Annotated in this window: 57 protein-coding genes and 3 tRNA genes (2 of these 60 running past the window's edge); 38 read left to right on the forward strand and 22 right to left on the reverse strand. The window is 64.3% G+C overall.

What is annotated here, in order from left to right; all coding sequences use genetic code 11:
• Positions 1-750, forward strand: partial view of a hemolysin family protein gene (locus CH275_RS14395; protein ID WP_094679006.1) — the 3' portion only. It extends 573 nt beyond the left edge of the window; the window shows 750 of its 1323 coding nt (coding positions 574-1323); its start codon lies beyond the left edge, outside the window; the stop codon is at positions 748-750.
• Between the two features lie 16 nt (positions 751-766).
• The gene (gene era, locus CH275_RS14400) at positions 767-1681 is read left to right on the forward strand and encodes a GTPase Era (protein WP_094679007.1); all 915 of its coding nucleotides are present in this window, start codon (positions 767-769) and stop codon (positions 1679-1681) included.
• A gap of 42 nt (positions 1682-1723) precedes the next feature.
• Here era and CH275_RS14405 read toward each other — a convergent pair whose 3' ends face one another.
• A complete protein-coding gene (locus tag CH275_RS14405) occupies positions 1724-3145 on the reverse strand; it encodes an amidase (RefSeq protein WP_094679008.1) in 1422 nt (473 codons plus the stop codon).
• 72 nt (positions 3146-3217) lie between these two features.
• On the opposite strand from CH275_RS14405, the gene recO reads away from it, so the two are divergent.
• From recO to CH275_RS14425, 4 genes are read left to right on the forward strand one after another with little or no spacing between them, the layout of a single operon-like run.
• Positions 3218-4051: a DNA repair protein RecO gene (gene recO, locus CH275_RS14410; protein WP_008715506.1), complete on the forward strand. Its 834-nt coding sequence runs from the start codon at positions 3218-3220 to the stop codon at positions 4049-4051.
• Entirely contained in the window at positions 4008-4826 is an 819-nt protein-coding gene (locus CH275_RS14415) for an isoprenyl transferase (RefSeq protein WP_094679010.1), read from the forward strand. Before recO ends, CH275_RS14415 begins: the two co-directional genes overlap by 44 nt.
• Positions 4819-5238: a hypothetical protein gene (locus CH275_RS14420; protein WP_094679011.1), complete on the forward strand. Its 420-nt coding sequence runs from the start codon at positions 4819-4821 to the stop codon at positions 5236-5238. The genes CH275_RS14415 and CH275_RS14420 overlap by 8 nt, the downstream gene beginning before the upstream one ends.
• Before the next feature lie 51 nt (positions 5239-5289).
• Entirely contained in the window at positions 5290-6282 is a 993-nt protein-coding gene (locus tag CH275_RS14425) for an iron-siderophore ABC transporter substrate-binding protein (RefSeq protein WP_094679012.1), read from the forward strand.
• Positions 6283-6288: 6 nt separating this feature from the next.
• On the opposite strand, the gene CH275_RS14430 is transcribed toward CH275_RS14425, so the two are convergent.
• Both CH275_RS14430 and CH275_RS14435 read right to left on the reverse strand, forming a co-directional pair.
• Positions 6289-6729, reverse strand: a complete 441-nt coding sequence (locus CH275_RS14430; protein ID WP_256991025.1) for a Fur family transcriptional regulator — start codon at positions 6727-6729, stop codon at positions 6289-6291.
• Positions 6726-7064 carry an ArsR/SmtB family transcription factor gene (locus CH275_RS14435; protein ID WP_094679278.1) on the reverse strand — a complete coding sequence of 113 codons (339 nt, stop codon included), beginning with the start codon at positions 7062-7064 and terminating at the stop codon, positions 6726-6728. The genes CH275_RS14430 and CH275_RS14435 overlap by 4 nt, the downstream gene beginning before the upstream one ends.
• 343 nt (positions 7065-7407) lie before the next feature.
• On the opposite strand from CH275_RS14435, the gene CH275_RS14440 reads away from it, so the two are divergent.
• On the forward strand, positions 7408-8793 hold the full coding sequence (locus CH275_RS14440; protein ID WP_094679013.1) for a glycine--tRNA ligase: 1386 nt from the start codon (positions 7408-7410) through the stop codon (positions 8791-8793).
• A 68-nt stretch (positions 8794-8861) separates the two neighbouring features.
• Here CH275_RS14440 and CH275_RS14445 read toward each other — a convergent pair whose 3' ends face one another.
• Positions 8862-10760, reverse strand: a complete 1899-nt coding sequence (locus tag CH275_RS14445) for a TPM domain-containing protein (protein WP_256991026.1) — start codon at positions 10758-10760, stop codon at positions 8862-8864.
• A 203-nt stretch (positions 10761-10963) separates the two neighbouring features.
• Here CH275_RS14445 and CH275_RS14450 point away from each other — a divergent pair, with 203 nt between their 5' ends.
• The 7 genes from CH275_RS14450 to dnaG are packed head-to-tail and all read left to right on the forward strand — an operon-like array spanning position 10964 to position 18492.
• Positions 10964-11908 carry an ABC transporter ATP-binding protein gene (locus tag CH275_RS14450; protein WP_094679014.1) on the forward strand — a complete coding sequence of 315 codons (945 nt, stop codon included), beginning with the start codon at positions 10964-10966 and terminating at the stop codon, positions 11906-11908.
• Positions 11905-12708 carry an ABC transporter permease gene (locus CH275_RS14455; RefSeq protein WP_094679015.1) on the forward strand — a complete coding sequence of 268 codons (804 nt, stop codon included), beginning with the start codon at positions 11905-11907 and terminating at the stop codon, positions 12706-12708. The genes CH275_RS14450 and CH275_RS14455 overlap by 4 nt, the downstream gene beginning before the upstream one ends.
• A gap of 46 nt (positions 12709-12754) precedes the next feature.
• Positions 12755-13870, forward strand: coding sequence for a sensor histidine kinase (locus CH275_RS14460; protein WP_094679280.1), 1116 nt, complete (start codon positions 12755-12757; stop codon positions 13868-13870).
• Between the two features lie 6 nt (positions 13871-13876).
• The gene (locus tag CH275_RS14465; protein ID WP_094679016.1) at positions 13877-14485 is read left to right on the forward strand and encodes a response regulator transcription factor; all 609 of its coding nucleotides are present in this window, start codon (positions 13877-13879) and stop codon (positions 14483-14485) included.
• Positions 14486-14540: 55 nt separating this feature from the next.
• Complete coding sequence (locus CH275_RS14470; RefSeq protein WP_094679017.1) at positions 14541-15257, forward strand: YdcF family protein; 717 nt, start codon at positions 14541-14543, stop codon at positions 15255-15257.
• A gap of 1 nt (position 15258) precedes the next feature.
• Positions 15259-16533: a deoxyguanosinetriphosphate triphosphohydrolase gene (locus tag CH275_RS14475; protein ID WP_094679018.1), complete on the forward strand. Its 1275-nt coding sequence runs from the start codon at positions 15259-15261 to the stop codon at positions 16531-16533.
• 42 nt (positions 16534-16575) lie between these two features.
• Positions 16576-18492, forward strand: a complete 1917-nt coding sequence (gene dnaG / locus CH275_RS14480) for a DNA primase (protein WP_094679019.1) — start codon at positions 16576-16578, stop codon at positions 18490-18492.
• Here dnaG and CH275_RS14485 read toward each other — a convergent pair.
• Positions 18489-18734: a hypothetical protein gene (locus tag CH275_RS14485; RefSeq protein WP_032379567.1), complete on the reverse strand. Its 246-nt coding sequence runs from the start codon at positions 18732-18734 to the stop codon at positions 18489-18491. The two genes, dnaG and CH275_RS14485, sit on opposite strands and share 4 nt — an antisense overlap.
• Before the next feature lie 160 nt (positions 18735-18894).
• Between CH275_RS14485 and CH275_RS14490 the strand changes: the two genes are divergently transcribed.
• Positions 18895-18967 (forward strand) — tRNA-Asn (locus CH275_RS14490).
• A 225-nt stretch (positions 18968-19192) separates the two neighbouring features.
• Entirely contained in the window at positions 19193-20107 is a 915-nt protein-coding gene (locus CH275_RS14495) for an AfsA-related hotdog domain-containing protein (protein WP_094679020.1), read from the forward strand.
• On the opposite strand, the gene CH275_RS14500 is transcribed toward CH275_RS14495, so the two are convergent.
• Positions 20085-20726 (reverse strand): ScbR family autoregulator-binding transcription factor, encoded by a 642-nt coding sequence (locus tag CH275_RS14500; RefSeq protein ID WP_094679021.1) that lies wholly within the window; start codon positions 20724-20726, stop codon positions 20085-20087. The genes CH275_RS14495 and CH275_RS14500 overlap by 23 nt on opposite strands.
• Positions 20727-20784: 58 nt before the next feature.
• On the reverse strand, positions 20785-21618 hold the full coding sequence (locus CH275_RS14505) for an oxidoreductase (protein WP_094679022.1): 834 nt from the start codon (positions 21616-21618) through the stop codon (positions 20785-20787).
• 96 nt (positions 21619-21714) lie between these two features.
• Here CH275_RS14505 and CH275_RS14510 point away from each other — a divergent pair, with 96 nt between their 5' ends.
• From CH275_RS14510 to CH275_RS14520, 3 genes are all read left to right on the forward strand, one after another.
• Positions 21715-22182 carry an NUDIX domain-containing protein gene (locus tag CH275_RS14510; protein WP_094679023.1) on the forward strand — a complete coding sequence of 156 codons (468 nt, stop codon included), beginning with the start codon at positions 21715-21717 and terminating at the stop codon, positions 22180-22182.
• Positions 22183-22256: 74 nt separating this feature from the next.
• Positions 22257-22436: a hypothetical protein gene (locus tag CH275_RS14515; protein ID WP_143546776.1), complete on the forward strand. Its 180-nt coding sequence runs from the start codon at positions 22257-22259 to the stop codon at positions 22434-22436.
• A 55-nt stretch (positions 22437-22491) separates the two neighbouring features.
• Positions 22492-23958, forward strand: coding sequence for a DHA2 family efflux MFS transporter permease subunit (locus CH275_RS14520; RefSeq protein WP_094679025.1), 1467 nt, complete (start codon positions 22492-22494; stop codon positions 23956-23958).
• A 9-nt stretch (positions 23959-23967) separates the two neighbouring features.
• Here CH275_RS14520 and CH275_RS14525 read toward each other — a convergent pair whose 3' ends face one another.
• Positions 23968-24723 (reverse strand): GAF and ANTAR domain-containing protein, encoded by a 756-nt coding sequence (locus CH275_RS14525; protein ID WP_094679026.1) that lies wholly within the window; start codon positions 24721-24723, stop codon positions 23968-23970.
• A 114-nt stretch (positions 24724-24837) separates the two neighbouring features.
• Between CH275_RS14525 and CH275_RS14530 the strand changes: the two genes are divergently transcribed.
• From CH275_RS14530 to CH275_RS14545, 4 genes are all read left to right on the forward strand, one after another.
• Entirely contained in the window at positions 24838-25305 is a 468-nt protein-coding gene (locus tag CH275_RS14530; protein WP_094679027.1) for a universal stress protein, read from the forward strand.
• Positions 25306-25411: 106 nt separating this feature from the next.
• A complete protein-coding gene (locus CH275_RS14535; protein ID WP_094679281.1) occupies positions 25412-27208 on the forward strand; it encodes a TIGR03767 family metallophosphoesterase in 1797 nt (598 codons plus the stop codon).
• A complete protein-coding gene (locus tag CH275_RS14540) occupies positions 27205-27555 on the forward strand; it encodes a hypothetical protein (protein ID WP_094679028.1) in 351 nt (116 codons plus the stop codon). The genes CH275_RS14535 and CH275_RS14540 overlap by 4 nt, the downstream gene beginning before the upstream one ends.
• Positions 27552-28136, forward strand: coding sequence for a hypothetical protein (locus CH275_RS14545; protein WP_094679029.1), 585 nt, complete (start codon positions 27552-27554; stop codon positions 28134-28136). The genes CH275_RS14540 and CH275_RS14545 overlap by 4 nt, the downstream gene beginning before the upstream one ends.
• Before the next feature lie 16 nt (positions 28137-28152).
• On the opposite strand, the gene CH275_RS14550 is transcribed toward CH275_RS14545, so the two are convergent.
• Complete coding sequence (locus tag CH275_RS14550) at positions 28153-28773, reverse strand: YdeI/OmpD-associated family protein (protein WP_094679030.1); 621 nt, start codon at positions 28771-28773, stop codon at positions 28153-28155.
• A 152-nt stretch (positions 28774-28925) separates the two neighbouring features.
• Here CH275_RS14550 and CH275_RS14555 point away from each other — a divergent pair, with 152 nt between their 5' ends.
• Positions 28926-29393 carry a GNAT family N-acetyltransferase gene (locus CH275_RS14555; RefSeq protein WP_094679031.1) on the forward strand — a complete coding sequence of 156 codons (468 nt, stop codon included), beginning with the start codon at positions 28926-28928 and terminating at the stop codon, positions 29391-29393.
• A 161-nt stretch (positions 29394-29554) separates the two neighbouring features.
• Here CH275_RS14555 and CH275_RS14560 read toward each other — a convergent pair.
• A tRNA-Ile gene (locus CH275_RS14560) sits at positions 29555-29628 on the reverse strand.
• Positions 29629-29696: 68 nt separating this feature from the next.
• Entirely contained in the window at positions 29697-31832 is a 2136-nt protein-coding gene (locus CH275_RS14565) for a molybdopterin-dependent oxidoreductase (protein WP_094679032.1), read from the reverse strand.
• Positions 31833-31918: 86 nt separating this feature from the next.
• Here CH275_RS14565 and CH275_RS14570 point away from each other — a divergent pair, with 86 nt between their 5' ends.
• From CH275_RS14570 to CH275_RS14580, 3 genes are all read left to right on the forward strand, one after another.
• Entirely contained in the window at positions 31919-32722 is an 804-nt protein-coding gene (locus CH275_RS14570; RefSeq protein ID WP_094679033.1) for a serine hydrolase domain-containing protein, read from the forward strand.
• 144 nt (positions 32723-32866) lie between these two features.
• Positions 32867-33379, forward strand: coding sequence for a DUF3145 domain-containing protein (locus CH275_RS14575; RefSeq protein ID WP_094679034.1), 513 nt, complete (start codon positions 32867-32869; stop codon positions 33377-33379).
• Positions 33380-33487: 108 nt separating this feature from the next.
• Positions 33488-33916, forward strand: coding sequence for a cold-shock protein (locus CH275_RS14580; protein WP_256991027.1), 429 nt, complete (start codon positions 33488-33490; stop codon positions 33914-33916).
• A 105-nt stretch (positions 33917-34021) separates the two neighbouring features.
• Here CH275_RS14580 and CH275_RS14585 read toward each other — a convergent pair whose 3' ends face one another.
• The 6 genes from CH275_RS14585 to aceE all read right to left on the reverse strand — a co-directional run bounded on the left by CH275_RS14585 (position 34022) and on the right by aceE (position 42613).
• Positions 34022-35455: an acyl-CoA carboxylase subunit beta gene (locus tag CH275_RS14585; protein WP_094679035.1), complete on the reverse strand. Its 1434-nt coding sequence runs from the start codon at positions 35453-35455 to the stop codon at positions 34022-34024.
• Positions 35456-35584: 129 nt separating this feature from the next.
• Positions 35585-36835, reverse strand: a complete 1251-nt coding sequence (locus tag CH275_RS14590; RefSeq protein ID WP_068052249.1) for a KasA/KasB family beta-ketoacyl-ACP synthase — start codon at positions 36833-36835, stop codon at positions 35585-35587.
• A gap of 8 nt (positions 36836-36843) precedes the next feature.
• Complete coding sequence (gene acpM / locus CH275_RS14595) at positions 36844-37188, reverse strand: meromycolate extension acyl carrier protein AcpM (RefSeq protein ID WP_052058428.1); 345 nt, start codon at positions 37186-37188, stop codon at positions 36844-36846.
• Between the two features lie 86 nt (positions 37189-37274).
• Positions 37275-38183: an ACP S-malonyltransferase gene (locus CH275_RS14600; RefSeq protein WP_094679036.1), complete on the reverse strand. Its 909-nt coding sequence runs from the start codon at positions 38181-38183 to the stop codon at positions 37275-37277.
• Positions 38184-38311: 128 nt separating this feature from the next.
• Positions 38312-39706, reverse strand: a complete 1395-nt coding sequence (locus CH275_RS14605) for a PucR family transcriptional regulator (protein WP_256991028.1) — start codon at positions 39704-39706, stop codon at positions 38312-38314.
• Positions 39707-39793: 87 nt separating this feature from the next.
• A complete protein-coding gene (gene aceE / locus CH275_RS14610) occupies positions 39794-42613 on the reverse strand; it encodes a pyruvate dehydrogenase (acetyl-transferring), homodimeric type (RefSeq protein ID WP_094679284.1) in 2820 nt (939 codons plus the stop codon).
• A gap of 256 nt (positions 42614-42869) precedes the next feature.
• Between aceE and CH275_RS14615 the strand changes: the two genes are divergently transcribed.
• The 3 genes from CH275_RS14615 (at position 42870) to CH275_RS14625 (ending at position 43947) form a co-directional block, all read left to right on the forward strand.
• The gene (locus CH275_RS14615) at positions 42870-43292 is read left to right on the forward strand and encodes a DUF3052 domain-containing protein (protein ID WP_032379129.1); all 423 of its coding nucleotides are present in this window, start codon (positions 42870-42872) and stop codon (positions 43290-43292) included.
• 31 nt (positions 43293-43323) lie between these two features.
• A complete protein-coding gene (locus CH275_RS14620) occupies positions 43324-43785 on the forward strand; it encodes a peroxiredoxin (protein WP_094679037.1) in 462 nt (153 codons plus the stop codon).
• Positions 43786-43872: 87 nt separating this feature from the next.
• Positions 43873-43947, forward strand: a tRNA-Val gene (locus CH275_RS14625).
• Here the strand turns inward: CH275_RS14625 and CH275_RS14630 are convergent.
• The gene (locus tag CH275_RS14630; RefSeq protein ID WP_094679038.1) at positions 43948-45339 is read right to left on the reverse strand and encodes an LLM class flavin-dependent oxidoreductase; all 1392 of its coding nucleotides are present in this window, start codon (positions 45337-45339) and stop codon (positions 43948-43950) included.
• A gap of 170 nt (positions 45340-45509) precedes the next feature.
• Here CH275_RS14630 and CH275_RS14635 point away from each other — a divergent pair, with 170 nt between their 5' ends.
• The 4 genes from CH275_RS14635 to CH275_RS14650 all read left to right on the forward strand — a co-directional run bounded on the left by CH275_RS14635 (position 45510) and on the right by CH275_RS14650 (position 48904).
• Entirely contained in the window at positions 45510-46517 is a 1008-nt protein-coding gene (locus CH275_RS14635; protein WP_094679039.1) for a methionine ABC transporter ATP-binding protein, read from the forward strand.
• A gap of 83 nt (positions 46518-46600) precedes the next feature.
• Positions 46601-47218, forward strand: coding sequence for a methionine ABC transporter permease (locus CH275_RS14640; RefSeq protein WP_218828796.1), 618 nt, complete (start codon positions 46601-46603; stop codon positions 47216-47218).
• A 26-nt stretch (positions 47219-47244) separates the two neighbouring features.
• Entirely contained in the window at positions 47245-48132 is an 888-nt protein-coding gene (locus CH275_RS14645) for a MetQ/NlpA family ABC transporter substrate-binding protein (RefSeq protein ID WP_094679041.1), read from the forward strand.
• A gap of 97 nt (positions 48133-48229) precedes the next feature.
• The gene (locus CH275_RS14650; protein WP_094679042.1) at positions 48230-48904 is read left to right on the forward strand and encodes a nitroreductase; all 675 of its coding nucleotides are present in this window, start codon (positions 48230-48232) and stop codon (positions 48902-48904) included.
• On the opposite strand, the gene CH275_RS14655 is transcribed toward CH275_RS14650, so the two are convergent.
• Both CH275_RS14655 and CH275_RS14660 read right to left on the reverse strand, forming a co-directional pair.
• Entirely contained in the window at positions 48901-49329 is a 429-nt protein-coding gene (locus CH275_RS14655) for a hypothetical protein (protein WP_094679043.1), read from the reverse strand. The genes CH275_RS14650 and CH275_RS14655 overlap by 4 nt on opposite strands.
• 44 nt (positions 49330-49373) lie before the next feature.
• Positions 49374-50315 (reverse strand): NAD(P)/FAD-dependent oxidoreductase, encoded by a 942-nt coding sequence (locus CH275_RS14660; protein ID WP_094679044.1) that lies wholly within the window; start codon positions 50313-50315, stop codon positions 49374-49376.
• Between the two features lie 104 nt (positions 50316-50419).
• On the opposite strand from CH275_RS14660, the gene CH275_RS14665 reads away from it, so the two are divergent.
• Entirely contained in the window at positions 50420-51829 is a 1410-nt protein-coding gene (locus CH275_RS14665) for an amino acid permease (RefSeq protein ID WP_094679045.1), read from the forward strand.
• Here CH275_RS14665 and CH275_RS14670 read toward each other — a convergent pair.
• On the reverse strand, positions 51826-52992 hold the full coding sequence (locus tag CH275_RS14670; protein ID WP_094679046.1) for an iron-containing alcohol dehydrogenase: 1167 nt from the start codon (positions 52990-52992) through the stop codon (positions 51826-51828). The two genes, CH275_RS14665 and CH275_RS14670, sit on opposite strands and share 4 nt — an antisense overlap.
• Before the next feature lie 89 nt (positions 52993-53081).
• Entirely contained in the window at positions 53082-54575 is a 1494-nt protein-coding gene (locus tag CH275_RS14675) for a CoA-acylating methylmalonate-semialdehyde dehydrogenase (protein WP_094679047.1), read from the reverse strand.
• A gap of 112 nt (positions 54576-54687) precedes the next feature.
• Here CH275_RS14675 and CH275_RS14680 point away from each other — a divergent pair, with 112 nt between their 5' ends.
• From CH275_RS14680 to CH275_RS14685, 3 genes are all read left to right on the forward strand, one after another.
• Positions 54688-55581 carry a LysR family transcriptional regulator gene (locus CH275_RS14680; RefSeq protein ID WP_094679048.1) on the forward strand — a complete coding sequence of 298 codons (894 nt, stop codon included), beginning with the start codon at positions 54688-54690 and terminating at the stop codon, positions 55579-55581.
• A 194-nt stretch (positions 55582-55775) separates the two neighbouring features.
• Positions 55776-55901 (forward strand): hypothetical protein, encoded by a 126-nt coding sequence (locus CH275_RS30005; protein WP_256991029.1) that lies wholly within the window; start codon positions 55776-55778, stop codon positions 55899-55901.
• A gap of 46 nt (positions 55902-55947) precedes the next feature.
• Positions 55948-56851, forward strand: partial view of a cobalamin biosynthesis protein gene (locus tag CH275_RS14685; protein ID WP_094679049.1) — the 5' portion only. Its footprint extends 65 nt past the window's final position; only the first 904 of its 969 coding nucleotides appear in the window; the start codon lies at positions 55948-55950; its stop codon lies off the right edge, out of view.

The raw sequence follows: 56851 nt of genomic DNA on the forward strand, positions 1-56851 counted from the left end.
TCGGTGTTCGAGCTGGGCGACACCTCCGCCCGAGAGGTGATGGTCCCGCGGCCCGAGATGGTGTGGATCGAATCCGACAAGTCGGCCGGTCAAGCCACGTCGCTCGCCGTGCGCAGTGGCCATTCACGCATCCCCGTGATCGGCGAGAACGTGGACGACGTCGTCGGTGTCGTCTACCTCAAAGACCTTGTGCAGCAGACGTACTACTCCACCGACGGCGGACGCGGGGTGCAGGTGTCGGAGCTGATGCGTCCGGCCGTGTTCGTTCCCGATTCCAAGGCACTCGACAGTCTTCTCGCCGAGATGCAGCGCGATCGCAACCACATGGCACTGCTCGTCGACGAGTACGGGGGCATAGCGGGCCTGGTGACCATCGAGGACGTCATCGAGGAAATCGTCGGTGAGATCGCCGACGAATACGACTCGGACGAAGTAGCGCCCATCGAGGAGCTCGACGACGGTCGGTATCGAGTGTCCTCCCGCTTGCCGCTCGAGGACCTCGGCGAGATATTCGGCATCGAGATCGAATCCGAAGAGGTCGACACGGTCGGTGGACTGCTCGGACACGAGCTCGGCCGCGTGCCGCTGCCCGGTGCTCAGGTGACGACCCACGGACTGCTGCTGGTCGGTGAAGGTGGGGCAGACCCCAAGGGGCGCGTCCGCATCACCACCGTGCTGGTCGAAAAGATCGAACCCGACGAAGAATCCACCGAGGACGACGACTCGTCGGACGTCACTCACCAACACTGAAATCTGGAGGTGCTCGATGTCCGAGCAACACAACGACGAGTTTCGATCCGGATTCGTCTGTTTCGTCGGCCGCCCCAACACCGGCAAGTCCACGTTGACCAATGCGTTGGTGGGGTCGAAGATCGCCATCACGTCCTCGCGCCCGCAGACGACGCGGCACACCATCCGCGGCATCGTGCACCGAGAGCACGCCCAGCTGATCCTCGTCGATACTCCCGGATTGCACCGTCCCAGAACGCTTCTGGGGCAACGGCTCAACGATCTGGTGCAGGACACGTACTCCGAGGTCGACGTCATCGGCCTGTGCATCCCGGCCGACGAGAAGATCGGACCGGGCGACCGGTGGATACTCGAGCAGGTTCGTCACATCGCGCCCAAGACGACGCTCATCGGCATCGTGACCAAGATCGACAAGGTCAAGAAGGAACGCGTCGTACAGCAATTGATGGCGCTCTCGAAGCTGCTCGGCGATTCGAGTCACGTGATCCCCGTGTCGGCAGAATCCGGTGAGCAGGTGGAGAAGTTGGTCGACCTGCTTGCCTCCGAACTGCCACCGGGACCCGCGTTCTACCCCGACGGTGAGCTGACCGACGAGCCGGAGGAAATCCTCATGGCAGAGCTCATTCGGGAGGCCGCGCTCGAAGGCGTCCGCGATGAGCTACCCCACTCGCTGGCCGTCGTCATCGAGGAAGTCGTGCCCCGCGAGGGTCACGACAACATGCTCGACGTGCACGCGATTCTCTACGTCGAGCGATCGAGTCAGAAGGCGATCATCATCGGCAAGGGCGGCTCGCGGCTCAAGGAGGTCGGCACGGCCTCGCGCCTGCAGATCGAGAAGCTGCTCGGTACCAGGATCTACCTGGACCTGCACGTGAAGATCGCCAAGGATTGGCAGACCGACCCCAAGCAGATGGGCAAGCTCGGCTTCTGACCGGAGCGGCTTCGCCGCACGTGCGCGGTAACTCGTAGCAGACTACGAAGTTTCGCTCACATGGGTCCACCAGGGATCGGGGCGCTTGCGGTGCCACTGCAAGACGTTCTCGAGTTGTGCGGCGACGGAGACCAGCAGTGGCTCCGAGGATTCGTGCCCCATCAATTGCAGACCGATGGGTAGGCCGCCGGTGGTGAATCCCGCGGGCACGTTGACGCTCGGCCAGCCCAGAACGTTCCACGGCCAGGTGTACGGGCAGTGCTCGGTGATGACGCGATCGGTGTCTGCGTTGGAGATGTCGTCGATGGCCTCGACCCGCGGCGGGGGAGTGGCCGTCGTGGGGGCGAGCACGACGTCGTAGTCGTCGAAGAACCGGCCTATGCGGCGGCCGATGCGCGGCTCGGCCGCGCGAGCTGCACGCAACGGCGCTCCGGCGAGGGCGCGGCCGCTCTTGGCATTGGCTCGGGTGCGTGGATCGGCGAGAGACGGATCGGGAAGGCGGTCGAGCCAGGTCGCCACGCCGGCCAGCGATCGCGGTAGGAAGTTGAGCCCCAACAGCATTCCGTACGCGGGATCGTCGACGACCACCCGATGTCCGAGCAGTCGCAGCACCGCGGCCATCTCGTACGCGGCCGCCGCGATCTCCGGATCCAGGGGTGCCGGCGTCGGGATGAAGGGCTTATGAAGGCTCAGCGCGATGCGCAACGGACCGGGGTTGCGTCCGACGGCATCGGAGACGGTGAGGAGAGCCGGGCGGTGCAGATCACCGTCGTGGCCACCGGAGACAACATCGAGGAGAAGGGCGGCGTCGGCCACCGTGCGCGCGAGCGGACCGATGACGGTGATGCCGTTGAACGCTTCGGCGTCCGGCCAGGTGGAGATCCTTCCGCGCTGCGGCTTGATCCCCACGAGGTTCGTCCACGATGCTGGGATACGTACCGAGCCTGCACCGTCGGAACCCAATGCCGCAGAGACCAACTCGGCTGTCACCGCGGCAGAGCTGCCGCCCGAGGAGCCGCCGGGCGTGCGCTCGCGATCCCACGGATTGCGGGTGTGCCCGAATACGCCACCGGTGAACGGCCATTGGCCGAGTTCGGGACTGTTGGTCTTCCCCACGATGACGGCTCCGGCAACGCGCAGCCTGCGCACCACCTCCGAGTCCGCAGTGGCAGGCGGAAAGTCACCCGCGCAACCGAAAGCGGTCGGTTCACCCGTGATGTCGACGTCGTCCTTGACGGCGATCGGAACGCCGAGCAGGGGAGCGGTGTGGCCGGCGGCGCGCAGGCGATCCGCCTCGGCGGCTTCGGCGAGCGCGGCGTCGCGGCGCACGATACGGAACGCATTGAGTGTGGGTTGGCTCTGCTCGATGCGATCGAGTGATGCGGTGACCGCCTCTACCGAGGTGATGCGACCCGACGCGAGTTCGGCGGCCTGGGCAACGAGAGTCGACCGATGAAAATCCACGTTTGCACAGTATCGACTCTCGTCAGCGCGGGAAACGGCCGGCCGCGCGACACCCGTGGGACACTGGAGACCGTGAGGCCATACCGTGACAACGCAGTCGTCCTGCGCCAGCACAAGCTGGGTGAGGCCGACCGCATCGTCACGTTGTTGACCAGGGAGAACGGGATCGTCCGGGCCGTCGCCAAAGGGGTGCGCCGCACCAAGTCCAAGTTCGGCGCGCGGCTGGAGCCGTTTGCGCACATCGACGTCCTGCTCTATCCGGGGCGCAACCTCGACATCGTCACCCAGGTGCACACCGTCGACGCGTTCGGCGGAGATATCGTTGCCGATTACGGCCGCTACACCACCGGCTGTGCGGTCCTCGAAACCGCCGAGCGGCTGGCAGGCGAGGAACATGCGCCCGCGCAGCGACTGCATCAGCTGACCGTCGGTGCCCTGCGGGCCCTCGCGCAACACGTGCGGCCTCCCGAGCTGGTGCTCGACGCCTACCTGTTGCGCGCGATGGGTTTCGCCGGATGGGCTCCCGCGCTGACCGATTGCGCGCGGTGCGCAGCGGTCGGGCCGCATCGAGCGTTCCATGTCGCTGCCGGTGGAGCCGTGTGTGTGCACTGCCGTCCACCGGGATCGGCGACGCCGTCGACCGGCGTCCTGGATCTGATGGTCGCGCTCGAACGAGGCGAGTGGGACTACACCGTCACCACCTCCGATGCCGTTCGCAAGCAGGCCAGTGGACTGGTGGCGGCGCATCTGCAATGGCATCTCGAACGGCAGCTCCGCACGCTTCCACTCATCGAGCGTTCACACCCGCATCAGGTGCCGCTGGCGCAACCTGACTCGGTGTTCGCCGATACCGTCGGGCAGGATGGGGACCGTGATTCGACGACGAGAGCCGCAACCCCGGCCTGACGAACAGTCGGCAGTGCGCCCTCCCGATCCGCATCCCTCGGGCGCTCGGCCGCCGATTCTGCAGCAGGAATTGATTCCCCGCCACGTCGCTCTGGTGATGGACGGCAACGGTCGGTGGGCGCAGGATCGCGGCCTGCCACGTACTGCGGGGCACGAGCAGGGTGAAGCGGTGCTCATGGACACCGTCTGCGGGTGCATCGAGATAGGTGTGCAGTGGTTGTCGGCGTACGCGTTCTCTACGGAGAACTGGAAGCGCAGTCCCGACGAGGTCAAATTTCTGATGGGCTTCAACCGTGACGTCATTCGTCGTCGACGCGACGAGATGAACGAGATGGGCGTCCGGGTCCGGTGGGCCGGTCGGCGACCCAGGTTGTGGGGCAGCGTCATCAAGGAACTCGAAGTTGCCGAGGAGCTGACGAAGCACAACACCGTGATGACGTTGACGATGTGCGTCAACTACGGTGGCCGGGCCGAGATAGCCGATGCCACAAGGGAAATCGCTCGACAGGTGGCCGCAGGCAAGCTGAACCCCGAGAAGATCACCGAGGCGACGGTCGCGAAATACCTCGACGAAGCGGATATGCCCGACGTGGATCTGTTTCTGCGTCCGTCGGGGGAGCAGAGGACGTCGAACTTCCTGCTGTGGCAGTCGGCATACGCGGAGTTCGTGTTTCAGAAGAAGTTGTTCCCGGATTTCGACCGCCGGGATCTGTGGGAGGCGTGTATCGAATTCGCTTCGCGCGACCGACGATTCGGCGGAGTGAAATATGAGTGACAACGCGAACGGGACGCCTGACGAGGGGCTCTCGTTGCAGACCCGTGCTCAGCTGGCGCTCTCGCAGTTCGCCACGGTGACCGTCGGCGACGAAGGGTCGCTCGGTTTCGATTACGCCGGAGCCCTGTGCTCGCTGCGCGCCGTCCGGCTTTCACCCGAACTCGAGGTGCTCTCGCTCACCGCGGTGTTGGCGTGGGATCGGCCGCTCAAGGCCGCCCTCCACAAGAAGGTCTCTGACCGCAACGCCGATTCGCAGTTCGGTGCGATCTCGGTCAACACCCACGACAAGCTCGCAGATGTGTTGCTGCGCTACACCTTCCCGGCGAACGGGCTGGACGACGAGGCCATGCTGACGATGCTCATCCTGGTTCTCGCCGGAGTGGAGAAGGCGCGCGAGGGCCTACTGCCCTGATCGGTCAGCTAAGGTTTGCCTGTACTTACTTTCCCAGTAGAGGCGGATGCGATGACTGTGCGGTGGACCCGAATGCTCTCGGCAGTGGTGGCGGTGATCGCCCTCGGTGTGGCCGTGACGGCCTGTTCGACTGCCGACACCGGCGACTCGGCGACGCAGTCGGCGGACGGTGCATTCCCGGTCGTCATCGATCACATCTACGGCAGCACGACCATCACCGAAAAGCCGACGCGCATCGTCACACTCGGGGTGTCCGACGCCGATGCCGTCATCGCGCTCGGCACCGTCCCGGTGGGAAACACCGGGTACACGTTCTACGAGACCGGCCTCGGCCCGTGGACCGACGAGTTGGTGGGAGACGCACCGCTGACTCTGCTGGGTTCGGAGTCCGAGCCGAACTTCGAGCTGATCGCCTCGCTGGCACCGGATCTCATCACCGGACTCAACGCCGGCTTCGACGAGGCCACCTACGCACAACTCAGTGACATCGCGCCGACGATCGCTCGCCCGGCGGGATCGGCGGCCTACTCCGTCGATCGTGAGGTGGCCACCGACACCATCGCGCGTGCGATGGGTGAAGGTGATCGTGGAGTGGAATTGAACGTGCAGACCACCGCTGCGCTCGAACAGGTGCGAGCCGCACACCCCGAGTTCGCCGGCAAGACTGCCGCCGTGGTGCTTCCGTACGACGGCCAGTTCGGAGCGTATCTGCCCGGCGATGCCCGCGGTACATTCGTCACCTCGCTGGGCTTCGAGGTCCCGGAAGCGATCCGCGCCGAGGACGACGGCACCAACTTCTTCGTTCCGGTCTCGGCCGAGAACATTTCCATGCTCGACGCGGACCTGGTGCTCTATCTCGGTACCGGTGACGATATCGACGTGGTGGGAGAGAATCCGATCTTCGGAACACTCGATGCCGCGCGCACGAACGCGATCGTTCCGCTGTCCACCGACCAGCGGGGTGCGATCACGTACAACTCGGTCCTGTCGATTCCGTTCGCCATCGACGCGTTGGTGCCTCGCGTCGCAGAGGTCGTTGCCTGAGCGGTGTCACCGAGCAGCGGCGCTGCACTGACTGCAGGTACCGAATATCTCGATCGTGTGGCTCACGTCGCTGAAGCCGTTGGACTCGGCAACACTCTGCGACCATTTCTCCACTGTGGGGCCTTCGACCTCGACGGTGAAGCCGCACGAGCGGCACACCAGATGGTGGTGATGACCCGAGGAGCAGCGTCGGTAGACCGACTCGCCGTTGTCGGTGCGGAGGACGTCGACGGTGCCGGCGTCGGCCAGGGTCTGGAGGGTGCGGTAGACGGTCGTGAGACCGATCCCCTCGCCGCGCTTGCGCAACTCGTCGTGCAGATCCTGTGCGGACTTGAACTCCTCGATGGTGTCGAGCAAGTCCGAGATCGCGCTGCGCTGTTTGGTGGCCCGTACACCGACGACAACGGGGCGTCGCGGTATCGCGGTGTCGGTGGACTTCTCGGTCACAGGTTCCGGCCTTCCTCGGCGTGGGCCACGGCGTCGACGACGATGTGGGAGAGGTGATCGTCGACCAATCGGTACAGGACCTCGCGGCCGTTGCGCTCCCCGCGCACGACACCCGCTGCCTTGAGTACCCGAAGGTGCTGGCTGATCAACGGTTGTGTGACACCGAGGGCGACCACCAATTCGTGAACGCACCGCTCGGACTCGCGCAACTGAAGCACGATGGCGATCCGCACCGGGGCCGCGAGCGCCCGGAGGATGTCGCCGGCCGCGGTGAGGGTTTCCTTCGGCGGGATGGGGGCCGGGGGAGCGACGGCGAACGGGTCGTTCTCGTGTATCGGGTGCTCGGGGTCCTGCCGGTGCGTCGAATCGGGTCTCGTGGTCGAGTCTGCGGCCACGGACTGCTCGGTGGACACGGTTGCGGCTCCTTCGGTTGCCGATTCGTTCTCGGCGAACTCTCCCTGCACAATCGACGACATGACATCAGGTTAGTGCAGTTATTGTTATTGCAAATCGTATTCATTGTGATATGCATGAGTACGCATGTCAATTCCCGGGCTCGCCCGCTGTTCGGAATCAGTGGCCGAGCCAGATAGGCTGATCAGGGCGAAAACCGCCCGCGTCACCCCCATACGATGTGACCGAGAATCACGATGTAACCGAAGATGGAGAGCTCCGCCAGTGGCACCCAAGTCCAAAGTCGAAACCGTCGCCAACCTCGCCAAGCGCAGAGGCCTCGTCTACCCGTGCGGCGAGATCTACGGCGGTACCAAGTCGGCCTGGGATTACGGCCCGCTGGGCGTCGAGCTCAAGGAGAACATCAAGAAGCAGTGGTGGCGCAACATGATCACCAGCCGCGAGGACACCGTCGGGCTGGACTCCTCGGTGATCCTGCCGCGCCAGGTATGGGAGGCGTCGGGCCACGTCGAGACGTTCTCCGACCCGCTGGTGGAGTCGCTGCACACGCACAAGCGCTACCGCGCCGATCACCTCATCGAGGCCTACGAGGAAAAGCACGGCCACCCGCCCGAGAACGGCCTGGCCGACATCCGCGATCCCGAGACCGGTGAGCCCGGCTCGTGGACCGAACCGCGTGCGTTCTCGGGCCTGCTCAAGACCTTCCTCGGCCCGGTCGACAACGAAGAGGGCCTGCACTACCTGCGTCCCGAGACGGCGCAGGGCATCTTCGTCAACTTCGCCAACGTGCTGACCACCTCACGTAAGAAGCCGCCGTTCGGCATCGGTCAGATCGGCAAGAGCTTCCGCAACGAGATCACTCCAGGAAACTTCATCTTCCGCACCCGCGAGTTCGAGCAGATGGAGATGGAGTTCTTCGTCAAGCCCGGCGAGGACGACGAGTGGCATCAGTACTGGATCGATTACCGCATGAAGTGGTACACCGACCTCGGCATCGACCCGGAGAACCTGCGGCTGTACGAGCATGCGAAGGAGAAGCTCTCGCACTACTCCAAGCGGACCGTGGACATCGAGTACAAGTTCGGTTTCCAGGGCAGTGCGTGGGGTGAGCTCGAAGGCGTGGCGAATCGCACCGATTACGACCTCTCGGTGCACTCGAAGGCGTCGGGCCAGGACCTGAGCTACTACGAGCAGGCCACCGACACCCGCTACACCCCGTACGTCATCGAGCCGGCGGCAGGCTTGACGCGTTCGCTGATGGCGTTCCTCGTCGACGCGTACACCGAGGACGAGGCCCCGAACGCCAAGGGCGGCGTCGACAAGCGGGTCGTGCTCAAGCTCGACCGCCGTCTGGCCCCCGTGAAGGTGGCGGTGCTTCCGCTCTCACGTAACGCCGAACTGACGCCCAAGGCGAAAGATCTTGCGCAGCAATTGCGTCAGTACTGGAACGTCGAATTCGACGACGCCGGGGCCATCGGTCGCCGTTACCGTCGTCAGGACGAGATCGGTACGCCGTTCTGCATCACCGTCGACTTCGACACCCTCGACGATCATGCCGTCACCATCCGCGAACGCGACACGATGGCGCAGGAGCGGGTGGCTCTCGATCAGGTCGAGGGCTACATCGCCTCCCGTCTGATCGGCGCGTAAGAGCGTCATCAACCGACAGGGCCCGATCTCTTCGTGAGATCGGACCCTGTCGTACGTCTGTCGAGATACTAGAAGCGTCCGCCGCCACCGCCGAAGCCGCCGCGGAGCACGCTGTTGATCAGGATGCCGCCGAGTACGGCACCGGCAACGTTGCCGCCGCTACTGCCGCCGAAGCCGCCGCCGCGTGGCCCGTGGCGATTCTCCCAGTTCTGTACATCGGACTGGGCGATCTGCGATGCGCGCGAGGCCAATTGGCTGGCGGCATGTGCGTGCTTGAGGGCTTCCTCGGGGTTCTCCGGTTCGAGTTGGCGAGCCGCGCCGAGGTGGCGTTCCGCCTCGGACAGGCGCGTTCGTGCGTCGGCACCGACTCCGCCGCGGCGGGTCGAAATGTAGTCCGCAGCGGCAGTGATCTGAGCCTGAGCGGCCGCGATATCGCGATCCAGACGAGCGCGCAGCTGGTCCTCTGCGGCCTTCTCCGCCGACGCCTCGTCGACGATCTTCTCGAGCTCGGAATCTGCTGCCGCAAGAGCGGTGTAACTGCCGAGCGGATCCGAGGACTGCGCCGTCTCCGCGTTCTTCAACGCCGACTGCGCAGCAGTCATGGCCGCCTGCAATTCGGCCCCGCCGTGTTCGGCCAGTCCGCGAGCCTGCTCGATGTCGCGTCGGACGTCGGCGATGGCGTCGGGCAGGGTGGCGATGGCGTGCCCGATGTCGTCACGGGCGTGGTCGACACCATCGAGCAGTGCCGTCGCCTGATCGACCGCTCGCTCGGCCGTGCGAATCGCGGTGACCGCCGGACCCTGTTTGCCGGGTGGGAGCGCCGCCGCCTTGCGTCCGGCCTCGATGTTCTCCTCTGCCAGTGCCATCCGGTCCTTGGCCATCGTGACGTTGTCGGCTATGGATTTCAGTGCGGTCTCGGAGAATTCCGAATGCAGCTGAGCGAGTACGGTTTCGGACTGCGGAATGCGCACCGTCAAGCCGACGACCGCCTGGGTCAGCTCATCGAGGTGCGGGCCGGCATTCATGACGAGGTCGCGGAAGCCGTCGAATTCCTCCACCCGAGAATCGAGTTCACGATCGGCCTGACCGCACGAGGAGATGATCTCGACGAGCATCGCGCGACGCTGATCCGGGGTTTCGGGAATTGCGTCGTCGAGGCGTTGCCGAATCTCGAATGCGGACGCCAGGGCCTTCTTGGCGTTGTCGTAGGCGGTGATGAACGGCGCAGCCGCCGAGTCGCCGAATTCGCCTCGCGCGAGCGTCAATTCCTCTTCGCTGGCGCGCACTGCGTTGTCGGTTTCGATCAGAATTTCCTTGGCCCGGGTGTCGAGAACGTCGATCGGGAAGGCGGCGAGCGCGGCCGGGTCGCTCGGGTCGATCTTCGCCACGGCGTCTACTTCGGCAGCGACGCGGGCCTTCTTGCGACGCGACGAGTAGACGACGGCTCCACCGCCCGCCACGGCCAGTACGCCGACGCCGATCAGCAGTGGCGCGGACGATCCGCCACTGCCGCTCGCGGCATAGGCTTCACCGAGTGCACCGGCGGCCGCGATCGCGGCACCGGACCAATCCTCTTCTCCCAGTGCGGGTTCGAGGTCGTTGACCCGAATGTCGTCCTGTTCGGACGAGGTGATCTGCGACAGTCCGGTGTTCACGGCGAGGTAGTACGAACGGTCGACGGTCGCCACTGCGAGCAGAACGTCACGCTGACCGAGGTCGCTACGGTCGTACGTCTGTTCGGCCCAGTTCACCGCCGACATGTTGTCGAAATCCGCAACGTAAGTGACCCATAGGCGAAGTTGGCTGCTGCCGTAGAGGTCGTCGATGGAGGTCTGTACCTCGGCGAGCGAATCCGGGTCGAGTGCCTGGACGTTGTCGGTGATCTGCGTGGCGAGCCGCGAGGGAGCCTCGGCGGATGCAACTCCCGGCGCGAGCAGAACCGCGGCGAACAGGGTCAGAGCACCCATAGCGGCGAGACGACGAAATCGATGAACCGACCTACGGACTGCGGCGCTGGAGTGACGCCGGTGCTGGACTGCCATGCGATGAAATCTACCGGCTGCGTGGTACTGAGATCGAGCAGGTCGATCCGGATGCATGACAGTTGTCACCTCGCAATCGTGACGCTCGGACGAGGTGGGCGCTGCTCGATCGCAGCAGAGTGATTCCCATGACCACAACGAAGGCAGTCGAACTGCGAAACGTCACCAAGACCTATGGCTCGGTCCGGGCGGTCGACGGGCTCAGCCTGTCCATCGAGCCGGGCGAGGTCGTCGCATTTCTCGGACCGAACGGAGCGGGAAAGACGACCACCATCGACATGATGCTCGGCCTGGCAGCACCGACAACCGGGTCGGTCTCCGTGTTCGGCGGAACTCCTGCCGACGCCATCGCCCAGGGCCGCATCTCCGCCGTCATGCAGACCGGCGGTCTGCTTCGTGATCTGACCGTTCGCGAAACCGTCGAGCTGACCTCGGCACTGTTCGCCCACACTCGTTCGGTCAAGGAGGTGCTGACCCGGGCCGGTATCGCCGACATCGGAGACCGTCGAGTGGCGAAATGCTCCGGCGGTCAGCAACAACGGCTTCGGTTCGCGCTCGCACTGCTGCCCGATCCGGACCTGCTGGTGCTGGACGAGCCGACCACCGGCATGGACGTCGAGGGTCGTCGTGATTTCTGGAACGCCATTCGTCAGGACGCCAGTACCGGGCGCACGGTGCTCTTCGCAACGCACTACCTCGACGAGGCCGACGCCTACGCGGACCGCATCGTGCTGGTGCGGCACGGCAAGATCGTTGCCGACGGTAGCGCCGCCGAGGTGAAGAACCTGGCTGCAGGACGCACCGTCACCGCGACGCTGCCCGGCGTCGATCAGTCGATGTTGCTTGCGTTGCCCGGCGTGGATCGCGTCGAAACGCGAGGCGATCGGGTGATCGTGCACGGACGTGACTCCGACGCCGTGGCTCGCTATCTGCTCAACGATGCGCATGCGACGGATCTCGAGATCGTCTCGCGCAACCTCGAAGACGCATTCCTCGCCCTGACCACCGATTCCGAGAACGACCCAGCCGAAAACGACTCAGCCGAAAACGACCTCGCCGGGAGCATCCGATGACCACGACCACGCCGTCCACGACCACCCGCACGTCTGCCAGAGCCGTTGCCTGGGGCGGATTTTCGCCCACCTTCCTCGGACTCGAAATTCGGCGACTGTTTCGGAACAAGCGAACTCTGATCTTCACGTTGGTGATGCCGCCCGTGTTCTTCGTCATCTTCGGTACTCAGTCGGACTACAGGACCGATTACCCGTTCGCGCACGGGAACGTCACCGGCTACATCGCCATCAGCATGGCCGTCTACGGCGCGATGCTCGCCACCACCAGTGGGGGAACGATGGTCTCGGTCGAGCGGGCCCAAGGGTGGAGCCGGCAGCTGCGATTGACCCCACTCAAGCCGGTCGCGTACATCGTCACCAAGGTCCTCGTGGCCATGACGATGGGTGCAGCCGCCATCGTCGTGGTGTTCGTCGTCGCGAAATTCTTCGGAGCCGACATGCCGATCTGGGTGTGGCTCGCGTGCGGAGTGATCGCGTGGCTCGGGTCCGCGGTATTCGCCGCGTTCGGCCTCTTCATGGGGTATCTGCTGCCGTCGGAGAACGTGATGCAGATCCTCGGACCGGTGCTGGCCTTCCTCGCCCTGGCAGGCGGACTGTTCGTTCCCCTCGGTGACAGCGGTTGGTTCCCGATGCTTGCCAAGTTCACCCCGCTCTACGGCCTGGCCACGGTGGCAAGAGCGCCGTTCACGTCCGCTGACGCGGGCACTCTGGTGATCGCCGTGGTGAACCTGGTGGTGTGGGCCACCGTGTTCGTCGTCGGCGCGTCGCTGCTGTTCCGCAAAGACACCAAGCGTGCCTGACGCCGAAACCGCTGATCGTGTCGCCCACGGGGATACCGTGGGCGACATGACCACGTTCACCGCCGACCTGCCGGAGGGGCGGGTGTGGCGATACGGCTGGATGTTCGGAGCCATCTGGCTGATCTACCTGATCTACCCGTTGAACGAGATCCTCGCTCTGCCGTCGATCGCGGCACGGGCCTCCGGGATCGTTGCGATCGTCGCTTTCGGTGTGGTGTTCACGACCACGTTCTGGCGGTTCCGCAACGGCCATCGCAGAGGACGTCCGCTACCCACGTCGCAGGCATGGATCGCGCTCGGGGCGATGGTCGCCCTGACCGTCGCGCTCAGTGCCCTGGTCGGAACCACAGGTTTCGGCGCGACCGTCTACATCGCCGTCCTGGCGATGATGACCCTGCCCGTCCGGCAGGCGTGGACGTTGGTCGCGGTGATGGTGGTGATCGTCGAACTGACACCGCGCGCCGTCTCGTCCTGGGAGCCCGACAATTTCTTCGCGTTCCAGCTGTTGATCAGCTCGGCTGCTGCGTGGGGCATCACCCAGGTGTTCCAACGCAATCACGAATTGGCCGTTGCCAGGCAACAACTGGCCGATCTGGCCATCGTCGCCGAACGCGAGCGTATGAGTCGCGACGTGCACGACATTCTCGGCCACTCCCTGACCGTCATCACCGTCAAGAGCGAGCTGGCAGGCAGGCTCATCGAGATCGATCCCGCCCGTGCGGCCGTGGAGATCGCCGAACTGGAAACGCTTGCCCGGCAAGCGCTTGCGGACGTTCGTAGCACCGTCGGCGGCATGCGCCAGATCGATGTCGGCGCTGAATTGGCCAGTGCGAAAACGGCTCTGACGGCGGCGGGGATCGAGGCCGACCTTCCCGGTGACGCCGATGTCGTACCACTGCGACACCGAGAACTCTTCGGATGGGTACTTCGGGAAGCGGTGACCAACGTGGTTCGACACTCGAGCGCGCGGCACTGCCGGGTGACGCTGACGGCGTCGAGCATCTCGATCGTCGACGACGGAGTCGGACCTGCCGAGGATGGCAGCGACAACGGTGGAAACGGTCTCCGAGGTCTCGGTGAACGAGTGCGCGCCGCGGGTGGTTCACTGACGATCGCCCGGGTGTCGACCGGTGGATTCAGGGTGGAGGTACACGGTGAATAGAGCGCAATGACCATCACACTGTTGCTGGCCGACGATCAGGCGCTGGTGCGGGGCGCGCTCGCAGCACTGCTGGGGCTCGAACACGATCTGGACGTGGTCGCCGAGGTGGGACGCGGGGACGAAGTGGTCGCTGCCGTGCTCGAACATCGACCCGATGTCGTTCTGCTCGACGTGGAGATGCCGGGCAAGAACGGGATCGACGTCGCCGCCGAACTGGCCCTGGTGGCGCCGGAGTCGAGGGTGTTGATCGTCACCACGTTCGGCCGCCCCGGATACTTACGCCGCGCGATCGACGCGGGTGCATCGGGTTTCGTGGTCAAGGACACTCCCGCGAAGCAGCTGGCCGACGCCGTCAGGCGAGTGCACATGGGGCTTCGAGTGGTCGATCCGACGCTGGCGACCGAAACCCTGACCGACGGCGTCTCGCCTCTGACGGCCCGTGAGCAGGAAGTTCTTCGCGCAGCCGCGCAGGGTGGAACGGCCGGCTCCATCGCCGCCACGGTGCACCTGTCGGAGGGGACGGTGCGCAATCACCTGTCGTCGGCGATCGGGAAGACCGGTACCAGCACCCGTGCCGAAGCGGTCCGCGTGGCCGAGGATCGTGGGTGGTTGTAGAGCCATGAGGCGCGCCGTGCCCGCCGAAGATGCGCGGGCCTGGCAAACTCGAGGAGTGAATTCAACTCTCGACCGAGATTCGTACGGCGATCCGTACGACGATCGGTATGCCTCGGACCCCGGTCCCGAGCGCCTGGGCTTCTTCGGAACGCTGGGACGCTGGACCGGTCGGCTGGTCGCGGGAGTGGTCCTGATGTCGGTGGTGCTGGTCGCCGGAACGGCGGTTCGCGTGTGGCAGGTTGCCCGCATCGACGACTATTCCAAGGCGGACGCCATTGTCGTACTCGGCGCAGCGCAGTACAGCGGTACACCCTCGACCGTGTTCGAGGCCCGATTGGCGCAGGCCGCATCTCTGTACGAGCAGGGCATCGCTCCCGAGATCGTCACGGTGGGCGGCAAGCAGGAAGGCGACCTGTTCACCGAGGCCGCGTCGGGTCGCAATTATCTGATCGAGCAGGGTGTGCCCGCCGATGCCATCGTGGCCGTCGAGACCGGCTCGGACACGCTCGAAAGCATCGAGGCCGTGAGCAACACACTCCGCGACGAGGGTAAGTCGTCGGTGGTGCTGGTCAGTGATCCCTGGCATTCACTGCGTACTCGCACCATGGCGCGCGACGCCGGACTCGACGCGTGGACCTCGCCGACGCGGACCGGCCCGGCCGTCTACACCAGGGAATCCCAGGCACACGGAATCGCCAGGGAGACGGGCGCGCTCCTGTGGTACCAGCTGACTCACTTCACCGCAGACTTCTCCTACACGGCAGGCCAGTGACATGACCGGCACCTACTCGGCGCACGACGTCGAACGATTCGTCACCGAACCCCCGAAGACCGCCGGCCTGAAACCGGGAACCGACAACGCCTCGCATCGAAGCGCCTTCGCCCGTGACCGGGCACGGGTGCTGCACTGCGCTGCACTTCGCAGGCTTGCCGACAAAACTCAGGTGACCGGTCCGCGGGACGGAGACACTCCGCGCACTCGGCTGACACACTCACTCGAAGTCGCGCAGATCGGCCGTAGCATCGCCGAAGGTCTCGGCAGTGACCCCGACCTGGTGGACCTCGCGGGGCTGGCGCACGACATCGGCCATCCGCCGTACGGCCACAACGGCGAACGGGCTCTCGACGAAGTGGCGCAGGACTGTGGCGGGTTCGAGGGCAACGCCCAGAATCTGCGCATCCTCACCGGGCTCGAGCCGAAGATTCTCGACGCCGACGGTCGTAGCGCCGGGTTGAACCTGACCCGGGCGTCGCTGGACGCCGCCACCAAGTATCCCTGGATCCGGCCGGCTCCGGGCGCGAAATTCGGTGCCTACGACGACGACTCGGCCGTTCTGGGATGGGTTCGTGACGGTGCGCCGGACAAGCACAAGTGCCTCGAAGCGCAGAGCATGGATTGGTCCGACGACGTCGCGTACTCGGTACACGACGTCGAGGACGGCGTCATCGATGCCCGAATCGACCTTCGCGCGCTGTCCGATCCGATCGAGCAACGAGCCCTAGCCGAACTCGGCGTGTCGGAATTCCGCGGACTCGACGTCGACGAGTTGATCGAAGCCGCGAACCGCTTGTCGAGGATGCCCGTCGTGGTCGCCGTCGGACGATACGACGGCACCCTCGCGGCGTCCGTTGCGCTCAAGCACATGACGAGTGAACTGGTCGGGCGCTTCGCGACCGCCGCCATCGAGGGCACCCACGAGAAGTACGGCACAGCGCCGCTGAGCCGATACGACGCAGACCTCGTGGTGCCGTCGATCGTCGGATCCGAAGTTGCGCTGCTCAAGACCATGGCGCTGCGGTACGTGATGTCCGATGCAGGCCACAAGATCCGTCAGGAGCGTCAGCGCGACCGAATCCACCGCGTCGCCGAGTGGTTGTTGCGCTCGGCTCCGGGTGAACTGGACCCCATTCTGGTGCCGGCCTGGCAGCGCGCCGACAGTGATGCGGAACGTACCCGAGTGGTGGTCGACCAGATCGCGTCGTACACCGAAAGTCGACTCGAACTGATCGACAAGCGATCACTCGGAGCTCAGGCCAGCTGGGGTTGATCGGCGGGTGTCGGGTGTCTGGTTCGACGCTAGACTTCACACGTGGCCGGCCGAATTCCTGAACGCGACATTGCCGCCATTCGCGAACGCACACGGATCGAAGACATAGTCGGCGACTACGTCTCTCTCAAGCGCGCGGGCGGCGACTCCATGAAGGGGTTGTGCCCCTTCCACGACGAGAAATCGCCGTCGTTCCACGTTCGACCCAATCACGGTCACTATCACTGCTTCGGTTGCGGCGAGGGAGGTGATGCCTACTCCTTCCTCCAGAAGATCGAGCACATTTCGTTCGTCGAGGCCGTCGAACAGCTGGCCGACCGGCTGAACTACTCGATCTCCTACGAGGGCGGAGGGCCATCGGTTCAGCGTGACCGCGGCACGCGCGCCCGCCTGATCGCCGCGAACGCAGCAGCGCAGGAGTTCTACGCGGGCAGGCTCAGTGGTCCCGACGCCCAGACCGCACGGGACTATCTCACCGAACGCAATTTCGACGGCCATGCCGCACTGGCCTACGGCTGTGGGTATGCACCCGACGGCTGGGACACCCTCACCAAACACCTACTGGGCAAGGGTTTCGAGGCCAAGGAGATCGTCGACGCGGGGTTGGCGACACCCGGCAAGCGCGGTACGCCCATCGACCGTTTCCGACGCCGGTTGGTGTGGCCCATTCGCAGTCAGAGCGGCGACGTCATCGGCTTCGGTGCGCGCAAACTGTTCGACGACGACACGATGCCCGGCAAGTACATCAACACCCCGGAAACCATGCTGTACAAGAAGTCTCAGGTGCTGTTCGGCCTCGACCTGGCGCGCAAGGAGATCGCGAAGTCGCATCAGGCCGTCATCGTCGAGGGGTACACCGACGTGATGGCGATGCACCTCGCCGGAGTCAAGACCGCGGTGGCGTCCTGCGGAACTGCATTCGGCGAGGATCACCTCGCGATGCTGCGCCGACTGATGATGGACGACAGCTACTTTCGCGGTGAGGTGATCTACACCTTCGACGGCGACGACGCCGGCCAGGCCGCGGCCATGAAGGCATTCGAAGGAGATCAGAAGATCGCCGGGCAGACCTTCGTCGCCGTCGCACCCGACGGAATGGACCCGTGCGACCTGCGCCTGAAGTCCGGTGACAACGCTGTTCGTGATCTCGTGGCCAGACGTACCCCGATGTTCGCCTTCGTCGTCAAATCGCTGCTGCGAGAGCATGATCTGGACACGCCCGAGGGTCGCGTCGAAGCGTTGAAGCGAACCGTGCCGGTGGTCGCACGCATCAAGGACGCGTCGCTGCGAGACGAGTACGCGCGGCAGCTCGCCGGGTGGACCGGCTGGGACGACACCGCAATGGTGCTCGCCCGAGTACGCGACGAGGCGAAGAAGGGTGCCCGAGGCGACACGAGCGGTAAACGCGTGCCGTTCGAGAAGCGTCAGGCAGCGCCCACCGAAGCGCCCGCCGGGCCGCCGCGTCCGAACCCCACCGATCCGACGCTGTGGCCGCAACGAGAGGCGCTCAAGGCGGTGCTGCAGATGCCCGCGGTCGCCGGCACGGTCTTCGATTCGCTGCCGCCGGAAAGCTTTCACCATCCGGCGTACTCGGCCGTCCGCGACGCGGTGGCTGCCGCCGGAGGCACCGCCGCAGGACTGGGCGGAGGGGAGTGGGTCGACGCCGTGGCGAAGCAGGCCAAGGACGCCGTGGTGGTGTCGTTGGTGACGGAGTTGGCCGTCGACCCGATGCGCGTGGCCGACGACGCTCTCACGCGCTACATCTCGGGTGTGCTCGCGAGGCTGCAGGAAGTGTGGGTCGGTCAGCAGGTGGCCGAACTGAAATCGAAACTGCAGCGCATGTCGCCGGTCGAGAAGCCGGACGACTACAACGCGTTGTTCGGTGATCTCATCGCCCTGGAGCAGTACCGCCGCAGTCTGCTCGAGCTCGCCGTCGGCAGTGTCGCCGAAGTCGGTTAGCGCCGTAGCTGATCGCGTGGAACGTAGACCTGGGTCTCGTCGTCGATCGGCTGCATCGGCTCGAGTCGCGGCTGAGTGTTGAGGGAATCGGAGAGCTTCTGACGGCCGACCTCGATCGCCTTCTTGGTGGCCGGAGACGACGCAACGGCGCTCGCTGTCTTGCGAATCTGCTCGTACCGGCCCCGGCCGGCCTTGGCACCGAGCACGTATGCAGCTCCAGCCGCCAGTACCAAACGAATCATCAGTGGGTCCTCCCGTAGAGCGTGCGGCTGTCCGTCCATCTTGCCCGACGCAGCTCGAGCAGGGCGATTTGGTACTCGGCAGAACCCGATTTGGTAGTAGCGAGGGGGTGTGCGCTATTGTTTCCAACGGCTCGCACGAGAGTGTGACGCCGCGAGGTAATCCCCCATAGCTCAATTGGCAGAGCATTCGACTGTTAATCGAAGGGTTCCTGGTTCGAGTCCAGGTGGGGGAGCGCAATCCCCGTCCGGTTCACCGGGCGGGGATTTTTGTCGTCCGAACCTTTGGTACCCAAAGTCTCACGCAGTTACCAGATCGTGACGCGATTGGCTGTATATCGATTGAATGAATCCCGGCAACCGATGCCAGTTTTGTCGGTACCTCGCGGGATACTGGACGAGCGATCCCGGTTGCTCAACAGTGCTATAAAAAACCGGGTCGGTCGGTTTTAAGGGGTTCCATGAGTTTGAGTTACGCAGCAACCGTGCCACGCCACCTCGTGCATCGGCGTTCGCCGGCCGACGTGTTGTTGACCGATTACGAGACGGTGGACGGAACCCACCGAGCGGCTGTTCAGCTTCCGACTTCCCATCGGATGTTCGCTCCGGTTCGTCGAACCCACGACTCTCTGATGGTGGCCGAGGCTCTGCGTCAAGCGATCAGCCTGTTCTGCCACGTCAATCACGGAGTGCCACTCGACCACGTCGTCTTCATCGAGCACTCTCGATTCGAGATTCTCGATCCGCTGTCGGTCGACGAGATCGACGATTCGCTCGTCGCCGAGTCGATCACGACCGACGTGACGTTCGACGACGCGTCGATGGACAACATGAAGTTGTCGGCCAAGCTGTTGAACGGCGACCGACTCGTTGCGTTCGGAACGGCGTCGGTACGGTCGCTCGGCCCCGACGTGTACTCGCAGTTTCGCACCTCGCCGATGGCCGACCCCCACTTTCGGCATCTGCCGGCCGGTACCGAAGTGGTCGAGGCCCCCGCCGTCGGACGGCTCGATCCTTCCGACGTCGTGTTGGCACGACACACCTCCGACGGGACGATCGTCGTCGCCCCCGATCCTCGTAACCTGGCGATGTTCGACCATTCCGTCGAATATCTTCCCGGCGTGACCATGCTCGAAGCCGCCCGTCAGGCAGTGCGTCTGGCGACCGGAAACCCGACGCTGGACTTCACGTCGTGCGAGGTGCGCTTCATGGGGTTCGCCGAGTGGGCGAATCCCTGCTCGGTCATCGTCGACACCGACTCCACGGATGGCATTCACCGCATCCAGTTCGAGCACGACGGTGCCGTGCTGTCGGCGATCTCCGTCACGGCGACATCGGAACCGTGGCTGGTAGCTAGTGAACGTTCCAGTCGATAAGAGGCCCGTCGACCACAGCACGGATCCGTGGGAGCCGTCGGCGCGGTACCACCGAGGGCAGTAGTAGATGCCACATCTCGGTCATGCGCAGCTGTAGGTCGGCTCGGCCGGTGAGCATCTCCGAGACGGTCTGCACTCCGGTGAACGACGCGACGATCAGCCTGGCGAGTGCCGCGACATCCACATCGTCGGTGACGTCGCCTTCTTTCCGAGCGCGGCCGGTCAGTGTGGCGATCATCTCGATCCAGTCGTCGAACGACCGGGCGTTCGGATTCTCTGCCGTGGTCGATTCCAATGTCAGCCGCATACCGCCACGCGCGATCGATTCCGTCTGCAGCTGACGCGCCAGTTCCTTGGTGATGAGGATCAATGCATCGAACGCCTTCGGTGTGTGTTCGATGATGGTGACGGTGGCGGCCGTCGCCAGGGCGAGTTGCGCGTCGATCACCGCTTGCGCGAGCTCCTCCTTGGAAGAGAAATGGAAGTACATCGCACCTTTGCTGACACCGGCATGGGTGATGATGGTGCTCAAACTTGCTGTGCCGTAACCGAACTTGTCGAAACTGGCGGCGGCTCCCTCGAGCACGGCCTGCCTGGTTGATGCTGCACGCTCTTGCATCGGTCGACAATAGCTGTTACCGGGGTTCACGGCACGGCGTACGGAGTGATCGGCGGGCTCAGCTGTAGTCGGTATCGGAACCCGCTGCGCGAACCGCCCGGGCCTGCTCGAGGCGACCCAGGAGATAGGTCTCGATCCACTCGAAGGACGTCGAGCCCATTGGCAGGCGTAATGGGGGATTGTCCGAGGAAATCGCGGCCAGGACGGCATCGGCACCGCGGCGCGGGTCGCCGGCTTGCGTGCCGTGGGTGGCCTCGAATGCGGTTCGAGCCGGTCCGATCAGCTCGGCGTAGTCGTCCAGCGGCGTGCCCCACTGCATCGACCGTCCGCTGGCGTCGGTGCGGAACGGGCCCGGTTCGACGATGGTGACACCGATACCGAGATGTCGAACTTCGGCAGCGAGTGCCTCCGAAAACCCTTCGAGAGCGAATTTGGTTCCGGCGTAAGCAGTGCCGCCCGGACCGGGTACCACGCCGATCACCGACGACATCTGCACGATGTGGCCGCTGCGGCGCGCCCGCATCGAGGGCAGCACCGCCCTGGTGACGGCCAGTGGGCCGAAGAAGTTGACGTCGACATTCTCGCGGAACCGGTGTTCGTCGATCTCCTCGAATGCGCCGAGCAGTCCGTAGCCGGCATTGTTGACGAGGACGTCTATTTGTCCGAACCTGTCGAGAGCATGGGTGACAGCAGTATCGATCGACTTCTGGTCTGTCACATCGAGCCGGGCGTGCAGCAGACTTTCGCTCTCCGGCCCCTCCAGGTCGTCCACGTTGCGGGCGGTGGCGACCACCCGATGGCCCGCGTCGAGTGCGGCACGAACAAATTCGCGACCGAAACCCGAGCTGGCTCCGGTGATGAACCAGACCCTGTCCGCGCGCGTCGTGTCCATGTCGTCGGTGCCCTTCGAGCGATGTGGTCGTGAGCGGCGATAACGGTAGTGACGGCAGATGCCGGTCGGCAACCGAATTGATGGCACGCTGAGGCAATGGTCGATACGAGCGCAGGAATTCTGTTGTACCGCGTCGGTGCCGACGGCCCGGATGTCTTGATCGCTCACCCCGGCGGACCGTTCTGGGCCCGCAAGGACGAGGGAGCATGGTCGATCGTCAAGGGGTTGCTCACCGACGGAGAAGGCCCGTGGACTGCGGCCCGGCGGGAGTTTCGAGAGGAGGTCGGTATCGACGTCCCGGCCGGAGAACCCGTGGAGCTCGGCACCGTCAGGCAGCGCAGCGGAAAGCTCGTCATCGCATTCGGCATCGAAGCCGATCTCGATGTCTCGAATGCGGTGAGCAACACATTCGAGATCGAGTGGCCGCCGAAATCCGGTCTGATGAAGTCGTTTCCCGAGGTCGACCGCGTCGAATGGTTCCCGCTCGAACAGGCCAGAGCCAAGCTGCTGCCGGCTCAGCATCCGTTCCTGGACGCTGTGGCGGCTGTTGTCGCAGAGCGATAGTTTCGGCATCCGGCCCGGGGGTATCCAGCGGCCGGAAATTACGAGAGTCGTAGATGCAGGGTGGGAAGTGGATCATGATGCCGACGGATGCGCCCAGCGCACAGACCATGGCGGAAACGTCGCCGGTGGAACCCTCTGCGGTGGATACCTCACTCTTGGAGACACAGTGGGGCGGACGCGTCGTCGCGTCGGCGTTCGTTGTGTTGGCCACGGGACTCTCGTGGGTGTTCGCAGCGACCGCCATGATCGGCTAGCGACCATCGGTCCGTTGGCCGATACTGCTCAGCTACAACTACGAAGGGCAGCACAGTGACCGACCGCAGTGTCTCCACCACTCCACCGGCGACCGAGGTACCGAAACGCGCGTGGCAGGCACTCGTGGTTCTGCTGCTGGGTATGTTCATGGCGCTGCTCGACACCACGATCGTCAACGTGGCCCTGCCGACGATCAGCACCACGTTGGATGCGTCGGAATCGGTTCTGTCGTGGATCATTTCGGGGTACGCCCTGGCGTTCGGCCTGGCTCTGATTCCGGCAGGCAAGGTGGGGGACCGCATCGGTCACAAGTGGGTCTTCTTCACCGGCCTCGCGTTGTTCACTGTCGCGAGCTTCGCCTGTGGTCTTGCTCAGGACGATCTGCAGTTGGTCGTTGCCAGGGTTGTACAAGGCCTGGCGGGCGGCATGTTCGTGCCCGCCGTCACCGCCTTCATCCAGTTGCTGTTTCCGGGGCCCGTGCGGGGCAAGGCATTTGCCATCATGGGTGCCGTCATCGGAGTCTCCACAGCGCTCGGCCCCATCGTCGGCGGCCTGATCATTCAGGCATTCGGTGACGAGAACGGGTGGCGGTTGGTTTTCTGGGTCAATCTGCCGATCGGCGTCGTCGGTCTCGTTGCGGCCGCCGTACTGCTGCCCAACAAGACGGAATCGGCTCCTGCAGTTCGCCCCGGAATCGACTGGCTCGGACTGGTTCTCATCTCTGCGGGCCTGATCGCTCTGCTCGTTCCGCTGATCGAAGGCCAGGAACTGGGCTGGCCGCTGTGGACCTACCTCACCATCGCGGCCGGACTGGGTCTGATTGCGCTGTTCGGCTGGTGGGAAGTGATCCACACCGGTCGCGGACGCAACCCGCTCGTGCCACCTCGCCTGTTCACTCACCCGGCCTTCACCGGCGGTGTCATTCTTGCGCTGGTCTACTTCGCGGCGTTCACCAGCATCTTCTTCACCATCTCGCTGCTGTGGCAGACCGGGCTCGGCAACACGGCACTGGCGTCGGGATTGGTGTCGATACCGTTCGCGATCGGCAGCATCATCGCCTCTTCACAGAGCAACAGGCTGACCATTCGGCTCGGCCGCACCGTGCTGATCCTCGGTGCCTCGCTCGTGTCGATCGGGCTGATCTGGTTGTGGATCATCCTCGCGACCAGCTCTGCCGACACGATCTCGCACTGGACACTGTTGGTTCCGTTGTTCATCGCAGGGCTCGGCAACGGTGCGTTCATCGCACCCAACGCGCAATTCATCGTTGCGACCGTGGACCGCGACGATGCGGGAGCCGCGAGCGGGGTCATCTCGACAATGCAGCGCGTGGGATCGGCGATCGGTATCGCCGTCATCGGAAGTGTGCTGTTCGGATCTCTCGACATCACCGGACCGGACACCGTCGGGTCGGGCTTCCTGCACGGAGCGGCCATGGCAATGGCCGTCAGCTCAGCGTTCAGTGTGGTCGCGCTTGCATTGGTCTTCGCGCTCCCCAAGAAGGTTCAGGGCGCGCACTAGTACCGTCCGTCAGCCTTTCAAGCCCTTGCTGTGCCGGTCGACGACAGATGCTGCGAGGTCGGCGATCTTCACGTTCAAGTCTTGAGAAGACTTGCGCAGCAGGGCGAACGCCTCGTCGCCGGACACGTCGTGCAGAGCCATGATGAGCCCGATGGCCTTGCCGATCTCCCTGTTGCTTTCGAGTCCGTCACGCAGCGTCGACGCTTCCTGCCCGTTCATGACCGCGGCAACGGTGACGGCCGTGAACGCCGTCAGAATGATCGCCTTGCTCGCGCTGTCCGTGTCGAACACTCCGGGCTTGTCGGTGAACAGGTTGAGCGCGCCCACCTTCTTGTCGTCCACCTTGAGTCGAAATCCCATGGCTCCTCGCACCGGCGTGCGGTTCAACACACCGCGAGCCATCGCGGGCCACTGGGTGGGAGTTCGGAAGTCTGTCTCGAGCTGCGCTGCCTCGCTCGTGATCGCGTCCAGGCACGGGCCTTCGCCGGTGGCGCGCTCGATGTCGTCGACAACTCGAGCGATGTCGTCCGAGGCGGCGACGGTGACGGGCTTTCCGTGGCGCATGAGCATCAGGCTCGCGTGATCGCAATGTGGAACCAGGAGCGTGGCGGCGTTGCAGATCGCGGTGTAGACCTCGTCCGCGCTGCTCCCTCGGTACACGATGTCGGCCAGTGCGGCGAACACGGTCGCCGGATCGGTGACCGGGCCGGGAGTGGAGCCTGCGGGAACGACCGAAAGTCCGTCGAGCTGCGCGTCGTCGTTCACTTGTTACTCCCATCCAGTGTGAATTGTTCGAGCGACCGGCGCTCGAAGTGCATCAACCGTACCGCCACGGGATGGGGTGGCCGACGGGACGGGTCCCGGCAGTAGCCTCGACTCGTGAGCGATGCGCAGGAGTCCACCGGATTCGAGTACGGCCACGACGGACCTAAGTCGATCGTGGTGGGGGTCGACGGTTCCGATTCGTCCTGGCGCGCCGCCGCCTACGCCGCAGGACTTGCCCGCAGGCAGCGCTCGCTGCTGGTGCTCGTGTACGTGCAACCCATCGCGACGGCGTCATGGGGCCAGGCCGGCATCTCGCTCGTCGAAACCGGTCAGCAGATCGCCGACGAGCTGCTCGATTACATCCGAACGTCGGCTGCCCGTTTCGGTGAGCGGGAGCGTGTTTGGTGGGAGTTCCGCACTGCACAGGGTGATCCGTACAACGGGCTGATCGCCGTCGCAGAGCAACTGCGTACCGATGCCGTCGTCGTAGGGGCATCCGAGAATGCGGGCCACCGAATCGCCGGTTCGGTGGCGGTGCGCTTGGTCAAGGCAGGCCGCTGGCCGGTGACCGTGGTGCCCTGAACGGTCGGAAAGCGAGCCTGTCGGCCGTCTGCCCTGTAAAAATAGGCAGTCACCTCGTCGGATGCGAGGCGCACGTGGTGCCGTTCTCGAGGATCCGAGGAGTTCCATGGCCGGGCTGTCGCGTCGACAATTCATAGCTCGAGTGGGGGCTCTCGCGGCGGCGTGGGGAAGTGCGCCCCACGTGCTGGGTGAGGCACTCGTGGCCAACGCGCAGCCAGTCGCCGCGGATGCGGATACGACCGGGACTCTGGCGCAGACGATCCTGCGATCAGCCACCGGCACCGGTCGCTACCGAGTCCTCGGTGCAGGCCCGGGCGAGCCGTACGTGGCCCGTCTGGATGTTCTCGGGCGTGCGCCGAATCCGTCGAGAGTGCAGGCGCGCCGGTCGTTGCTGTACCTCGGCCACCTGTCGGACTTGCATGTGATCGACGCCCAGTCACCCGGCCGGATCGAGCCCATGATCGTCTCCGACCACGCCGCGTGGGGGTCGGCGTTCCATCCGCAGGACCCGCTCACCGTGCACGTCACAGCGGCGATGGTGAAGGCTTTCGCCGACGCTCGGATCAGCCCGGTGACCGGCGCACCGATGGGAGCAGCGGTGGTCACCGGAGACAGTGCCGACATGCACTCCCATCTCGAACTGCGCTGGTACATAGACGTTCTCGACGGCGTTCCGGTTCGGCCGACGAGCGGGGCCGCGGACGTCTTCGAGGGAGTTCAGGCCTGGCCGGAGGCGCAGTGGGCCTATCGGCCCGGTGACCCGTCGGGCGGGTCGTTCGGCGACTACGGATTCCCGACGCTTCCCGACCTCCTCACCCAGGCGATGTCGGGAACCGTCGAATCGGTGGGGCTACCCGTGCCGTGGTACTCGGTCTACGGAAACCACGACACTCTGTTGCTCGGCACCTTCGATCTGTCCTCGCAGGTGCACGCTCTCGCTGTCGGGGGTCGGAAGGCGTACGCGCTGGAGGCGACGGCTACCTCGGCACTGGCCGGCTACGCCTCGACGGCCAGTCCGTTGCAGCGCGCGATCGATGCGCTCGGAGTCGGATCCGGTGCGCGACCGGGGTTTCGCGCCGTGTCGCCCGATCCCTCGCGGTATCTGTTCGAGCAACGCGAGTTCATGTCGGAGCACTTCGAGACCACCCCGACGCCGGGTCCGATCGGTCACGGCTTCACCCAACACAACCTCGACTCCGGCGAGACCTGGTGGACGGCAGACCCCACCCCCAACATCCGCACGTTCGGACTCGACACCTGCAACGCCGTCGCCGGACCCGACGGTGCTGTGCCCGAACAGCAATTCGACTGGTTGACAGAGCAATTGGAACGGGCGCAGGCCGAGAACAAGCTCGTGCTGATCTACACCCACCACAACAGCCTGACGTTGGAGAACCGGGCGCAGCGGCCTGGACAGTCGGTAAAGCTCTACGGCGCAGACGAATTCGTAGATCTACTGTTGAGGTATCCGGTGGTGATCGGTTGGCTCAACGGCCACACTCACCAGAACCAGATCCTGGCGCATTCGAGCGGAGGACGTGGATTCTGGGAGATCACCACCGCGTCGTGCATCGACTTCCCTCAACAGCAGCAGGTGGTCGAGATCGTCGACAACCGGGACGGGACTCTCTCGTTGTTCACAACGGTGCTCGATCACGCATCTCCGGTCACGCCCGGAAACAGCGGCAGCTACCTGGATCTGGCGTCCCGTAGCCGAGAGTTGGCGGCCAACGACTGGGCCGAGAATCCGCTGATGCGGCGAGGATCGCGTCTGGATCGCAACACCGAACTGCTCCTGCCTGAACCGTTCGATCTGAGCAGCATCACCGACGCCGTCCTCGAAAAGCAACACTTGGACGAGCATGCGCGACTGATCGCCTACGAGACGAGGCAGGGCCGATGAACAGTGTTCGCAGGACGATCCTTGTCCTGTCCGCGGTGATGGTCTGCGCGGGGTGTTCGCAGACTGCTGCGCTCGCGCCGGTCGGCGGAGCCGAGCTCGGGGACCTGCGCTACGCCGTCAACGACGTCCTGTTCGAGAAGGGAATCGACATCCTGATCGCGCCGGTCTGCTCGGGTACCGGAGGCGACATCGAATGTGCCGGGGAGACAACCGACAACGAGGCAATCACCGGTTCGGCCACGTCGGACGACGCGAGCACCGTCGAGGTGAAGGTCGGTACGAACGTTCTCTATTCGGGATCCGTGCAGGACGTGCTCGACCGGAACTCGACGGTCGGTGCACCGTGAGGGGGATCGGTGTTCTCGGCCTCGTGGTGGTCGTGTCGGCTCTGGTTCAGGCGCTGACGGTCGTGGGTGATCCGGTGCCGACGTCCTCCGTGGGCTTTGCTGGGTTGGTTGCTGCATCCGCCGCGGCACTGGTGCTCGCCCTGTGGATCACCGCATCGACGGCACTCGACGTGGTGGACGGCAAAGCGTCCGGTGCACTGGGTCGGGCATGGCGACGTCCGCGCGTCCTGGTGTGGTGCGTGGTGCTGACTCTTGTGGCCGTTGCGCTGGCAATTCTTCTCCCGATGCTCCCGGTCATCGTGATTCTGGTTGCGCTGCTGATCCTTCCGGCCGTGGTCGACGGCCACCGAAGTCCATTCCGCGCTGCGTTGCGCACAGTCCGACGGTCTCCGGGGCGTTGCGCACTGGCGGCTGTGGTCACGATTCTGGCCTACATCCTGTCCTGGGTTGTGGCGCTCCTGTTGGGATTCTTCGTCACCGGTGTCGTGGCGGCGTTCATTACGTGGTTGTGGTTCGGAGCCATTACCTCTGTGCTGCTGCTCTATTGGTCGCGGTTGTACCGAAGAGCAACGCTGCCTTGACCGCTGTAGACGCCCCTCAGCCGCGGGCTCGGCGACCGGCCGCGGCCTCGGCGACGATGTGAGCGATTCGACTCGAGCGAGTGTCGTCTCGAGCGGCGCTGACAATCCACCACAGCATCTGCTTGCGCGCGCTGGGTGGAAAGCCGTCCCAGTTGGTTCGAGCATTCGGGTCTCTGTCCAGCGCCGTCGTCAGCTCGAGTGGTTCCTGGAGGTCTTCGACCTGATCGGCAATCGTCCACCAGCCGTTGGATTTCGCGGCAGCGATGGCGCGGCGGCCTGCTTCGGTCATGAGGCCGCTGTCTTCCATATCGGCTGCGCGTTTCCGGTTGAGCCGGGTCCACGGGCTCTTGGTCCTGCGCGGCGTGAACAGCTGCAGGCTGCGCTCGTCGTCGAGGTTGCTGCCGGTGGAGTCGATCCAACCGAAGCAGATGGCTTCCTCGACGGCGTCGGGGTACGGGCAGCGTGGCCGGTCGGTGGTGTTGCGCCACGAACACAGCCACACGCCTTGGGTGGAAACGTGATTGTTCTCCAGCCAGGTACGCCACTGCGTCCGACTTTCGGCGTGAAAAATCGGGTAGTCGAACTTCCACGTCGGTGGGTGGTCGGATACTGACGGCAAGGGCTCCGAAGCAGTCATGCACTCGCTCCGTCTGCTCGTCGTGATGGAGCTGCACCGTAGTTCCGCATCCATACAGTCTGCCCACGAATGCGGACATATGTCGTCCGCAATGGTGCGAATATTCCGTGGATCGACGGCACTCGGCGAGAGGCCGCTGTCAGACTGGCGACATGTCGATCACACTCGTCCCGATCACTCTTCAACGGTTTCCCTCGTGGCTGAAACGGAGCCAGAGCGAGTACAAGTCGGACCTGATCGCTACAGGTGAGACGCCACGCGCCGCTGAAGAGCACGCAAGTGATGCCTTCGAGCGTGCTTTCCCGGCGGGTGCTCCCACCCCGGATGACACTGTGTTCGACGTCGTCGATGACACGGGCCGGATCGTCGGGTACCTCTGGATCGGCCGTGACAACTCAGACGACGCCAGCTCGTGGTGGGTTTGGGATGTCGTAGTCGAGCCAGAGCACCGAGGCCAGGGCTATGGGCGAGCAGTGATGCAGCTCGCCGAAGACCACGCACGGGCGGAGGGCGCACGGACGCTGGGACTGAGCGTGTTCGGTTTCAATGCCGTCGCGCGCGGGATGTACGAGTCAGCCGGATATGAAACCACAAGTGTGAAGATGCGCAAGAAGCTCTGAACCCCTCAATCCTTACCCCTGGGATGGGGGATAGGTCGGTTCAAAATCTCCAGGAAAGGAATAGACAGATCACGGCTGAAACTCGCCGGGCTGGGGCCTGCGGAGTTGATAGAAGCACTCACCGACGTATTCGGTGCCGGGTTCGAGTAAGACCGTCTCGGTGGGGCGGGCGGGGCTCGAACCCGCGACCAATGGATTATGAGTCCACGGCTCTAACCGACTGAGCTACCGCCCCATTCCCGTACCAGGTACGAGCCTGCAGAATCGTACAGAATCGCGTCGCCTCGACGGTGCATCGGGGCGCTATTTCGCTCGGACCTGCACCGGAACCCCGTTGAGGATCGCGTTGGCCGAGACGGCGTCGACGCGGCTCGGATCGGTGATGTCGTTGACGCTCGGCCCCTGCACCGTCGTCGCAACGGACAATTGCACGCCGGGACGCTGATGGCCGAAGCCGTGCGGCATGCTCACGACGCCCTGCATCATCTTCTCCGATGCCGCCACCTCGATGTCGACGGTTCCGGCGGCAGAGGTGACCGACACCATCGCCCCGTCCTCGATACCGCGATGGGCAAGATCGTCCGGATGCGCCAGAAGCTGATGTCGCGCTTTGCCTTTGGTGAGCCGGGCGGTGTTGTGCATCCACGAATTGTTGCTTCGCAGGTGTCGGCGGCCGATCATCAACAACTCGTCGCCGCTCGGAACTGCGCTCGAGCGCATCAGATCCACCAGCGCGGGAAGTTCGGTGATCACGACGTCCTGTATCAGCTGGACGCGCTTGTCCCGCGTCTTCAACTTCTGCGGAAAGCCGGGACGCAGTGGTCCGAGATCGACACCGTGCGGATTGGCTCGAAGCTTCTTGAGCGACAGCCCTTTTCGTTGGCTGCGGAGCAGGATGTCCAGGGTGCGAGCAGGGGAGAGGCGCAGGCGCGCCTCACCGATGATGCTCTTCGGAGTCAGTCGAGACTTCACTCGATCGACCGTGGAACCGGCCAGTCGACTCCTGTATCGCAGCGACAGATCGCGGAAAATCTCCCAATCGTGCTTCGCTCCAGCCTTCTTGGGCAGGACCGCCGGCATGTACTTGGCTGTGTTGTGCACCGCGAAGGAGTTGAAGATCAGGTCGTAGTGGTCGCGTTCGAGAGACATCGTCGGCGGCAGAATCACGTGTGCGTGACGCGAGGTCTCGTTGATGTAGAAGTCGAACGACACCATGAAATCGAGGCTCGCGAACGCGTCGTTCAGGGTGGTGCCGCCGGGCATCGACAACACCGGGTTGCCGGACAGGACCGCCATCGCTCGGATCTGGTCCTTGCCCTCGGTGGTGATCTCGTCGACGAGCGTCGAGCACGGGTATTCGCCTGCGAACTCGGGGAGGTCGCGAACACGGCTGCGCCACTTGTCGAAATGGCCGCGGCCGACGATTCCCTGCTTGATCAGATCGATCGCAGGATCGGTCACCATGGCCCCGCCGGGGCGGTCGAGATTGCCCGTGATGATGTTCAGCACCTGAATTGCCCACTGGCACAAGGTGCCGAACTGCTGAGTCGACACACCCATCCGGCCGTACGCCACGGCAGATTTCGCTGCGGCGAAATCTCGTGCGAGAGTCGAGATCTCGTCCGCGGACATGCCGACCACGGGGGCCACGGACTCGGGAGTGAACTCGGCGACGAGGTCTGCCAGCCGATCGGCCCCATCGATGTAGTCGGCCACTCGCACCGTGCCGTCGGCGACGATCGTGTGGATCATCGCGAGAAGCAACAGAGCATCACTACCGGGTCGAACGAAGAAGTGGGTGTCCGCGATATCCGCGGTCTCGGTCTTCCGCGGATCGACCACGACCAGGCGTCCGCCGCGTTTGCGCAGTGCCCGCGCTCTCTTGGCGAAATCCGGCACGGTCATCATGGAGCCGTTCGACGCCATCGGGTTGCCGCCGAGGACGAGGAAGAAATCGGTTCGATCGATGTCCGGGATCGGCAAGAGCAGCTGATGCCCGTACAGCAGATGATCGACGAGCTGATGGGGGAGTTGATCCAGCGAGGTGGCGGAGTATCGATTACGCGTCCGCAGGAGCGAGGTGAAGGGAATTCCGTGGGTCATCGCACCCATCGAATGCACGTTGGGGTTGCCCTGGTAGATGCCGACAGCATTACGGCCGTACTTCTCACGCGTCGAGATCAGACCGTCGATCACGAGGTCGTATGCCTCGTCCCAGTCGATCTTCTCCCAGCTCTCACCCACGCGTTTGACCGGCATGGTGAGCCGATCGGTATCGGCGTGCAGATCGATCAGCGACAGAGCCTTGGGGCAGATGTGCCCGCGCGAGAGAGGGTCTTTCTCGTCACCGCGGATGGACGTCACCGCATCGTTCTCCACCGTGAACTCGAGCCCACAGATCGCTTCGCACAGATTGCACGATCCATACACAACCGACATCGCATTCCTCCCACTCATGTGCCTGCGAGCGTAGCCCGGCGGGGGACCGGGGCACCGTCATCGACCGACAATTAGGCTCGTCGATCGTGACCACCCTCGATCTCACGGCCTCCTGGCCCGTCGACCATGTCAGTGCAGCAGTCGTCACCGATTCCGGCGTTCGTGAGGAACTCGGCGACACCGAGCGCATCTACGAGCTGGCCTCGGTCACCAAACTGCTCAGTGCGTACGCAGTTCTCGTCGCCGTCGAGGAAGGCGCGGTGGAGCTCGATCAACCCGCAGGGCCGGAAGGGTCGACGGTGCGTCACCTGCTGGCACACGCGTCGGGACTGGCGTTCGGCGACCGGACGGTGCAGGCACCGGCCGGTACCAAGCGGATCTACTCGAGCGCCGGGTTCGAGGTACTGGCCGAACTGATCGAGACCGAGGCAGGCATCGCCTTCCCGGACTACCTCGACGAGGCCGTGTGTCGACCACTGCAGATGACGAACACCTCACTACCGGGATCGGCGGGCCACGGTGCCAGCTCCACCCTGGCGGATCTGAAGAGATTTGCAGCAGAGCTGTTGCATCCGACGCTCCTCGCGTCGCAGACCCTGTCGTCGGCGACGGACGTGCAGTTTCCCGGTCTGAACGGGATCGTGCCCGGGTACGGATCGCACAAGCCGTGCGATTGGGGGCTCGGGTTCGAGCTGCGCGGGGAGAAGACCCCGCACTGGACTGGGAGCACCAACTCGTCGGCCACGTTCGGTCACTTCGGGCAGGCCGGAACGTTCCTGTGGGTGGACCCCGAGGTGCGGACGGCATGCGTGGTGTTGACCGACCGGGCCTTCGGAGACTGGGCGAAACCGCTGTGGCCGGAGCTGTCCGACGCCGTCCTTGCAGGGTGAACACCGACCGTTCACAGATAGCACTGGCGCAACAGGGGCAACTCGGGGCACACTAGTACACATACGCATTGATTCACCGCATCCAGTCGAAGCATGTCGAGGTCGTTGGGGAAGACGTCCCTCGTCGAAGCTGGAGGTAGTGCAATGCGTGGATCGAATCAATTCGCAGAAGCGACGTCGGGTGTTGTGTACATCCACTCGTCGCCCGCTGCGCTGTGCCCGCATGTCGAATGGGCGTTGACCGACGCCCTCGATTGCCGTGCAAATCTGAAGTGGTCTGCGCAGCCTGCCTCCGACGGGCAGCTACGCGCCACCACCGACTGGGTCGGCCCGGTCGGTACCGGAGCGAACCTCGCCGGCATTCTGCGCTCGTGGCAGATGCTGCGGTTCGAGGTGACCGAGGACGCCAGCGAAGGCGTCGACGGCGAACGGTTCTCGCACGTCCCCGGTTTGGGGCTGTGGCGCGGAACGACGAGTGCGAACGGTGACGTGGTACTCGGGGAGATGCGACTACGCGCTTTGATGGAGAACAATCAGGGCAACTTCACCGCCGCCGTGGAACATGCGCTCGGTTCGGACTGGGACGCCGCCCTCGAGCCCTTCCGCACCGGCGGGGCCGGAGCCGAAGTGACGTGGTTGAGCCGCAACGTCGGCTAGACGAGAAGTTGCCGGGGGGTTGGGCGTCGCGGTAGTTTCGCGTGCGTGCCTGGGTAGGCATGTGGGAACGACCGTGGAGTGGTGAGTTCGATGTTGTCGACTGGAAAAGTGATTCGATTCGACGAGTTCAAGGGGTACGGATTCGTAGCGCCGGACGAGGGCGGCGAGGACGTGTTCATTCACGTCAACGATCTGGACTTCGACAAGAGGCTGTTGGCACCGGGGGTTCGTGTCGAATACGTCGCCGTCGAGGGCGACAGAGGTCTCAAGGCAACTCAGGTGCAGATCATCGACGGTCCGGCGTCGACCGCACTGGTGACCCGACACAAGCCCGACGTGCCGTTCCACAACGTTCCGGCCAATGAACACCACCAGCTCGAAGACGTCATCTGCGACGTGCTGTCCGAGGCCGACTTCACCGCGGAGCTGACCGACGCTCTCCTCACCGCGAACGGCTCCCTGACGGCTACGCAGATCCTCGATATCCGATCAGCAATGCTGCGAGTGGCTCACGACCACAAGTGGATCGAGAACTGACGCTGTAGTTCGGCCGCCCGTTGTGGATCAATGCGGCTTTGTTGCAGTCTGAGCGACTGAAATCCGCATTGAACCCAACAGGGGCGGGGAACCGGGGCCTGACGATCAGAGCGGAATGTTCTTGTGGTTGCCCCGCGCTGCGGGGGCTGCCGCGAGTGCCTTGGCGACGGTGCTGCGGGTCTTGCTCGGCTCGATGACCTCGTCGACGACTCCGATGGCCACTGCGCGCTCGACGCCACCGGCGATGCTTTCGTGCTCGACGGTGAGGCGGTCGTGCAGTGCCTCCCGCTCTTCTTCCGGCGCGGCTGCGAGAGCCTTCTTGTGCAGGATGCCGACGGCAGCCTTCGCGCCCATCACGGCCACCTCGGAGCCGGGCCAGGCGTAGACGGCGGTGGCACCGAGTGCGCGAGCGTTCATGGCGATGTACGCACCACCGTAGATCTTGCGAGTGACCAGTGTGACGCGGGGAACGGTTGCTTCGGCGAAGGCGTGCAACAGTTTCGCGCCGCGACGTACGACGCCTTCCCATTCCATGCTGACGCCGGGGAGGTATCCGGGAACGTCGACGACCACGATGAGCGGGATGCCGAACGCGTCGCAGAGCCGCACGAAACGTGCTGCTTTCTCGGCGCTTTCGGAGTTGAGGCAGCCGCCGAGTCGGATGGGGTTGTTGGCGATGACGCCGACGGTGCGGCCGCTGATGCGTCCGAGACCGACGACGATGCTGCGGGCCCAGCCGCCCTGGAACTCCTCGAACGTCGATTCGCCTTCGACGTTGTCGAGCAATTCGTGGACGATCGGGTGCACATCGTATGCGCGACGGTTGGATTCGGGCATCAGCGCGCGGAGGTCGGTGTCGCCGTGCTCGGCGGCGGCGATGTCGAATTCGCCCTGCTCGCAGAACATGGACACCAGACGGCGGGCGCGCGTGAAGGCGTCCATCTCGCTGTCGGCGACGATGTGGCACACGCCGGACTTCTTGTGGTGGGTGTCGGGGCCGCCGAGCGAGGCCATGTCGACCTGCTCACCGGTGACGCTGCGGACGACGTCGGGACCGGTGACGAACACGCGTCCCTCGGGAGCCATGATGACGACGTCGGTCAGCGCAGGACCGTAGGCGGCGCCGCCGGCTGCGAAGCCGAGGACGACGGAAATCTGAGGGACGAGGCCGGATGCTCGAACCATGGCCTCGAAGACGAGTCCGACGGCGTGGAGAGCTTCGACGCCCTCGGCGAGGCGAGCGCCACCGGAGTGCCACACGCCGACGATAGGAGCGCGCTGTTCGATGGCCGTATCGATGGCGGCGACGATGTGCTTGCAGCCGTCGACGCCCATGGCACCGCCCATGACGGTGGCGTCGGAGCAGTAGGCGATGGTGTGGACTCCGTCGATCTCACCGGAGGCCGCGAGAATGCCGGATTTGTCCCGATCGTGCAGGGGGACAGTGGTTCCGGTGTCGAACAGGTTCTCGAGGCGGGCGAGTGGATCGCGGGGATCGGTAGAAGTACCGGATCGAGTGACGGGAGCCAGAATTGTCATCGCTTGTCCTTCTTCAGGGCCCCCGTGGGGGCGAGGCCCGAACCGGGGCCGTTCACTGGGAACGGCACCGGCCCGGATCATGCACTGCGAGAGCGAGATTCGCTGAGTCGAAACGATCGACTCAGTGCCTCACGCCTTTCCGAAGGCGAGCGCTACGTTGTGCCCACCGAATCCGAACGAGTTGTTGATCGCGTAATCGATCTGTCCGACGCGGGGCTCGCCCTTGACGACGTCGAGATCGATCTGGGGATCCTGATTCTCCAAATTCAGCGTGGGAGGGATGATTCCCTCGCGCACTGCCAGCACCGTCAGAACCGACTCGAGAGCGCCGACGGCACCGATCGAGTGGCCGAGAGCGGATTTCGGTGCGTACACCGCTGCGTGATTTCCGACGGCCTTGTTGATCGCCAGCGCCTCGGCGGTGTCTCCGATAGGAGTTGCCGTTGCGTGAGCGTTCACGTGGGTGATGTCGGACTTCTGCAGGCCTGCGGTCTCGATCGCACGCTTCATGGCGCGTGCGGCACCCGTGCCCTCCGGATCGGGGGCCACGAGGTGGAACCCATCGGAGGTGATTCCGGCACCGAGCAGGCGGGCGTGGATCGTTGCGCCGCGCGCCTTGGCGTGCTCCTCGGTCTCGATGACCATGAGCGCACCCGCTTCACCGAAGACGAATCCGTCACGGTCCTTGTCGAACGGACGTGACGCACCCTTCGGATTGTCGTTGTTGGTGCTCATCGCCCGCATCATGGAGAAGCTGGCGATCGGAACCGCGTCGATGTATCCCTCGACGCCGCCGGTGACGACCATGTCCGCGTCGCCCATCACGATCATCCGCCACGCGTGTGCGATGGCTTCCGATCCCGAGGAGCAGGCGGAGACGGGGGTGATGACACCGGCCTGTGCTTTGAGCTCGAGTCCGACGACCGCTGCGGGGCCGTTCGGCATGACCATCTGAACGGCGAGCGGAGACACCTTGCGGTAGCCGCCGGCCTTCATCTTGTCGTTGGCGTCGATCAGCGAATCGCCGCCACCGAGGCCGGTACCGATCGACACGCCGAGGCGAAGGGGATCGACGTCGGGGGTCCCGGCGTTCTTCCACACCTCGCGGCCCAGCACGGTGGCCAGCTGCTCCACGTAGCTGAGGCGACGAATCTCGACCCGCGAGAGCAGGCTCTGCGGGTTCACCGCGAGGTGTCCGCCGATCCGCACGGGCAGGTCGTACTCGGCGACGAAATCGTCTTCCAGAGTTGCGATTCCGCTGTCGCCGTTCAGCAGACCCTTCCACGTGGCATCGACGTCACCCGCAAGTGACGTGGTCGCAGCGAGGCTGGTGACGACGACACTGGGGAAGCGTCCGTTGGCGGTGGATGGGTTGGTCATGGGCCGTGTCACTCGCTCGCGGAGTCGTCGAGCTTGGCCTTGATAGCTTCTGCGGCTTCGGGGTTCTCCGCTTCGAGCTTCTGGATGTAGTTGACGGCATCGCCGACGGTGCGCAGACCTGCGAGGTCCTCGTCGGGGATCTTCACGCCGTACTTGTCCTCGGTCTGCACTGCGATCTCGACCATGGAGAGCGAGTCGATGTCGAGGTCGTCCACGAAGGACTTCTCGATGGTCACCTCGGACGGTTCGATGCCCGTGACCTCCTCGATGATCTCTGCAAGTCCGGCGATGAGGTCTTCCTGGCTGGCCACTGTTGTGGGTCCCTTCTCTTCTGTGTCGAACGCCGAAGTCATGTGCTTCGAGACGCGGTTGTGCATTTCTGCCACTCGGGGAGTGGAAGTGGATCCGCAGTGCTGAGACTGCGGTGTGGGTTGCCGAGCTATCCGAGCTCGGCCAATGCGGAAATGTCCGCCGGTGTCTTCAGGCCGAGGTTGGCGACGCCGCGCAGTTCACGCTTGGCGATACCGACCAGTGCGCCTGCCGGGGGCAGTTCCACAAGTCCGGTGACCTGCGCCGTGCGCAGGTAGGCGTTGCACAGATCCCATCGCACGGGGCGAGTGACCTGGGCGGCAAGCTTGTTCAGTGCGTCGGCACCCGAGGTGACCGGCTGACCGTCCGAGTTGGACAGCAACGTCCGTGTCGGCTCGGACGGAGTGATGGCGGCAGCGGCTGCGGCAACGGTGTCGCCCGCCGACGCCATGTACTTGGTGTGGAAAGCGCCGGCAACCGGCAGGGCGCGGACGCGGGCCTTCTCGGGCGCGCTCTCGGCCAGTTCGGCGAGCTTGGTCAGCAGCCCTGCTGCAACGATCTGGCCGGCGGCGTTGACGTTGGCCGGGGCGAGATCCAACTCCTCGAGTCGGGCAAGCACGGCGGTTTCGTCGCCGCCCAGCACTGCGGACATGCCGGTCGGTTCGAGTGCGCAGGCCTTGGCCATCGCAGCGCCGCGGACCGCGGCCAGCGAGACAGCGTCGTCGGAGGAGATGACGCCTGCAATCGCGGCGGCAGCGAGTTCGCCGACGGAGTGCCCGGCGATGATGGCGTCCTCGGGGAACAATCCACGTGCTGCAATTTCCTCGAAGGCGAGCAGAGCCGAGGCGACGACCAGGGGCTGGGTCACCGCGGTGTCGGTGATCTCCTCGGCTGTGGCCGTGGTGCCGAGACGAACCAGGTCGAGGCCGGAAGCCTTGGACCACAGCGCCAATCGATCTGCCGCACCGGGCAGTTCGAGCCATGGCAGCAGCATGCCGGGAGTCTGGGAGCCCTGACCGGGCGCAAGCAACGCAATCACAGGGTTAAGAGAACACTGTCGACCTGCGAATCAGTGATGTCGCGCTCGATGAACTCTCGACAAGCAATTTGTGGGAACCCTACAAATTGCCTCGTGGCGATCCGCCATCGCCGGAGGGTGGTCACGCGTTACGTCACTACTTCCCCGAATGTGACCTGTGTGACATATGGGGCGGAATGCGACGGTTCGTGATGCGTTCGAGCCAACCTTCCTACCGTTGCCGCGACCCTGAGCACGTACGCATCGCGCGGGTTGGTGGGATCGCGACCGGTGACCTCGGCAATGCGCTTGAGGCGATAACGGACCGTATTTGGATGAACAAACAGCTGCCGTGCGCAGGTTTCCACGGCACCACCGCAGTCCAGATAGGCGTCGAGCGTGTCGGCCAAGCCGGAACCCGCTGCGGCCAACGGAACGACCACATGATCGTTCAACGCCGATATCGCTGCGCCGTCGTTCATCAGCGCGCGTTCCGGCAACAGCTCGCCCGCGTGCACCGGACGCGGCGCACCTCGCCATCCGGCCACGGCCTGCATCCCGGCGAACGCCTCGACTGCGCTCGAGTGCGCTGCGCCGAGGGTGCGGGTGGTGGGGCCGATGACGACGGGTCCGTCGGAGAAGTTCTGCAACATGTCGTCGATGAACGCGTGGTGGGCCGGCGTATCGGCGATCTGGCCGCTGACCACCATCACCAGCCGCGTGCCCTGCACCACCGCCAGCGCCGCTCGGCCGTGCTTCTGCGCCACCGTGTGTACGGTTCCGACGACCGAGACGCCCCGATCGTCCGGGGGAGTGCCGACCAACACCGTTGCGGGCGCTGTGGCGTCCCAGTTCAACGTGGCGGCACGCGAGAGCATGTCGGAGCCGGTGTCTCCGCGCACGACGGCGTCGACCACGAGGGCTTCGAGGCGGGTGTCCCATGCACCGCGGGACTCGGCGGCGCTGGCGTAGACCGACGCGGCGGCAAAACCGAGTTCGCGTCCGTACCGCAACACGGCCTCGGTCAGGGCCACCAACTGCTGATCGTTGCGTGCCAACGCCGGGAGCCACTGCTCGAAGAACTCCATCGCCACCCGCACCATGTCGACGGTCTGGCGCAGCGTGAGGCGTCGGGCCAGGTCCTGTGGAATGACCTGAAAGGCGTCGAGAGAGAACCGAATATCGCTGTTGGGGTTCTTCAGCCACTCGAGAAAGTTGTCGACGGCTGTCTGAATCAACAGCTGGACGCTGGCACGTTGGGCCGCGTCGAGATCACCGAAGAACGGCAGCTGGCCCTGCATGGTCGTCACGGCCTCGGTGGAGAGTCGGCCGGAGAACTGCTTGACCCGTCGCAGAAGGGCATCGGGCAATGGATCGCGCTTCTGGCGCGAGGGGGCGAGTGAGGCGACCGGAAGGTGCACCTCGTTGTCCACGGTCAAGGAATCGCGGGTCAACGACTCGCGCAACGCTTCGCGATAGGCGTCGCGACGGGACACATCGCGTGCGGACGCGCTGCCCGGTGGGTCGGGTTTCGCATCGGCCATAGGGAGAACCTACGCTCGACCCCCGCCCCTATCGCGATGGACATGCTTCGCGACGTGGGACGGGGGTCGGCCGAACAGGGGTGGAACCTACGCGGAACCGGTATCGGCGAACGACGTCGGCGCAGCGGTGACGTCGTCGATCTTGTACTTGTTCGCAGCTTCGATCGCCTTGGACTTGTCGATCTCGCCGGATGCCGCGAGAGCGGACAACGTGGCGACGACGATCGACTCGGCGTCGACGTTGAACACACGACGCGCGGCCGGACGGGTATCGGAGAACCCGAAGCCGTCGGTGCCGAGGGTCACGTAATCGCCCGGAACCCACTGACGGATCTGGTCCGGAACGGCACGCATCCAATCCGAGGATGCGATGACCGGGCCGTGGGCATCGGCCAGCGCCGAGGTGACGAACGGAACGCGCTTGTCGGCACCGGGGTTGCGCAGGGATTCCTGCTCGGCCTCGACACCGTCTCGGCGCAGCTCGCCCCACGAGGTCACCGACCAGACGGCCGAGCGAACGCCCCACTCCTCGAGCAGCAGCTCACGGGCCTTGCGGGCCGAGACCATGCCGACGCCGGACGCCAACAGCTGTGCCTCGGGTCCGTCGCCTTCCTGCGGAGCCGCGAACCGGTAGATGCCCTTGAGTAGACCCTCGACGTCGAGGTTCTCCGGCTCGGCCGGCTGTACGTACGGCTCGTTGTACAGGGTGATGTAGTAGAAGATGTTCTCTCCGCCGAAGCCCTCGACACCTTCGGTGCCGCCGTACATCCGTCGCAGACCGTCCTTGACGATGTGCGCGATTTCGTACGAGAACGCCGGGTCGTAGGCCACGGCGGCCGGGTTGGTCGATGCCAACAGCAGCGAGTGACCGTCGGCGTGCTGCAGACCCTCACCGGTGAGCGTGGTGCGACCTGCGGTGGCTCCGAGGACGAATCCACGGGCCATCTGGTCTGCCGCTGCCCAGAGACCGTCGCCGGTGCGCTGGAAGCCGAACATCGAGTAGAAGATGTACAGCGGGATCATGACCTCGCCGTGCGTGGCGTACGAGGTACCGACCGCGGTGAACGACGACGTCGAACCGGCCTCGTTGATGCCCTCGTGCAGGATCTGGCCGACCGAGCTCTCCTTGTAGGCGAGCATCAGCTCCGAGTCCACCGAGGTGTACAGCTGGCCGTTGCGGTTGTAGATCTTCAGCGACGGGAACCACGAGTCCATGCCGAACGTGCGGGCCTCGTCGGGGATGATCGGCACGATTCGGTGGCCGATCTCCTTGTCTCGCAACAGCTCCTTCATGACGCGCACGAGTGCCATGGTGGTGGCGACTTCCTGCTTGCCGGAACCCTTGCGGAGCGTCTTGTACGTGTCGTCGCCGGGCTGTGGCAGCGGCTTGACGTCCACTCGCCGCTCGGGGACGAACCCGCCGAGCTTGTTGCGACGATCGAGCATGTACTGGATCTCGGGAGCGTCCGCACCGGGGTGGTAGTACGGCGGCATGTACGGATCCTTCTCGAGCTCTTCGTCCGAGATCGGGATGTGCTGGAGATCGCGGAACGTCTTGAGATCGTCGAGCGTGAGCTTCTTCATCTGGTGCGTGGCGTTGCGACCCTCGAAGTGCTTGCCGAGGGTGTAGCCCTTGATGGTGTGCGCCAGGATGACCGTCGGCTGGCCCTTGTGCGACATTGCCGCCGCGTAGGCAGCGTGCACCTTGCGGTAGTCGTGGCCACCACGCTTGAGGTTCCAGATCTCGTCGTCGGACAGATCCTTGACGAGTTCCTTCGTGCGCGGATCGCGACCGAAGAAGTGATCGCGGACGTAGCTACCGTCGTTGGCCTTGTACGTCTGGAAATCGCCGTCGGGAGTGGTGTTCATCAGATTCACCAGAGCGCCGTCGCGGTCCTTGTGCAGCAGTGCGTCCCACTCGCGACCCCAGACGACCTTGATGACGTTCCAGCCGGCACCCCGGAAGAACGATTCGAGTTCCTGGATAATCTTTCCGTTGCCGCGCACCGGGCCGTCGAGGCGCTGCAGGTTGCAGTTGACGACGAACGTGAGGTTGTCGAGGCCCTCGGTGGCAGCAACGTGTGCGAGTCCACGCGATTCCGGCTCGTCCATCTCGCCGTCGCCGAGGTAGGCCCACACGTGCTGATCGGAGGTGTCCTTGATGCCGCGGTCGTTCAGGTAGTGGTTGAAGCGCGCCTGGTAGATGGCGTTCATCGGGCCGAGGCCCATCGACACCGTCGGGAACTCCCAGAAGTCCTGCATCAGGCGTGGGTGCGGGTACGACGGCAGTCCGCCGCCCTCGTTCACGTGGCTGGCCTCCTGGCGGAAGCCGTCCATGCGCTCGGCCGGGATGCGGCCCTCGAGGAAGGCGCGGGCGTAGATGCCGGGGGAGGCGTGACCCTGGATGAAGATGTGGTCGCCGCCGCCCGGGTGGTCCTTGCCGCGGAAGAAGTGGTTGAAGCCGACCTCGTAGAGCGCTGCGGACGAGGCATAGGTGGAGATGTGTCCACCGACGCCGACGCCGGGACGCTGCGCGCGGTGCACCATGATGGCCGCGTTCCAGCGGATCCAGGCGCGGTAGCGGCGTTCCATCGACTCGTCGCCGGGGAACCACGGCTCGTTCTCGGTGGGAATGGTGTTGACGTAGTCCGTCGACGTCAGCGACGGGAGCGCAACGCGGCGCTCACCGGCGCGCTCGAGCAACCTGAGCATCAGGTAGCGAGCGCGGTTGGGGCCGGACCTCTCCAACAAGCCGTCGAACGATTCGATCCATTCGTTGGTCTCGTCGTTGTCGATATCGGGCAGGTACGACGCGACACCCTCGCGGATGACGCGGACCCGGCCGTCAGAGCCCTTCTTGCCTGCAGACGATGTGTTCTGCCGTTCGCCGCTGTTCACTTCGGACAACGTGTGCACTCCTCAATGTGGCGGACGCTCGGTGTGGCGCCCGGTCCGGTAGCTCGCCCCTGTGACGGCGATCTACTTTCCTCGTTCTCGTGATTCCTCCCCAATCCTGCTACATCTCGTTGGTTCTGGTAGTACAGAGGTCCAATACCCACCAGTAGAAATTTATGTACGCAATTTCGGCGCGGTCAGCTTGCGCGAACGGCTTCGACCCTGTTCGCTTTGTCTACTGCACCCACAATTCAAGGAGGTCACCACCGTGGTCGCCGCGGCGGACGCTCAGAACTACGCTCAGAAACTTGGCATCACTCGCGACATGGTCGTACAGGAGCTGGGCTGGGACGAGGACACCGACGATGATCTGCGCGCCGACGTAGAAGATGCGATCGGTGGCGAGACCCTCGACGAGGATTCCGACGAGGTGATCGACGTTGTACTGCTGTGGTGGCGCGACGGAGACGGTGACCTGGTCGATGCACTCATGGATGCCATCGGGCCACTCTCGGACGATGGAATCGTATGGGTCCTCAGCCCCAAGACCGGCATGTCCGGTCACGTCGAACCCAGCGAGATTGCCGAATCCGCCCCGACCGCAGGGTTGACGCAGACCTCTGCGGCAAACCTCGGTGACTGGATCGGAAGTCGTCTGGTTCAGCCCAAGACCCCTGCCACCAAGCGGTAGGTCGATGCTCGACACAGGAAGACGGTTCTAGATGCCGATCGAGGTTGGCGCGGTTGCGCCCGACTTCACTCTGAAGGATCAGAACAACCAACTGGTCACGTTGTCGTCGTACAGGAACGTGAAAAACGTTCTGCTCGTGTTCTATCCACTGGCCTTCACCGGCACGTGCCAGGGCGAGCTGTGCAAAGTGCGCGACGAGTTGCCGACCTTCGAGAACGACGACACCGCGGTGTTGGCGATCTCGGTGGGACCACCTCCGACCCACAAGATCTGGGCTGCAGAACAGGGTTACACCTTTCCGCTGCTGTCGGACTTCTGGCCGCACGGTGAGGTTGCTCAGGCCTACGGAGTTTTCAACGACACTGCAGGTTTCGCCAATCGCGGCACTTTCGTGGTCGACAAGTCCGGAATCATCCGGTTTGCCGAGATGAACGGACCCGGCGAGGCACGCGACAGTTCATCGTGGGCCGAGGCTCTCGCACAGGTGAGCTGACCTGCGGAATTGTAGTTAGAGATCAGACACGATAAATTTCTCCAAGCGTTCCGGTGGCCCGGGGTTGTCCCCAGGCCACCGGTACTCGGGCGTATAGCTCAGCGGTAGAGCTCTGGTTTTACACACCAGCGGTCGGGGGTTCGAACCCCTCTGCGCCCACCATCATTGCGATTCTCGGCTCGACCGAACCTCTCGCACGATCTGCTGCGCCCGGTGTTTCTCGGGCAGTCGATCACCCTTGCCGAAGAGCTTGTGACGCAATGTGCCCGGCGTGTATTCGGTGCGATAGACACCGCGACGCTGCAATTCCGGAACGACGAATCGAACTACATCCTCGAACGTCCCCGGGGTGATGGCGTACGCGAGATTGAAGCCGTCGACGTCGGTCTCATCCACCCACTCCTGCAGTTGATCCGCGACCTCGCCGGGGGAGCCGACGATGCGCGGACCTGCACCACCGATGCCGCCCCACTCGGCGATATCGCGCACCGTCCATTCCTTACCGTCGGCCCCGATCGACTGGAACGACGCGACGAACGACTGAATCGCATTGCTCTCGACATTGCCGAGTGGCTCGTCGAGCGCATACCGCGACAGGTCGACGCCCATCCAGCCCGACATGAACACCAACGCACCCTCGGCACTGGCATACGACCGATACTCGTCGTGCTTGGCATGGGCGAGTTCGGATGTCTCATCGGTGACAATGGTGAGTAGCTGATAGATCCGTGCCGAGTACGGATCGCGGCCGGCATCGCGCAGGGCTCGACGGATACTCGAAACCGTCTGCGCCAGAATCTCCTTGGTGGGTGCGCCGACGAAGATCGCTTCGGCATTCTGCGCCGCGAACCGTACGCCACGCGGCGACGCGCCGGCCTGGAAGATCACCGGCGTCCGCTGCGGCGAGGGCTCGGCGAGGTGGATACCCGGGACCGTGAAGTGCTTGCCGCGGTGGTTGATTCGATGCACCTTGGTTGGGTCGGTGAACACACCGGTCTCGCGATCGCGGATCACCGCGTCGTCGTCCCACGACGCCTCCCACAGCTTGTAGAGCACCTCGAGGTACTCGTCGGCGTGGTCGTAGCGATCGTCGTGCTTCAACTGATCGTCGTGGCCCATGTTCTGCGCCGCCGACGGGAGATACCCGGTGACGACGTTCCACCCGATGCGGCCGTTGGTCAGATGGTCGAGCGTGGAGAGCCGGCGTGCGAACGGATACGGATGCTCGAAGCCGGTACCCGCGGTGATCCCGAAGCCGAGATGCTCGGTGACCGCGGCCTGCGCGCTGACGAGCAACAGGGGGTCCGACACCGGAATCTGCGCACCGTGCCGGATGGCGGCGTCATGATTGCCGCCGTATACGTCGTACGTGCCGAGGACGTCGGCGATGAACAAACCGTCGAAGAGGCCTCGTTCCAACAGCTTCGCCAGATCGGTCCAGTAGCCGAGTTCCTTGTATCGCCACGACTGATCGAGTGGATGACGCCACAGACCGGGGGACTGATGCGCGACGCAATTCATGTCGAAGGCATTGAAACGAATCTCGCGTGACACGGGCGAACTCCTTCGGCAGGGTGACCTGTCTTCGATATCGACAGCGGTGCGACGCTACCGACGACCCAGGCCGGTGGGAACAGTTCGGATCGTGATGAGTCGATAGCTGGTCAGCAGCGCTTCGATACCTCAGTGTTGCGCCGTCACATCAGCGAAAGAAGCGTCGGAGCATGATCGAAATAGCGCAATTGACCAAGACGTACGGGACGGGGGAGAACACGACCGTCGTCCTCGACCGGCTGGATTTCACGGTGCAGTCCGGCGAGATCCTGGCCGTCGTCGGTCCCAGTGGTGCCGGCAAAAGCACGCTGGCCCAATGCATCAACCTCTTGACGCGTCCCACCTCGGGCTCGGTGATCGTCAACGGGGACGATCTCGCGCAGTTGAACGCCAAGCAGCTTCGGGTCGCGCGCCGACGCATCGGCACCGTTTTTCAGTCGTCGAGTCTGCTCTCGCGCCGAACCGTGGCGGAGAACGTCGCATTGCCACTGGACTTTCTGGGGGCCACGAAAGCCGAGACGGCCAGGCGTGTGGGAGAGCTTCTCGACCGAGTAGGTCTGTCCGACAAAGCAGCTCGCTATCCGTTTCAGCTCTCGGGCGGGCAGCGTCAACGAGTGGGAATTGCGCGAGCATTGGCGCTGCGGCCGTCGGTGTTGCTCTCCGACGAGGCAACCTCCGGCCTGGATCCGCAGACCACCGAATCGGTGGTCCAGTTGTTGCGCGAACTGCGTCGGGACCTCGACCTCGCCATCGTGTTCATCACCCACGAGATGGATACCGTTCTGCGAGCCGCGGATTCGGTGGCCAGGCTCGATCACGGCCGCATCGTCGAATCCGGGAAGCTGGTCGATCTGCTGACCGACCACACGTCGGCGCTCGGCCACGAGCTGCGCCCCAGGCGTGACGACGCACAGGCTGCAGCCGGCGACGTGCAATGGAACGTGACCTACGATTCGCCCGACGTTCCGCAGGACTGGATCGGGCGACTGGGCCAGGATTTGGGCGCACCGGTCGCGCTGTTGGGAGCCTCCGTGCAGGTTGTGGCCGGAGTGGCGGTCGGCAGCGCGTCGATCGGCATCGGGGCCCACCTGAGTGGACGCGTCCCCGGCGCGCTCACGGCTCTCGGTTTGTCCGGATCTGCGAATACCGAGCAGCCGATCCTGGAGGTCGCGTCGTGATCGCGGTGCTCGCGGCAGGCAACAAGGTTCCGGTCGACGAACTGCCGGCTCTGCTGTTGCCCGCGTTGGGGGACACCCTCACGATGGTCGGGATCGTGATGTTCATCGTGGTGCTCGTGGGTGTGCCGCTCGGAGCGGTGCTGTTCAACCTCGGCCCTGGCGGACTGTTCGAGAACCCGGTGTTGCACACGCCGGTGAGCTGGCTCGTCAGCATCGGACGATCGTTGCCGTTCCTGATTCTGATGGCCGCGCTGGTTCCGGTGACCCGGTGGATCACCGGAACCAACATCGGTATCGCAGCGGCAGTGGTCCCGATGTCGTTGGCGGGCATCGCATTCTTCACTCGCATCGTCGAGAACTCTCTGCGCTCGGTTCCGACGTCGGTTGTCGACGTTGCTCGGGCATCCGGCGGTTCCACGCTGCAGGTCACCACCACGCAGTTGTCCGAGGCGGTGCCGTCGATCATCGGTGGGCTGACCATCAACATCATCGCCATGATCGAATACTCCGCCATCGCCGGAACCATCGGCGCAGGCGGAATCGGTTACGTCGCAGTCACATACGGATATCAACGATTCGATCACACCGTCATGATCGCCACGATCGTCATCCTGATTCTCACCGTCGCCGTCGTACAGCTCGTCGGCGATGCCCTCGTTCGCTTCACCACACCTCATCAGCGCGCTGTGCGCACTGCCTGAACCACATTCGAAAGGTTCCATCCATCATGACAACGTCCACCGAAGCGCACGGCTTCGAGCTGAAGAACCGTCGGAAAGCGCCCTGGATCATCGCCGCAGTCGTCTTGCTGATCGCACTCGCCGTGATCGTGCGCATCGCGTTCTTCGGCGACACGGCATCGGCCAACGAGACCGAGGGTGCCACACTCGTTGTCGCCACGGCAGAGGGCAACGCGTCCGAGCAGGCGCTCGTCGAATTCGTCGCAGAGCAGGTTGCCCCCAAGTACGGCATCACGGTTGCATTCCGCGGACTCGCAGACAGCAACACCATCAACCGTGCAGTCAGCGAAGGTGAGGTGGCCGCTACCGTCTACCAGCACAAGCTGTGGCTCGGCCAGGTACTCGAATCCAACCCGGACTTCCAGGAGGAGGCCGCAACCCCGGTGTTTCGGTGGGGATTCGGCTTGTGGTCCGACAAGTACTCGGACCCAGCTCAATTGCCGGACGGCGCAACGGTATCGCTCTACTCCGACCCGGCCAACGAGGCCCAAGGCCTGTGGGTGCTCGAGCGAGCGGGGCTGATCACGCTCGATCCTGCTGTCGACAAGTCGACGGCCACGCAGAAGGACATCGTCGGTAACCCGAAGAACCTGAAGTTCACGCTGCTCGATTTCGCCGCGCAGTCGCGGGCACTCCCGGATCTCGACGCAGCTGTGGGCTACACCGAGTATTACCTCGCGGCCGGCATCCCCGTCGAGAAGCAGATCTTCGCGCCGCCGGCACCGGACGAGTTCGCCGGTCAGCTCACCATCGGTAGCCGGTGGGCGGACACGGACAACATCAAGAATCTCGTTGCCGCGTTCAAGGATCCTGCGGTGCAGGAATTCCTGGCCACCGACCCGCGCGTGAAGGACATCCTGCTTCCTCTCCAGTAGATCGTGCCGCGCCCGGCGGTCCAGCAGCTGACCGTCGGGCACAGCCGTGGTGTTACCTTCGATCCGCACCCGACAGCACTGACACGAGGCGGACGACGTGACCCGGTACGACGCGCTGACAGAACTACTCGACGAGAGATATTCGTGCCGGCAATTCCTGCCGAAGCAGGTCTCGCGCGAGGTACTCGAACAGCTACTCACCGCTGCCCAGCGAACTCCCTCCTGGTCCAACACCCAGTCGTGGCAGATCATCGTGACCGAAGGTGATGCCACCCGGAAGTTCTCCGAGGCCTTGGTGGAGCACGTGGCGTCCGGGGCGCCGCAACCGGACTTCCCGTTCCCGGCGAACTACAACGCCCTGCACCGTGCCAGACGACGCGAATGCGGTGGCGCACTCTACGAGAGCATCGGCGTGGTGAAGTCCGACACCGAGGCGACGACGCGTCAGTTCATTCGCAATTACGAATTGTTCGACGCCCCACATGCCGCCATCATCACCACCGACGCCGATCTGGGCGTCTACGGTGCCGTCGACTGCGGGTTGTATCTGCAGACGTTCCTGCTTGCCGCCCAGAGTCTCGGTCTCGGAGCCATCGCGCAGGCAGCATTGGCCGCGTACTCACCGTTTCTGCACGAGTGGTTCGACATCCCGGATACCAGGCGCGTGGTGGCCGGCATCTCCTTCGGCTATCCCGACGAGAGCCACCCGATCAACGGATTCCGTACCAGCCGAGCGCCTCTGGACGAGACGGTGACATTCGTCAGCAGCTAGGGAGCGAGCTGCGGCCCGAACTTCGTCTCGATCTCGGCGAAGTACGCGTCGGCCAACGCGACGAAACGCTTCTCGTCGAGCGCGATGGTGTCGCCCACGGCATACCCGAGAATGCTCTTCTTCGGGTCGAGATTGATCGTCGGATCGCTGGTCATGACGTCTTCGGCTGCCGTCATCGATGCGGCCAGCACCCGGACCTCGTTGAGCGGATTGCCGTTCTTCTTCTCCTGCCCACGCATGCGGTGCAAAAAATACAACTCGAGCGTCAGCACGAGATTGTTGAAGAAGGCGACGTCGAGTGCCTTGTCCACGTCGGTGGTCGTCGTTCGCTTCGATGCGACCGCACGGTAGGCGGCCAGCTGCGAATCCAACCGCGCACGGCAGGCATCGATGTATTCGCGTGGGTACGACTTCACGGACAGCACGGGGGAGATGTTAATTGGCGTCGTAGGTGGACGCAGGGGAAACGTCAGCCCTGAAGACGACGAACCAACTCGGTACCGACGTCCGTGCCCGAACGCCATGCGCTTTCCACTCTGGGTGCTCCGGATGCACACCATTGATCGCCGGCGAACCCGACGAGTCTTCCGTCGTGCTGCTCGAGCGCACACGTGGAATCGTGCTGCGACGCAGGCTTTGCGAACGTCCATCGATGGGCGTGCGTCCAACTGGGTGCTGTAGTGACGACCGATAGTTCGCGCAATGCGTCGAGAACCGGGGCGATCGCGCCGTCGGGATCGTCGAGGTGCTGCTGCGCCCGCTCGGACGTGGTGTGCACGACGAGAACCGGAGCGCCATCGCCGCGTCGAGCACCGTCGTCGACGACGAACGCGATATCGGGATGATCGTTGACGAAGGCAGCGTCGCGGAACGGGACATCCAACCCGTCGAATCCGCACGCCACCGCAATGACCGGTTCGTATTCGACGGCGTCGGGTACTGCGGTCAGTCGCGTCGCCTGCGGATCGGGCATTGCCACCACGACATGGCCGTCGGGAAGGTCGGTCAACTCGGAGGATCCTTCGATGTGGAAGTCTCCCAGCAAGTCTCGTACCAGAGAACGAAGCCCGTTCGGGGTGGCCCACCGAACCGGGCCGGTGGTGGTGCACGGAACCGTCTCGGGCTTGAGAATGCCGAACGTATTGGCCCACTGGCGCGCCAGGCCCCTCGACTCCCAGTCGGCTACCACCGTCGAGAAATCCTGATCCCGGACGGTGAAGTAGCCGGCACCCAGATCGACGCGTCGTCCGTGAAGTTCGGGGGAGGACATTCGTCCGCCGGGGGCGCGTCCTCTGTCGACGATGCGAAACGGCACGGCTGCGTCGTGGAGAACCCGGGCACAAGCCGCGCCGGCAATACCTGCACCGACAATGGTGACCGGACCGGTCGAGGAGCCCGCTTCGGAGTTCATCGGTCCAGTATGCCGGGATTCGCTCGAAAATCTCTGTACCATCGGTCGTCTGGACATTTCGGTCACTCACTGCGACCACGCCCAGTCTGTGTTGGACTACAGGGATGTCAATAACGGACAAGCCGGAAACCGGCGAGCAAGGACTCGGCACCAGCCTCAAGCCTCGGCACGTGACGATGATTTCGATCGCCGGAGTGATCGGTGCCGGATTGTTCGTCGGCTCCGCCAACGCCATCGCAACCGCAGGACCTGCGGTGCTGTTGGCCTATTTCTTCGCCGGACTCCTGGTGATCCTGGTGATGCGCATGCTCGGGGAAATGGCCACCGCCAACCCCGACACCGGTTCGTTCTCCACGTATGCCACACGCGCACTGGGACATTGGGCCGGCTTTTCCGTCGGCTGGCTGTACTGGTGGTTCTGGGTATTGGTGATCCCGGTCGAGGCGACAGCCGCAGCCGCCATTCTGACCAACTGGCTGGGCGGTGCGCAATGGATGTGGGCTCTGATCATCGTCGTCGCGCTCACCGCCACCAACCTGATCAGCGTCGGCAACTACGGTGAATTCGAGTTCTGGTTCGCGCTGGTGAAAGTGGTGGCCATCATCGCCTTCATCGCCCTCGGCATCGCAGCCATTCTGGGGTGGTTGCCGGACTCGGAAGTCAGCGGCGTGGACCAGCTTTGGGCCTCGGGCGGCTTCATGCCGCTCGGCTTCGGAGCAGTGATCGCGGCCATGCTGACGACGATGTTCTCGTTCATGGGATCGGAAATCGTCACCATCGCCGCGGCCGAATCGAAGGACCCCGCCAAGGGAATCACCCGCGCGACGAACTCGGTGATCTGGCGAATCTCGATCTTCTACTTCGGGTCGATCTTCATCATCGTTGCGTTGGTGCCCTGGAACGAACTGGATCCAGCAACCGGCTCGTACCAGTACGTGCTGTCCAAAATGGGAATCCCGCACGCGGAGACCATCATGGACATCGTCATTCTCACGGCCGTCGCGTCGTGCCTGAATTCAGCGCTCTATACGGCGTCGCGCATGCTGTATTCGCTCGGTGATCGAGGTGACGCACCCAAGGCCGTCAAGAAGATCACGTCCAACGGAGTGCCGTGGATCGCCGTGATCGCATCGATGGTGCTCGGCTTCCTCGCCGTCGTCGGCAACTACATCCTGCCCGAGAAGCTCTTCACCTACCTGCTGGCAACCACCGGTGCCGTGGCGCTGTTCGTCTACCTCGCCATCGCCAGCAGTCAACTTGTTCTGCGACGTCAACTGGACCGCGACGGCGAACGCCCCGCCGTCCTGATGTGGCTGTACCCGTGGCTTACTTACCTGGCCATCGGATTCATCGTCTTCGTCCTGGTGATGATGGTGGTGCGGCCGGAGCAGCGTTCTTCGATCCTGCTGTCGGCCGTGCTTGCAGCAGTGACGGTGATCGGTGGAGTCCTCGTTCAACGCCGAAACACGCGGCGCGACACTGTGGCCGCCCGCGTGCCCGGTGACTCGGCCTAGATCCCGGCGTACACCTGCCGGTACAGGTCGACGATCTGCTCGGCAGTGGGCACAACCGGATTGTTGCCGGGGCTACCCGAGGCGAGAGCCTGCTCGGCCATCAACGGCAACAGGTCTTCCCACTTCGCCTTGTCGATACCGAACGTCTCCGGCGTCGGAACCTCGACCTCACGGCACAGTGTGACGATCGCGTCCTGCAACTTGCCACCGGCAACCTGATCCGAATCGCCTTCCGACGCCGCTCCGAGCGCACGAGCGCAATCGGCGTAGCGGGCCTGTGCCCCGGCGATCGAGAATGCGGTGACGGCAGGCAGCAGCATCGCGTTGGACAGCCCGTGTGCCACATGGAAATGCGCACCGATGGGACGACTCATCCCGTGCACCAGACAGACACTCGCGTTGGAGAATGCCATGCCGGCCTGCGTCGAGGCATGCATCATCGCCTCACGCGCCTGCCGGTCGTCGCCGTCCCGGTACGCCCGCAGCAGCGACGTCCCGATCGTGCGAATCGCACTGAGCGCCAAACCGTTGGAGATGGGGTTGGCCTTCTTGCTGACGTACGCCTCGATGGCATGCGTCAGTGCGTCGACCCCGGTATCGGCCGTCAGACGTGCGGGCATCGACATCGTCAACTCGAAGTCGATGATCGATGCGATCGGGAGAAAGGACAGGCCGGGGCACAGCATTTTCTCGTCAGAGGCGACATCGGTGATGATGGTGAACTGGGTTGCCTCCGAACCACTTCCGGCCGTGGTGGGAATGGCGATGATCGGCAGGGCCGGTCCGGTCGACAGCACAGGAGCCTTGAAGTCCCGCATCGTGCCGCCCTGCACCGCGAGAATGGCCAGCGCCTTGGCGGTGTCCATGGGACTTCCCCCACCGAACCCGATGATCGAATCGGCCGAATGCTGCTGCACCGCATCGAGACCGGCGACCAACGAATCGGTGGTCGGATCCGGCACTGTGCCCGAGAACAGCGCGGGTGTCTTTCCGGCGTCGGTCATGATCTTCATCAAGCGATCCGCCGATCCGTTTCCGGCCATGAATGCATCGGTGACGAGCAGCGGGCGCGAGACATTCAGGTCGGTCAGTACCGTCCCCAGCTCGTCGACTGCGCCGCCGCCCAGCTTGAGGAACCGAGGAAACGAAATATTGGCAACCATGGTGTGCTCCTTCGCGGGGTGACCATGTGCGCGGAACTTCGTAACCTGCTACGAAGTTCCGTGCACATGCGTTAGCTCTTTTTCGGGGCTCAGCTGTTTTCGGGGAATCCGAGGTTGATGCCGCCGTGGCTGGGGTCGAGCCAGCGGCTGGTGACGGCCTTTCCTCGGGTGAAGAAGTGCACTCCTTCGGTGCCGTGGGCGTGGCTGTCGCCGAAGAGGGAGTTCTTCCAACCACCGAAGCTGTAGTAGGCCATGGGAACCGGGATCGGCACGTTGATGCCGACCATGCCGACCTCCACCTCGTTCTGGAAGCGTCGTGCCGCGCCGCCGTCGTTGGTGAAGATGGCGGTGCCGTTGCCGTAGGGATTGTCGTTGATCAGCTGCAGCGCGTCGTCGTAGGTGTCGACGCGGACGACCGAGAGAACCGGTCCGAAGATCTCGTCGGTGTAGACGCTCATCTCGGGGGTGACGTTGTCGATCAGGGTGGGGCCGAGCCAGAATCCGTTGTCGGCACCGTCGGGATGTACGGTGCGTCCGTCGACGACGAGGGTGGCTCCGGCGGCTTCGCCTGCATCGACGTAGGAGGCGACCTTGTCTCGGTGTGCCTTGGTGACGAGTGGTCCCATGTCTGCGCCGCGGGTGCCGTCGCCGGTGACCAGCGGCGTGGTGCGTTCGGCGATCTTGGCCACGAGTTCGTCGGCGATGTTTCCCACGGCCACGAGGGCGGAGATGGCCATGCATCGTTCGCCTGCGGAGCCGAAGCCGGCGTTGACCATGGCGTCGGCGGCGAGGTCGAGATCTGCATCGGGGAGGACGACAGCGTGGTTCTTGGCACCGCCGAGGGCTTGGACGCGCTTTCCGTGGGCGGTGCCGGTGGAGTACACGTACTGCGCGATGGGGGTGGAGCCGACGAAGGAGATCGATTTGATCTTCTTGTTCTCGAGGAGTTCGTCGACGGCCACCTTGTCGCCCTGCAGGACGTTGAAGACGCCGTCGGGCAGGCCGGCTTCGGCCCACAGCTTTGCCAGCCAGATGCTGGCGCTCGGATCCTTCTCGGACGGCTTGAGGACCACGGTGTTACCGGCCGCGATGGCGATGGGGAAGAACCACATCGGGACCATGGCGGGAAAGTTGAAGGGGGAGATGATGCCGACGGGTCCGAGTGGCTGACGGATGGAGTAGACGTCGACGCCGGTCGACGCGTTCTCGGTGTATCCACCCTTGAGCAGATGCGCCATGCCGCACGCGAATTCGACAACTTCTTGGCCGCGCGAGATCTCACCGAGGGCGTCGGAGAGAACCTTGCCGTGCTCGGCGGTGATGATCTCGGCGAGCTCGTTCTTCTTGGCGTTCAACAGCTCTCTGAAGGAGAACAGGATGGAGGTTCGTTTGGCGAGAGAGGTGTCGCGCCACGCCGGGAATGCGGCTGCGGCGGCGTCGATGACCGCGCGTGCATCGCCGGTGTCTGCCAGGGCAAGCGTGCCCGTGACCTCGCCGGTTGCGGGGTTGGTGACGGGGGAAGTCCGGTCGGACTTGCCGGAGTAGGTCTTGCCATCGATCCAGTGCGCAATGACGTCGGTCAACGTTCTGTTCCTTCCATCGGTGTGTCTCGAGTCTCACTGGTACCGATGCACATGTCAAAGGCCAATTTCGCAGATTGCCGTGCAGAAATGCACAGGGGGATAGGCTGGGCGAGTGTTCAATCCAGACCACCTCCGCTACTTCCTCGAAGTGTCGAGAACGGGACGGTTGACCGACGCGTCTCGGACGCTCGGTGTGGACCACACCACCGTCGGCCGCCGCATAACAGCGCTCGAAAAGTCGGCCGGGCAACGACTTTTCGACAGAACCCCGGCGGGTTGGCGACTGACCGAGGCGGGGCGTCGACTCGTCGGATACGCCGAAACCGTGGAGTCGACGCTGATCGCGGCGTTCGAGGATCAGACGTCCGACACCGGATCGCTGCGCGGCACAGTTCGTATCGCGGCCCCGGACGGATTCGGGGCATTCGTCCTGACACCGAAACTCGGCGTGCTCAGAGACAAACACCCCGATCTCGACATCGAATTGGTCACCGCCACCGAGCACAACTCGTTGGCCACCAGGGAATTCGACATAGCGATCACGTTGGAACGACCGTCGCCGAGATTCGTGGAGACCCGCAGGCTGGCGACGTACTCACTCGAGCTCTACGCCACCGCAACGTATCTCGCCGCCATGTCGCCGATCCGTACCGTCGACGATCTCCGGGGCCACACGCTGATCTCGTACGTCGATGCTCTACTCGATGTCGCGCCGCTGCGAATACTCGACGCGATCGTGCCGGAGGGTCGTGCGCAGATTCAGACCAACAACATCACCGGACAGTGGATCGCGGCGAGATCCGGTGTGGGAATTGCGCCGTTGCCCAGCTACATCGGCGAGCCAGACGACGCCCTCATGTCGGTGTTGCCCGGCCTCGTCTCGGTCAAGAGGACGTATTGGACGGTGGTACCGCGAGAGCTGACCGGTCTGGCGCGGGTGAAGGCCGTCGACGAATTCCTTCGTTCGGTGGTGACCGACGAGCAGCATCTCTTTCCTGTGCCGTAGTAACTACGGGAGAAGTGCACAGCGCGAGATGGCCGGTGGCCGTTCGATTTTGGACGTTCGGATGAGACCGTCGTCTCGTGACGACCGACACACGTGACGGGGGCCTCAAACGAGTAGGAATTGGCCTACTGGCGGGTAACAATCGTGTACAGCCAAGTCCGCACTGCGGATCCGCACCAGATTCTGGGGGAATCATGACAATGTTCGTAATGGCAGCCGTCGGCTTCGTAGGAATGGCAATCGCGCTGCTCAACGACGGAAGCGACATCGACTTCCGCAACCGACAACTGGCAAGCGCGTACCGCCACCGCTGGGCCTGACACACCGGGTTTCGGCACCGGATACGCAGTTGGCAAGATTCGAGGGATGTGGACACACCCCCGAGCGATCGGCTTACTGATCGGCTACGGCCTCGATCGATTGTTCGCAGACCCTCGGCGCTGGCATCCGGTCGCCGGCTTCGGTACGACAGCACTGCACGTCGAACGAGTTTCCTACCGTGACAGCAAAGTCTTCGGCGTCTTCCATGCTGTGACGCTGATCGGCTCGGTGGCCGCTCTTGGAATCGGGTCGAGCCACGTGGCCACTCGGCTGGGCGCACCTGCCGACACTGCTCTGGTCGCCGCCGCCACCTGGGCCGCTCTGGGGGGAACGTCGCTGTCCAGGGTGGGTGGGCAGATGGCTGATCGGCTCGACAGCGACGACCTGATGGCTGCACGCACACTGCTGCCGTCGCTGTGTGGGCGCGATCCGGAATCACTCGACTCCGACGGACTGGCGCGCGCCGCACTCGAATCCATCGCGGAGAACACGTCCGACGCCGCCGTGGGCGTTCTGGTGTGGGGAGCGTTGGCAGGGGTGCCGGGAATTCTGGCCTACCGCGCGAGCAACACGCTCGACGCAATGGTCGGGTACCGGTCTCCCAAATATCTGCGCTTCGGTTGGGCCGCAGCGCGAATAGACGACGTGATGAACCTGGTGCCCGCCCGGGTGACCGGGCTGGCGACGGTCCTGACGGCACCTCTGGTGCACGGCTCTGCCGTTGGGGCAGCACACATGTGGCGTCGCGATGCGTCGAAGCACCCCAGCCCGAATGCAGGAGTTGCCGAGGCCTCGGCCGCAGGCGCGCTGGGCCTGCGGCTCGGAGGCAGAACGCAGTACCGACATGGCGTCGAGAACCGGCCGACCCTGGGCGACGGGCCCTCGCCCACGGCGCGCGACTTACGTCGTGCGGTCACGCTCTCGACTCGGGTGCAGGAACTGACGGCGC

It is taken from the genome of Rhodococcus sp. 06-235-1A, from assembly GCF_002258785.1.
Taxonomy (GTDB): domain Bacteria; phylum Actinomycetota; class Actinomycetes; order Mycobacteriales; family Mycobacteriaceae; genus Rhodococcoides.

Excerpts from the sequence above, each read along its gene's own strand:
- era (WP_094679007.1), top strand. The coding sequence starts at position 767 with ATGTCCGAGCAACACAACGACGAGTTTCGATCCGGATTCGTCTGTTTC.
- CH275_RS14415 (WP_094679010.1), top strand. The coding sequence starts at position 4,008 with ATGGGGACCGTGATTCGACGACGAGAGCCGCAACCCCGGCCTGACGAA.
- CH275_RS14420 (WP_094679011.1), top strand. The coding sequence starts at position 4,819 with ATGAGTGACAACGCGAACGGGACGCCTGACGAGGGGCTCTCGTTGCAG.
- CH275_RS14425 (WP_094679012.1), top strand. The coding sequence starts at position 5,290 with ATGACTGTGCGGTGGACCCGAATGCTCTCGGCAGTGGTGGCGGTGATC.
- CH275_RS14445 (WP_256991026.1), bottom strand. The coding sequence starts at position 10,760 with ATGGGTGCTCTGACCCTGTTCGCCGCGGTTCTGCTCGCGCCGGGAGTT.
- CH275_RS14450 (WP_094679014.1), top strand. The coding sequence starts at position 10,964 with ATGACCACAACGAAGGCAGTCGAACTGCGAAACGTCACCAAGACCTAT.
- CH275_RS14455 (WP_094679015.1), top strand. The coding sequence starts at position 11,905 with ATGACCACGACCACGCCGTCCACGACCACCCGCACGTCTGCCAGAGCC.
- CH275_RS14460 (WP_094679280.1), top strand. The coding sequence starts at position 12,755 with ATGACCACGTTCACCGCCGACCTGCCGGAGGGGCGGGTGTGGCGATAC.
- CH275_RS14465 (WP_094679016.1), top strand. The coding sequence starts at position 13,877 with ATGACCATCACACTGTTGCTGGCCGACGATCAGGCGCTGGTGCGGGGC.
- CH275_RS14475 (WP_094679018.1), top strand. The coding sequence starts at position 15,259 with ATGACCGGCACCTACTCGGCGCACGACGTCGAACGATTCGTCACCGAA.
- CH275_RS14485 (WP_032379567.1), bottom strand. The coding sequence starts at position 18,734 with ATGATTCGTTTGGTACTGGCGGCTGGAGCTGCATACGTGCTCGGTGCC.
- CH275_RS14495 (WP_094679020.1), top strand. The coding sequence starts at position 19,193 with ATGAGTTTGAGTTACGCAGCAACCGTGCCACGCCACCTCGTGCATCGG.
- CH275_RS14500 (WP_094679021.1), bottom strand. The coding sequence starts at position 20,726 with ATGCAAGAGCGTGCAGCATCAACCAGGCAGGCCGTGCTCGAGGGAGCC.
- CH275_RS14505 (WP_094679022.1), bottom strand. The coding sequence starts at position 21,618 with ATGGACACGACGCGCGCGGACAGGGTCTGGTTCATCACCGGAGCCAGC.
- CH275_RS14510 (WP_094679023.1), top strand. The coding sequence starts at position 21,715 with ATGGTCGATACGAGCGCAGGAATTCTGTTGTACCGCGTCGGTGCCGAC.
- CH275_RS14515 (WP_143546776.1), top strand. The coding sequence starts at position 22,257 with ATGATGCCGACGGATGCGCCCAGCGCACAGACCATGGCGGAAACGTCG.
- CH275_RS14535 (WP_094679281.1), top strand. The coding sequence starts at position 25,412 with ATGGCCGGGCTGTCGCGTCGACAATTCATAGCTCGAGTGGGGGCTCTC.
- CH275_RS14540 (WP_094679028.1), top strand. The coding sequence starts at position 27,205 with ATGAACAGTGTTCGCAGGACGATCCTTGTCCTGTCCGCGGTGATGGTC.
- CH275_RS14550 (WP_094679030.1), bottom strand. The coding sequence starts at position 28,773 with ATGACTGCTTCGGAGCCCTTGCCGTCAGTATCCGACCACCCACCGACG.
- CH275_RS14555 (WP_094679031.1), top strand. The coding sequence starts at position 28,926 with ATGTCGATCACACTCGTCCCGATCACTCTTCAACGGTTTCCCTCGTGG.
- CH275_RS14565 (WP_094679032.1), bottom strand. The coding sequence starts at position 31,832 with ATGTCGGTTGTGTATGGATCGTGCAATCTGTGCGAAGCGATCTGTGGG.
- CH275_RS14575 (WP_094679034.1), top strand. The coding sequence starts at position 32,867 with ATGCGTGGATCGAATCAATTCGCAGAAGCGACGTCGGGTGTTGTGTAC.
- CH275_RS14585 (WP_094679035.1), bottom strand. The coding sequence starts at position 35,455 with ATGACAATTCTGGCTCCCGTCACTCGATCCGGTACTTCTACCGATCCC.
- CH275_RS14590 (WP_068052249.1), bottom strand. The coding sequence starts at position 36,835 with ATGACCAACCCATCCACCGCCAACGGACGCTTCCCCAGTGTCGTCGTC.
- acpM (WP_052058428.1), bottom strand. The coding sequence starts at position 37,188 with ATGACTTCGGCGTTCGACACAGAAGAGAAGGGACCCACAACAGTGGCC.
- CH275_RS14605 (WP_256991028.1), bottom strand. The coding sequence starts at position 39,706 with ATGGCCGATGCGAAACCCGACCCACCGGGCAGCGCGTCCGCACGCGAT.
- CH275_RS14620 (WP_094679037.1), top strand. The coding sequence starts at position 43,324 with ATGCCGATCGAGGTTGGCGCGGTTGCGCCCGACTTCACTCTGAAGGAT.
- CH275_RS14635 (WP_094679039.1), top strand. The coding sequence starts at position 45,510 with ATGATCGAAATAGCGCAATTGACCAAGACGTACGGGACGGGGGAGAAC.
- CH275_RS14640 (WP_218828796.1), top strand. The coding sequence starts at position 46,601 with ATGGTCGGGATCGTGATGTTCATCGTGGTGCTCGTGGGTGTGCCGCTC.
- CH275_RS14645 (WP_094679041.1), top strand. The coding sequence starts at position 47,245 with ATGACAACGTCCACCGAAGCGCACGGCTTCGAGCTGAAGAACCGTCGG.
- CH275_RS14660 (WP_094679044.1), bottom strand. The coding sequence starts at position 50,315 with ATGAACTCCGAAGCGGGCTCCTCGACCGGTCCGGTCACCATTGTCGGT.
- CH275_RS14665 (WP_094679045.1), top strand. The coding sequence starts at position 50,420 with ATGTCAATAACGGACAAGCCGGAAACCGGCGAGCAAGGACTCGGCACC.
- CH275_RS14670 (WP_094679046.1), bottom strand. The coding sequence starts at position 52,992 with ATGGTTGCCAATATTTCGTTTCCTCGGTTCCTCAAGCTGGGCGGCGGC.
- CH275_RS30005 (WP_256991029.1), top strand. The coding sequence starts at position 55,776 with ATGACAATGTTCGTAATGGCAGCCGTCGGCTTCGTAGGAATGGCAATC.